The organism is Chryseobacterium sp. T20 (assembly GCF_047345655.1).
GTDB lineage: Bacteria > Bacteroidota > Bacteroidia > Flavobacteriales > Weeksellaceae > Chryseobacterium.
In genome coordinates this window covers 1-57,671 of the sequence record NZ_JBLFDU010000017.1, presented here as the reverse complement: position 1 = coordinate 57,671, position 57,671 = coordinate 1, and the positions used below count along the sequence as shown (strand labels likewise).

Sequence of the window (57,671 nt, the reverse complement as noted above, 5' to 3'; positions counted from 1 at the left end):
CCATTTAAAACAACATGAAAAAAAACTTTTTTTTCGCTTCACTATTTGTCTTTTCAGGCTTCATTAATGCCCAAACTCAACAACCCGCAAAAACAGAATCTTCTATCAGCTTTGGAGTGAAAGGAGGATATTCTTTATCCAGCATGAAACTTTTTGATGATAAACCGGATTCCAAGTCTTATTTCTATGCAGGTATTCTGGCAGAGCAACCAATATCCTCAAAATTCGGAGTACAGGCCGAGGTTCTTTATACTCAGCTAGGCGGTAAAATTTCATATCCTATAACAATACAAAATACTCAGGGTAGTTTAGGAAATATGAACTATACATATTCCCTAACTCAGATACAGGTGCCCATTTCTGCAAAGTATTATATCATTCCTAATCTTTCTGCTTCTGCTGGGATGAATATTGGTTTCAATATTTCTACAAAACAAGAAGCCAGCAGCAGGATAACCGGAACTGAGAAAAGAAATTATGATGGAGTAAAGACCTTAAACTTATTTCCATTCTTGGGAGCAGAATACAAGCTTAGCAACAAGTTTTTTGTAGATGCAAAATATAATTTCAATTTTATAGAGATAAGTAAAAACAATACTTTACCTATGAAAGTCGGTTTTCTGCAGGCTGGTGTAGGGTATAGGTTTAAATAAATCCCATGTATTTAACAGAAAAAGAATGGCGACTCACATTCGGGTGGCCATTTCTGTTTTTCAATAGTCAATAAGTCTAAAAAAGTGGAATAAGATACTTAAAAATATTTAGACTACCTTTGCAGAATGTAATTCTTTCAGACTGAAGGAATTTTTATTTAAATTTTAAAATAATTCATTTGAATTTTACAGACTTAAACTTAATAGAACCTATTGCAAAAGCAATCCAGGAGCAGGGATACACGACTCCTACTCCTATCCAGGAAAGATCCATTCCTGATATTTTGGAAGGCAGAGACTTTTTAGGTTGTGCGCAAACAGGAACAGGAAAGACAGCAGCTTTTTCCATCCCAATTCTACAGAATTTATCCAAAAATAAAATTCCCAATAAACATATAAAAGCGTTAATCCTTACTCCAACCAGAGAACTGGCTATTCAGATTGAGGAAAATATTAATGCTTACGGTAAATACCTTCCATTAAAGCAACTTGTTATTTTCGGTGGGGTAAAACAAGGAAATCAAGAGGCAGCCTTGAGAAAGGGTGTTGATATTCTGGTAGCCACTCCGGGAAGACTTCTGGACTTTATTGCACAAGGAATCATCAGCCTGAAAAACCTTGAGATTTTCGTTCTTGATGAAGCAGACAGAATGCTGGATATGGGATTCGTACATGATGTAAAAAGAATCATTAAACTTTTACCTCAGAGAAGACAGACTTTATTTTTCTCGGCAACCATGCCTGGTGAGATTCAAAAGCTGGCTAATTCTATCCTTAATAATCCTGTGAAAGTGGAAGTAACACCTGTTTCTTCTACCGCAGATACCATCAAACAATCTGTATACTTTGTAGAAAAAGACAACAAACTGAACTTGCTTTCTCACATTCTACAAAATGATATTTCAGACTCTGTATTGGTTTTTGCAAGAACGAAACATGGTGCAGATAAGATTTCCAGAAAGCTACAGAAGGATAATATCTCAGCAGAAGCGATTCATGGTAATAAATCTCAGAATGCGAGACAGAATGCATTGAACAACTTTAAATCCGGAAAAACAAGAGTTCTTGTAGCCACTGATATTGCGGCAAGAGGAATTGATATTGATGAACTGAAATTCGTTATCAATTTTGAGCTTTCCGATGTTTCTGAAACCTATGTACACCGAATCGGAAGAACAGGAAGAGCCGGAGCTGAAGGTAATTCTATATCTTTTGTAGACGGACTTGATCTTTTGAATTTAAAGAATACCGAAAAACTAATTGGGAAGAAAATTCCTGTGATCAAGGATCATCCGTTCCATACTGATGACCTGGTAGCACAGAAAAGGGATTCTAATAACAAACCTGTAGCTGCAGGCGGTGGAAAACCTAAAACAGGTAATGGTAATACTTCAAGACCGAATAACAACCGTAAAAAGCCTTCTGCGGGAGCTTCGGTAGGGTTTAAAAAACCTAAAAATAAGAACTTCACCAGAAAAAAATAAAATAAAAGTCCTTTTCAAAGAAAAGGACTTTTTTATTGATCGTTTATTATTATTCTGTTTTTTGTTTTGTATAGCAGTAACCTATAATACAAAATGGTAAACAGGCTGCCAGATACGTGGTAGAAAAGAAATTATTCTGGTAAGAAAATCCTAAAGTGAAGTACTGTTCACTTACAAAACTCAACATCACCAAAAAAAGAATATAGGCTGAAAAGTAAAATACGGTTTCTATTTTTTTAACATAGAAGGAAAGGATAACCGACAGCATCATAAAGAACAGCATAACAAATTTATTGCTTTGTCCCTGAAGATTAAGAGGATTATATTGCAATACATGCTCCATACTTTTAGCAGGCAGCAGAACGGATGCCAATAATATTGCTGCCGTCAGTAAAAAACTGAGTCCAAATTTTATTTTATTTTTCCAGCTGGTTTTCAAAAAAGGATGTAATAAAAAGATGATTAAAGGAATGATTACCACACTTCTTGTAAGGCATAGAATTCCTATGCATATTCCCAGCAGAAAGGGTCTTTTAAAATAATCATCTTTAAACATTCTGTTCCAAAAAAGAATAAAGGCCGCAACTGCAATAAAGGAAGAGATAAAATCACTCTTACAGACCACTTCATAAATATAAGCCAGGGAAATACCTAACATGCCTATGGCAAGAAATCTATGAAAATTGCTCTTAAATTCTAAAAAGATAACATAGGAAAACAGTAAAAAGGCTGCAACCTGAAGATATCCGACATTTCCTAAAAAATAAAAAACACTTGACAAAAGCAATTGCCCGGGAAGATAAGATGATAAATTTCCCATGAAATTTGGAGTATCATAGATGTATTCTCCTTTTGTCCAATGTTGTACAGAAAATTCTAACGTCGCCCATCTGTCAATATTCATTTTGTAAGGATCTTTCATCACATGGCACATTGCAATGTAAGCAATCGTTATAAAAACGATAAGAAGATATACAGATTTCCTGGTCCATAATTTTTTCAACCAGGACCATTTTCCTAAAGAAAATAATAATAAATTGCCCCCTGAAAAAAGAATAATTAAAATAGTAAGAGGAACAAAAGACTGTCTGATTCCATATTTCGTCAGAAATAAAAGATTAATGATGAAATAAACAGCAAACAGTAATATGCTATTCAACCTGTTGCTCCTAATAAAATTTAACAGGGCACTCATTAATTATGGGATTTGAAAAATGTTTTTAGCATTTTCTGTCGTGATACGGTCTATCTCAGAAAAATCTTTTCCATAGATATTCACCAACTTTCCGGCAACCAGATCAAGATAAGAGCTTTCATTTCTTTTTCCTCTGTGAGGAACCGGAGCCAGGTAAGGAGAATCTGTTTCCAGAACAATTTTATCCAATGGAATTTCACTCAGAAACTGGTCTATTTTTCCATTTTTAAAGGTCACTACTCCACCGATCCCTAAAATAAAATTAAGATCAATCGCGTGCTGTGCCTGTTCCAGATTTCCTGAAAAACAATGAAAGATTCCTCTTAATTTAGGGTGTTTTTTTCTTTCCAGTACTTCAAACGTCTCATCAAAACTTTCTCTTGTGTGGATCACAATCGGAAGATCCTTTTCTATCGCCCAGTCGATCTGCTGTTCGAAAGCTTTCACCTGAATATCAAGTGTTGTTTTATCCCAATACAGATCAATTCCGATCTCTCCTATTGCCGGAAAATGTCTCTGATCAAGATAATTTTTTACGATTTCAAGTTCCTTTTCCCATGATTCAGGTTTTACATAGCAAGGATGTAATCCCATCATTGAAAAAATCTGTCCCGGATATTCTGTTTCCAGCTGCAGCATTTTTTCATGCGATTCAGAATCAATAGCAGGAAGATAAAATTCTGTAATCCCTTTATCTAAAGCTCTCTGAATGGCTTCTTTTCTGTCTTCATCAAATTCTTCTGCGTATAGATGTGTATGTGTATCAATCATTTTATTTAAAATTTCAATAGATCTTCATAAGGATTTTCCAGTCCCAGCAATAGTCCGAAAGCGGGTTCTGTCTTTATTCCCTGTTTTTTAAGTTCTATTATTTTTTGTTTAAATTTTTCTCCTTTTTCCTGTAATATTTTGTATTCAGCAACCATATGAAGATAGGCATTCTGCTCTGTTGTAGGTTTATTCTGTCCAAAAATCTCGATGGGAAGCCCTTCCAGCATAAAATTTAATGTAATGCATTTCTCCCCATTTACAATGGGATATTCCACTTCTACATCATGAGGAATAAGCTGACAAAATAGTAAATCATCCAGAAAGTCCTGTTCATATTTTAAATCCACCTCGAAAATAAGATCCAGATCACTTCCTTTGATATCAATCTCAATAGGAACAGTTCCTGCTAAAATTGGGGAATAATCCTTCAATTTATCAAAAACACGATATTTTGTAAGAATTTCGTACGCTTTTTTCTGTCTTTCATTTCCATCTTTCAGATAGTCAATTCTGGTGAAATCAAGCATTTAAAATATTTTATGTTTTACTTTTTTACGCTGTACTTCAATTCTCTGATCCAGTTTTTCTCTGAATTCTATAAACTTAGGATCTTTCTTATCACTGGTTTTATGTTCCAGCGCTCTCATAATCTTAAAGTTTTCTTTGATAAAATCCTGTGTTTCTTCTGAAAAATAAGATTTTCCAAACTTCTCAAAAATATAATTCACCGCCTGTGTACTGGGATGAATCATATCTTCCTTGTAAAAACGATAATCCCGGAGATCGTCCATTAAAATCTCATAGACCGGCAGATAATGACAGTCTTCAAACATTGAAATAGATTCATGGATCGCCGTAATCAGCTTGGATTTGCTCAATTGATTTTCCACCATTCCGTCTTTTGTATGCCTTACAGGTGAAACGGTAAACAGGATTTGTACTCCTTCTTTGCAAATATCCTTAAGGTCCAGAATAGTCTGGTAAATTGAAGTGGTGAGTTCCTGATGGGAAAGCAGTCCTTTTTCAAAAAACTTTTGTGGAATTTTGTGACAATTGGCCACCAGCTTTTTCTTGGGAAGGAATTCATAGATAAATGAAGATCCGTAGGTGATAATGATCCAGTCAGCTTCCTGAAGAAAGGCATTTCCCGCTTCAATAGCTCCATTAATCTTATCTAAGGTCTGATGAATATATCGGGTATCAAAACTGGTGTGATGATCCAGAGAAATATATTCTTCATTGTAAGTAATCAGTTCCTCTTCTTCATAAAATGCAGAGTCATGTAATCTGTTGACCGCATTATTGATAGAAAAAGGATTAAAAATAGTCCCAAAAGGGTTATTGAGGGTCTGAAGTTGTCCGTCCTGGAGTAAATCCGTCATCTCAGAGGCAAAACATGATCCTATTGAAAATATTTTATCTTCAATCTCAATCTTCTTTTCTGATGCGGGAATATCAACTTCTGTTCTGAATTTCATTGTATAAGGATTAGGTTGCAGGAAATAAGTAGCGGGCAAATTGCTGTTACCTGCTACCTACCCTCTGCTACCTATATTAACTTTCTCTTCTCAACAAATAATTTGCCAGTTCGATAAAAGGTTTTTTCTTTTCTTCAGGAACATCAATTTTCTGAAGATAGCTTTGTCCGATCTCATTATGCTTTTCAATCAGACGTAATGCTTTTTCATCCACTTTTGTTCTTCTGAAAATCTTTTCTACTCCATATACTTTATCAACATTTTCAGTCTTCTTAGAATACCAGTAGTCTAATTCTTTTCTTTCTTCATCTGTAGCATGTTCTCTTGCCAGCAGATACAGAACAGTTTTCTTGTTTTCGTAAATGTCTCCAGCATGCTTTTTTCCAAACTGCGCCTGATCTCCGAATACATCAAGATAATCATCCATGATCTGGAAAGCAATTCCGATATGTTTTCCGAAGTTGAAAATAGCTTTAGCATCTTTAAAGTCAGCTCTTGCAATCAAAGCTCCGATTTCAAATGAAGAAGCACTCAATACTCCGGTTTTGTAAGTAATCATTCTGATGTAATCATCAAAAGTAACATCTTTCTGAGTCTCAAAATTGATATCATACTGCTGTCCTTCACATAGCAAAAGCCCTGTGTGGGTAAATATTCTGATACAAGCTTTGAAAATTTCAGGTTCAAGATCTTCAAAAAACTTATATGCTTTCAACATCAGTCCGTCTCCGGAAAGAATTCCTACGTTAAGACCGTGTAAAGTATGAATGGTAGGTTTGTTTCTTCTTAAAGGAGCTTCGTCCATAATATCATCATGGATCAGGGTGAAGTTATGGAAAAACTCGATAGCCAATGCCGGCTTGATTGCCTGCTTAAGATCTCCACCGAACATATCACATGCCATCAGCACCATAATAGGACGAAGACGTTTTCCACCATGGGAAATAATATAATTCATCGGATCATAGAGCTCCGAAGGTTTATCTTTAAAAGTATATTTAGTGATGGCATCTGCAACAATCTGCTGGTATCTGTCTAAAAATTCCATAAAATCTTATAATTTGAACAAAAATACGATTTTTCAAGGCTTTATAAAACAAAAAATCTCATCGTTTTAATGAGGATTTTTATGATTATTTTTTATTCTAGAAAATTGTTAAATTTCGTTTTATTTTCTTCAATTCTTTTTCTGTACTCAGGAGTATTAATTTTACCTTGAGAAGGATCATTGATATATTCTTTACGTTTTTCAATGTATTGAGCCTGAGTAATTAACAATCCTTTTTTATATTCTATCGGCAAATTCATTTTAGTTAGAGAAAGAAGCTCAAAATTAAAGTATTTGTTTTCATCATTGACCTTTAAAATCAGTCCCGGAAGACCTTTAAATTTATAAGGACCATCATAAACAGGAATCTCATAAGTAAACCATGCTATAAATCTTCTCTTTCCAACTTTAGCAACAGCTTTTGTACATGTATATCCCTGAATAACTTTATGAGTCAAGTTATCAACCTCCCAATGAATATTTTCTGCATGAAAGGTATAAAAATCCTTACCTAAATGGTTTGATATATAGAGAGAATCATGATCCTTATACACAGAATGCCTTACTTTCGATTGTAATAACTTTCCGGGTTCTACAATACTACCTGTCTTCATTGCAATTTCCAGCTGCTTCTTAAAACCATCCGAAAATGCTTTATAGTTCTCACTATAATAAACAGACCTTTTACCATTAGTCAGGAGTATCATAGGCTCTGAAACAACGCTTTCCATATTCAAAGTATCTGCTATATATGAAAAGTTGTATTTGACTTCCAGTATGGAAATATCACTCCCCAATTTAGGAGACTGACTTTTAATCAAGATTAAAAGAAAATAAAAAAATATACTGAGATTCTTTTTCATAAAAAATAAATACAAACTATATCAATCGGCATCAGATAATATTAAACAGGAGGGTTTTCATAGCTGGCATGGCCGCAATCCTGCTGATTATACATTTCCCATTCATTATTTACACAATCATACGTGTCAAAATCAGTATCTAGAATAGTTTGATAGGTAGTTCCACAAACAGTCTTTAGCGTTATTAAATAGCGTGTAAATACCACTGATTGTGTCGTTTTTTCATTCTTAAAATCAGAATTATGGGTTTTATTCTCATTGGCTTTAATAAGTCCTGCCAATATAAATACTGAAAGAAGTAATAGTTTTTTCATTGTAATTTGTATTTAATAAGATTTTTTGTTCAGAAGTATTTCGCAAAACCTTTGTCCTAATATATAAAACAAACCCGATGTAAAACAATAGAAATCAACAAAATAAGAATCTCATTTCAAACAAAATACAAAAACATAAATCACAATAATAAACATCTTGTTTTGAATTAATAATTTAAATTTCAACACTGTACAATAACAAAAAAAACTTTGCCCAAATGGACAAAGTTTATATAATTGTATGATTTGTTTTTTAGAAAAGGAAGGTTACTGCAAGATAAGTAATTGCCGCTACTATTGCAGAGATTGGAATGGTTAAAACCCAAGCCCAAAGTAAGCTTACAGTGATTCCCCATCTTACCGCTGAAATTCTTTTCGTTAATCCTACCCCGATGATAGAACCTGTAATCGTGTGTGTAGTAGATACAGGAATACCGAAGTGGTCTGTGATGAATAAGGTAATAGCACCTGCCGTTTCTGCACTTACTCCTTCTAATGAAGTTACCTTAGTAATCTTAGTTCCCATTGTTTTAATAATCTTCCAACCACCGCTCATGGTACCTAAACCAATAGCAAGGAAAGAAACCAAAGGAACCCAGATATAATGCTGTGCAAAATAATCAAAACGTTCTGCAGAAGGAATATTCAAATACTGCGCATCCTGAAGCATATTAACGTGATAATAGATTACTGCTGCACCAATGATCCCCATTACTTTCTGGGCATCATTCAAACCGTGTCCCAAGCTGAATAAAGCTGAAGAAGCCAACTGTAATCTTTTGAAAGACTGGTCTGCTTTATGTGGGTTTGATCTTTTATAAAGGTGTACGATAATCAGAGTAATAATGATCGAGATAATCATCCCTATAATCGGTGCCATGAAAATGAACAGGAAAATAGGAATTACTTTATCAAACTTTACGACACCCTGTTGTGTTACCTGGCTGAAAGCTTCTTTAATGGTATCCCACATCCCAAGCCCTGGTTGTGCTGCAGCTACATCATGATAATCCATCATGAAAGCGTGCATAAGAGCTGCTCCTAAGAAACCTCCGATCAGCGTATGTGAAGATGATGAAGGGATCCCGAACCACCATGTCAAAAGGTTCCAGGCAATTGCGGCGATAAGGCCGGAAAATATAACCTCAAGAGTGATAAAATTCTCATTAACTGTTTTGGCAATTGTATTACCAATTTTGAATTCTCCAATAATGTAAGCAGCGATAAAGAACGCTGCAAAGTTCCAAAGTGCCGCCCAAAGTACAGCCTGGAATGGAGTTAAAACTTTTGTAGAAACTATAGTTGCAATTGAGTTGGCTGCATCATGGAAACCATTGATATAATCGAAGATCAGGGCCAGCGCAATAATAACTACAAGTAAAATCGGAAATTCCATTTTTTGCTATGTATTAGGCGTATTTAATCATGATGTTCTCAATCGTATTGGCAACATCTTCTGCTTTGTCTGTTACAATTTCAAGGTAGTTTAATACGGATGAAACTTTAATAATGTTGATGGCATCATTGGTTTCAAATAATTCTACCATTGAGTTGGAAAGCAAATCGTCAGCAATATTCTCAATAGAGTTCACCTTAATACAAGCTTCTTTCACCTGCTCCATATTTTTGAACCCTTTAAGGTTTTTCATTGCATTCTGAATTTCAAGACATGCTTTGTGGATCAATAAAGAGAAGTCTGAATACGCCTTCATCTCAGGTGATTTGTAAAGGAAAATATATTTTGTGGATGCGTAGATATAATCAGCGATATCATCAAGTCCTGTTGCCAGTGTGTGAATGTCTTCACGGTCAAAAGGTGTAATGAAGTTCTTCCCTAATTCTACGAAAATTTCGTGAGTAAGTTCATCATTCTTGTGTTCAAAGTCGCTCATTTTCTTCAACATTGAATCGTCATTAAGATCGAAATCCTTGATTCCTGTGTTGAATTCTTCTGACATTGCAACTAGATTTTCAGTTACTTTTTCGAAAAGTACAAAGAAGATTTTATCTTTTGGTTGAAAAGCGTGGAAAATATTACCAATTCCCATTTTTTAGTATTTATAATTCGTGTGCAAATTTCTTAAAAAAGGATTGTACGTGAAACTATATAACATTAAGTTTTGTTAACATTCGCTTAACTACTGATTATCAAATAAAAAAACCGGCATTAATGCCGGTTTTGTATGGTATAAGAAGAGATTAGTTTGCTACTTCAGCTCTCATATCTTTTCCTTTGAACTTCATCGATTGAATATTGCTCAATACATTGTCTTTGAACGATTTTTCAACTTCGAAGAAAGAGAATTTCTCAAGGATCTCGATATCACCGATTTCAGCTCTTTTCTTGCTTTTTCCGCCAGCAGTAGCCTTGTTAATAATATCTAAAACATCAAGTTTCTTCAAGTGGTCTTTTTTACCAAGGTTGAAGAAGAATCTTACCATATTTTCATCTCTTCTTCTTGGCTTTCCGCCACGATCTCTGTCTCTTCCACGCTCTCCTCTATCTCTGTCGCGACCTCTATCTCTGTCTCTGTCACGTCCACGGTCTCTTCTTGAGTAGTCGTCATCTCTGTTGCTTAATTTCTGCTCAACAAGGTCATGCTTGTCTTTGTAGTATAAAGCAAGATCTTTCAACTGGAACTGTAGAAGCTGGTGTACCAGTTCTTCTTTTGTAAAGTTGCTCAGATCCGGGATTAAGCTATCATCAAATTCGAAAAGATCTTCGTGCTCCGTCAATAATTTCTCGAATACACCTCCTACCTGAGCTTTGATAATATCTTCACCTGTAGGGATAAATCTTTCGTTGATCTCAATTTTCGTTGCCGATTTGATCTGCTTCAGTTTTCTGCTTTCTTCAGGCTTGATTAAAGCCATAGAAATACCATCTTTTCCAGCTCTACCTGTTCTACCGCTTCTGTGAACGAATACTTCAGGATCATCTGGTAAAGAGAAGTGAATAACGTGAGTTAAAGAGTTTACATCCAATCCTCTTGCTGCAACGTCTGTCGCTACAAGAATATCAATGTTTTTCAATCTGAATTTCTTCATTACCGTATCTCTCTGCGCCTGAGAAAGATCACCATGAAGAGCATCAGCTGCATATCCGTTCTGCATTAAGAAATCAGCAACCTCCTGAGTTTCCATTCTCGTTCTACAGAAGATGATGGAATACTGGTTAGGGTTAGCATCAATTAATCTTTTTAATGCTTCTTTTTTCTGACGGTATCCTACAACATAGTATTCGTGAGTAATGTTCTTCTTCACTTCGTTGATAGAACCTACTGAAATACGATGTGGTTTTGTAAGATAATTTTTGGAAATTCTTTCCACTTCTTTATTCATCGTTGCAGAGAATAAGAAAGTTTGTTTCGTTTCCGGAGTTTCGCTTAGAATGGTTTCCAATTCATCCTTGAATCCCATAGAAAGCATTTCATCAGCTTCGTCTAATACTAACCAATGAATCGCAGAAAAGTCTAATGCTTTTCTGTTGATAAGATCAATTACTCTTCCCGGAGTTCCCACGATAATTTGTGGCTTGTCCTTCAAAGATCTCATCTGCTCTACAATACTACTTCCACCATAAACCGCAGTTGTCTTGATGTCTTTCATATACTTAGAGTAATTCTTTATGTCCTTCGAAATCTGAAGACATAATTCCCGTGTCGGACAAAGCACCAATAATTGGATTTTGCGACTCGTATCGTCAATCATATCCAAAATCGGAAGCGAAAACGCTGCTGTTTTGCCTGTCCCTGTCTGCGCAAGTGCGATCAAGTCGCGAATATCTGAAAGAATAAAAGGGATAGTCTGTTTTTGGATTTCTGTTGGGCTTTCGTAGCCCAGTTCGCCAATTGCCTTAAGGATATCAGGACTTAAATTGGTTTCCGTAAATAAATTCATTAACTATTTTAAAATTTTTGCAAAGATACAATAAATATTTGATTTGTTTTTGAATAAATTTTTAAATATCCAAACTTAAATTCACAATCCTTTAATATATTTTTAATTTTTGGAAAATTAAATCTAAAAAAACAAGCCTTAGGTTAAAAAGTTGTTAAACATTGTTTTTTTTTATTAAATTGGATTGATTTTTTCTGTGATATTTATGAATTTTCAAAAATAAAGCCATGAAAAGCAAATTTTTCTTTTTGATATTCTCGTGCATAGTCGTTGAAATATTTGCCCAAACTCCCAATTATCCGTCCGCATGGACTCTGGAAAATTGTATTGAATACGCTAAGGAAAATAATATTTCCATCAATTCCCTCAGGCTTTCTAAAAATTCTGCCCAACAGGATCTTCTTCAGGCAAAAGATGCAAAATACCCCAACGTAAGCGGAACTGTTTCACAAGGACTATTTGCCCTTAACGGAGGTGACGGGCTTTACATGACAGGAGCACAGTCACAAAGTATCGGAGCCAATTCTTCCATGACCCTTTATCATGCCAACTATATTAAAAACAATGAAGCTTCTAAGAATCTTCTTGTGCAAATGGCAGATTTGTCTGTACAAGAATCCGAAAACAATATCACACTCAACATCACCCAGGCCTATCTGAACATTCTGATGAACCAGGAAAACATCATTTCCCTTGAAAATGTTCTGAAAACCACCCAAACTCAGTTAAAACAAGGTGATCAGTTGTATAAAGCCGGAAGCCTTTCCAAGTTAAATTATCTTCAGATCCAGTCTCAGGTCGCCCAGGATCAGTACAACCTGGTAGCCGCTCAGAACAATCTACGTACCAATACTGTTAACTTAAAACAAATTCTACAGCTGCCTTCAGGTTATGATTTTCAGATTGTAAAACCCGACAGTATTATCGTTGATGATCAGTTGAACCCCTTACAAGATGTTCAAAACCTGGCACAAAATCAACGCCCGGAAGTAAAATACGGTGAACTGAATGTAGAAAATTCCAATACGAATCTGAAAATGGCAAAAGCCTCTATTCAGCCTACATTAAGTCTGGTAGGAAATATTTCCACCAATTATTCCAACGGAAACGGAAATTATTTTAACCAATTGGGAAACAATTTTTATATGCCCATCGGATTAAGTCTTGGCATTCCGATTTACAACAACAGAATTTACAAAACACAGATTGAGAAATCAAAAATCGCCATTGAACAAGCCAATCTCGATTTACAAAACACCAAAACGATCCTAAATCAACAGGTAGAACAGTCTTATATCAATCTTCAGAATGCTTTGTCTCAATATGATTCAGCTTCTCAACAAATGAATATCAGCAAGCAGAGTTATGACATCGTAAATGCCCAGATGAAAATCGGAAGCATTGATTACGTACAGCTTCAGCAACAACGGTTGCTTTATATACAGTCTGTTCAGAATTATCTTCAGGCAAAATATACAGCAATTCTCAATAAACAGATCTACGAATTTTACGCAGGTAACCCTATAAATCTAAAGTAAGCTATGAAAACAAAGAATAAAAAATGGTTGTACTGGGTTGTGGGCGGCATCATTGCAATAGGTGCAGTCTGGTTTTTCTTCATCAGAGAAAAAGAAATAAAAATACAACTGGAGACCGTGAAGCCTGAAATGGGAGAAATTTCAAATTCCATTACCGCTACGGGAACCATTCAGCCTGTAGATACTGTTGCAGTAGGTACTCAGGTATCGGGAATCATTAAAAATATTTATGTGGATTTCAATTCTACCGTAAAAAAAGGTCAATTACTGGCCACTTTAGATCCGGATCTGCTTCAATACCAGTCACAGCAGATCAAAGCCAACCTGCAGAATGCAAAAAGCAATCTTGCTTACAATGAAATCAATATCAACAGACAGTCCCAATTGTACAAAGTGGGTGCTATCAGCAAAGCGGATTATGATGTTGCCACGAATCAGTACAATGCTGCAAAAGCGCAGGTAGGTTCAGTGAATGCTCAGCTTTCTACTGCCAATAAAAATCTGTCGTTAACTAATATTTATTCGCCAATTGACGGAACGGTACTCAACAGAAATGTAAGTGAGGGACAGACAGTGGCTTCAAGCTTCAGTACTCCTACCCTTTTCAGTATTGCCAAGGATCTTACCAAGATGAGAGTACGTGCCTCCGTGGACGAAGCGGATATCGGAAATGTAAAAGTAGGTCAGAAAGCCACATTTACAGTAGATGCATTTCCTGATGAGACTTTTGATGGTGAGGTTTCGGAAGTTCGCCTTCATCCTACCGTTTCATCAAATGTTGTGAATTATACCACCATCATTAATGCAGATAATTCAAGCTTAAAACTAAAGCCGGGAATGACAGCCAATATCACAATTTACACTCAGGTTTTAGACAACATTCTGAAAATTCCGGTAGCGGCTACGAGTTTCAGACCTGACAGTCTGGTGATCAAAAAATACAAAGTAAACGCTCCATTTGCCAATGGTAAAAAACATGAAAAAGGACAATGGAAAAATCAAAACAAAGGAACTGAAAACAAAAACGAAGCTGCGGTATGGGTGATTGCAAAAGACAGTACCATTTCCCGTAAAAAGATAAAAACAGGAATGGATAACGACACCGAAATACAGGTTATTTCAGGATTAACTAAAAACGACAATATCATCACCGGCTATAAAGTTCTGTCGAAAAAATCTTCTGGCGGACAAGCTAAAAGCCCATTCATGCCTCAAAGAAGAGGTAGTGGAAACAACAGAAACAGCGGTGGTGGTGGCGGACCAAGATAACAAGAGTTTATATTCCTGTCCAATCAACCAGCAACCAGCAACCAGCAAACCTAAAACAAAAAGTCATGGCAGAAAAAATTCTGGAGATCATGGATCTGAAAAGAGAATTCAGGATGGGCGAAGAAGTTGTTCATGCACTGAAAGGTGTAACATTTACAGTGGAAAGAGGCGAATTTGTTACCATTATGGGAAGCAGTGGCTCAGGAAAATCCACCTTACTGAATATTATTGGCTGCCTGGACAAACCTTCGGGAGGAGATTATATTCTGGATGGTGTTAATATTAAAAATCTTGATCGTGATGAACTGGCTGTTCTCAGAAATCAGAAAATAGGGTTTGTATTTCAGTCTTACAATCTCCTTCCCAGAACTACCGCAAAAGAAAATGTGGAGCTTCCTCTTCTTTATAATTCCAAAATATCTACAGAAGAGCGCCACAAAAGAGCCATAGATGCTTTGACTGCAGTAAAACTTGAAAGCAGGATTGATCATCTTCCCAATCAGATGTCCGGAGGGCAACAACAGAGAGTTGCTATAGCCAGAGCCCTAGTGAACGAACCCGTAATGATTCTTGCAGATGAAGCTACAGGAAATCTTGATACCAGAACTTCCTATGAAATCATGGCGCTTATGCAGGATCTTCACCATCAGGGACGAACCATTGTTTTTGTAACCCACGAACCTGATATTGCTACTTTCAGCAGCAGAACAGTAACCCTTCGGGACGGAAAAGTGATTAAAGACATTAAAAATGATAATATAAAATCAGCCAAAGAAGCATTGGAAAATCTTCCGGTAAATGATGATTACAGATAAGTAAACTAAAAATTTATTACAATGAACCTCTCAAACCTCTTCAGAATTGCATGGAAAGCCCTTTTACGGAATAAGCTTCGGGCGTTTTTAACGATGCTCGGTATCATTATTGGAGTGGCTTCAGTAATTGCAATGACTGCCATTGGAGAAGGTTCAAAAAAAAGCATCAGTGACCAGCTTTCTTCTATGGGTTCCAATATGATTACCATACGTCCCTCCAGTAATGTGAATGTTTCCGGGGGAGCAAGAATCGGAGCTTCCGGATTACAGACTTTGAGACCTCAGGATGCTGACGCCATTTCAAAAGGAGCTCCTGATGTTTCTTACGTCTCCCCTGCTGTACAAACCAACGGACAATCCATCAATGGAGCCAATAACTGGCCTACTCAGCTACAGGGCGTCAATGAGGAATATTTCAGCATCAGAGACTGGAGCATTGCAGAAGGCAATCTTTTCACCAAAAAGGATGTCACTTCATCTAATAAAGTTTGTCTTCTGGGACAGACGGTTTACAATAATTTATTTCCCAACGGTGAAGATGCCGTAGGAAGCATCATCAGATTTAATAAAGTTCCGATGAAAGTGATTGGAATTCTGGCTTCAAAAGGATCTAATGCATTCGGGCAGGATCAGGATGATGTAATAATCGCTCCATTCAATACCGTTCAGAGAAGATTTTTAGGAATTACCTATGTTCAGACCATCTATGCAGCTTCTTCGAATGAAAACACTTCACAACAGGCAACAGATCAGGTTTCAGAGATTCTGAGAAAACAACATAAACTACCCGCAGACGGAAGTAATGATGATTTCAGTGTGAGAACTCAGGCTGAGCTTATCTCAACCATGAGTTCTACCAGTCAGCTTCTGACCGTACTTTTATCTGCTATTGCCGGAATTTCCCTTATTGTAGGAGGCATCGGAATCATGAATATTATGTACGTTTCTGTCACAGAACGAACTAAAGAAATTGGTCTGAGAATGTCTATCGGTGCCAGAGGGAAAGATATCCTCTACCAGTTTCTTATTGAAGCCGTACTGATCAGTATCACCGGAGGAATTCTTGGGGTACTTTTAGGCGTTCTGTCTTCGGAACTGGTTACTTTTTTCCTTTCGTGGCCAACTTTTATTACAGAATCTTCCATTATTGTTTCATTCATTGTCTGTGCTGTAACAGGCGTATTTTTCGGATACTACCCAGCATTGAAAGCTTCAAAACTAGATCCAATCGAAGCATTGAGATATGAATAGTTTTTGTACATTTGAGTTATGAGATTCGGGGTTCGGGTTGCGAGATTCGGGGCTTTGAGATTTTGATCCGGAATTCGGGGTACGAAGATTCCGGGTTTAGAAACCGTTTTGAATATTACTTAATAACGGAGTTATTTAGACTTATAAAAAATATTGAATATATTAAAACCATTAAGAAGCATTTAAGAAATAAAATAGAGTTAAGATGAATCATTCTGATTTTTAAGCTTAAAGCGAAGCTTATCTTAATACTCTTAACACCTTAAGATAATCTTAATGTTTCAAAAATAAAAGTTTAAACAAGTTCAACAATAAAAAACACTTAACACAATATGTCTGCAAGTATATCTTCCAAAACATTTGATTTTTTAAACAAATTAAATAAAAACAATAACCGCGATTGGTTTACTGAAAATAAAAACCTGTATACAGAATCTCAGCAAAATGTAGTTTCATTCTTAGATGAACTCATCAGAGAGATGTCCGGTTTTGATGAAGAACTTGCTAAAATAGACAGTAAAAAGGCCTTATTCAGAATTTACAGAGATACCCGTTTTTCCAAGGACAAATCACCTTATAAAACTAATTTCGGAGCTTCCCTGGGAATGGGAAAAGGAAATCAGAAAGGAGGTTATTATCTTCACATGGAACCTGGAAAGTCTTTTTTAGCCGGAGGAATTTATATGCCTGAGTCTTCCATTTTGAAAGAAGTCCGCAAGGAGATTTCTTTGTATGGAGACGATTTTCTAAAAATTCTCAACAATAAAGATTTCAAAAAGCATTTTCCGGAGCTTGATCAGGAAGATAAACTGAAGAAAATACCTCAGGGTTTTGAAAAAGAAGATCCTATGGGAGAGTATCTCAAACTTAAAAACTTTATTGTGGTCTATTCTCTGAAAGATGATGAAGTACTGGACAAAAATGCTGTAAAAAACATGACCAAAGTTTTCAAACTGATGAAACCTTTCAACGATTTCCTGAATACACCTTTTCTTTAGACAGCTTTACTTTTTTCAACCATACATCACTCAGTTTTTCACAGATCATTGAGTGTATTCTGGTTGAGTTTCTATTTCTACAGAATGTTGTAAAGAAATGTTCTGGTGATACAGGTGTCTCTGTGACAAATCAAAAATAGAGTAAAATTCAACAGGTTACAAAAACAAATTTTAGAAATCCAGCCTGAAAATCAAGTCATTATAATTAACATTTTTTAAGAAAAGTTTTACATTTTTACGTATCTTTGCTGTTCGCCAAAAAGCCAAAGATGTCTTTATACCAAAAAATTGCAGTGAAACTACAATACATAAGCCCGAATTTCTACAAAAAAAGATATTTTAAAGCTTTAAATAATCTTACTAAAAATAACTTTTCGCAACGTAATGTAGAACCGGAATTGGTATGGATCAAAGAATACCTTTCTAAAAATGCTGTGATACTGGATATTGGTGCTAATGTGGGAACTTTCCTTTATCAGCTGGAAAACACCTTGAAGCATGAGCATATTTATGGTTTTGAACCTAATAAAAAGCTTTACAGAAGACTGAAAAGACTGTTTTCTGACATGCACATTCTCCCTCTGGCTCTTTCGGATGAAAACACAATGGCAGAGTTCAAAGTACCCATTATTAATGGAAAAACTATTGCTTCCCGTGGTACTTTAAACACTTCTTACAAAGAAAAAGGAGAAGAGAAAAGCTATACGGAACAGGTAAAAGTTATTAAACTTGACGAATGGGCAGCACTGGAACATTTCAACAGACTTGATTTTATCAAAATAGATGTTGAAGGAAACGAAATAAAAACTCTTTCCGGAGCGAGAGAAACCATCAGACAATTCAAGCCGACCTTAATGGTTGAAATGGAGCAAAGACACCATGAAACTCCTATATGGAATGAAATATCCGAAGTGATGAGCTGGGGATACGATGCCAGATATCTGAACAGAAACAGCTTTACACTGGAAGATCTTACAGAAGATATCATAACACAAAATACAAACGACGAAAAAAATAAAACTCAGTATATCAACAATATTATTTTTATACCTAAAAACATTTAAAACGACTTATGAGTGTAGTAGCGAGACAAGGCTTCAAATATTCCATTATCGGTTATATTGGTTTTTTGCTGGGCACCGTTTCCGCAATATTTATATTTCCGAATGATTTTGAATTTTACGGAAAGCTACGCTACATTCTTCCTACAGCAGAGATGCTGGTCCCTTTTGTTGTTTTGGGTATTTCTTATTCGAATGTGAAATTTTTTCACAAAGTAGAAAAAGATGGTAAAAAACAGAATATGCTGTCACTGTCACTACTGACGGTTTTTATCAACTTTGTTATTTTCACGGCAGTATTTTTTATCCTTCCCTATTTTTATCCGAAATTCAGGCATTCAGAAGCATGGAAGATCAAGGAAATGATTCTGCCATTGATTTTAATTCTTTCATTCTGTGCTATTTTCAATAAATACACGTCCAATTATAAAAGAATTGTGGTTTCCAATATTTTCGACAATCTGTTTCCGAAAATAGCGAATCTGGGAGCATTCTGTCTCTTTTTCTTTGCTTTATCACAGAATATTACAGCTTCTACGTCGCAAACCATTGCATATACTTTCTTTTTTGGAATTTTCTTTTTAATGCTTTTGGGATATATTTATTACACCAACAAACTGGAAAAAATTCAGCTGGATTTCAATACCGATTATTTTAAAAAGAATAATTTCTGGAAAGAATTTTTCAATTACAGTTTCTTTGGATTCCTGGGAACTTTTGGAAATTATCTGGCGATTAACAGCTTTATGATCGGAGAATTTATGGGAATGGAAGAAGTAGGAATTTACTCTGTTCTGTATGCTCTGATCTCATTGATTTCTATTCCACAGCTTGGATTATTTAATATTTCAGCACCAATCATCAACAAAACTCTGGCAGACGGAGATATGGTAGAACTGGACAGGTTTCACAAGAAGACATCCTTAACCTTATATTTCCTTGGAGCCGTTTTATTCTCATGTATTATGGTAGGATTTCCTTATCTGACGCAATTTATGCCAAAGAACGGAACCATGCTCAGAGAATATGAACCCGTAGTCTGGATCTGGGGTTCTGCAGTGTTAATAGACCTTGCTACCGGATTCAACGGGAATATTATTTCGCTTTCAAAATATTACAGATTCAATATTCTGGTGATGCTTTTGCTGGCCGGACTGACTATCGGACTGAATTATTATTTCATCAAAAATACAGACCTTAAACTGATCGGAATTGCTTTATCTACTGCAATTTCACTTACCATTTACAATGTAGTGAAAATCGTTTTCAATTATATTGTATTTAAGGTTTCACCTTTGAGTATTGAAATGATTTTTGTTTCCATTATCTGTACTTTAGCCATTACAGTAGCCATTGTTCTTCCCAATTTCAACAGCAATCTGCTTAATCTTGTGTACAAACCTGCGGTGGTCTTGATACTGATCTATGTCGGAAATTACTTCACCAGGATTTTCCCTGTTGAAGATTATCTGAATATGAGATTTATTAAGAGTGTATTTAAGATAAAATAAGTGTTTTTAAGACGGAAAAAGACAATAATCCTAAGTTTTTTTTATAGCAAGCCTGTTAGAAATTGTTCCAGTTTTTTCTGAACTTCTTTCCTGCTGTATGTTGTATAAAAGTCAAATGGATTCTCAGAAACGGTTTTTAACTGTTCAAGAATATTTTCTTTTTCAGGAATAATAAAGTTCAGTTTTGAAGGATAATTTCCCGGAAAAACAGCCAGTTTTCCATAAGCTATGGCATCACCCAGGTTTCCCGTCATTTTAGTAAGTCCATACGTTTCTTTCATGCTGAAAAATTCTGTATCCTGCTGAATCGGACACCATAAAACATCTGCTTTCTGCATCCACTGTTCAAATTCTTCAGAAGAAACTCTTTCGGAAAAATAGGTAATATGAATATTTTCAGGTAATTTTTCAGACAGGTTTTCAAGTTGTTTCAATTCATGTCCGCTTGCTTTTCCAAGGAATATAAATTGGTAAGACTTATCTGTATTCAGATTCTGAATAGTTTCAAAAATATAATGATAATTTCTTCTTTTCTGAGAAACGCCACCAGGAATCACTACTACAAACTTTTCATTTTTTGCTTTGTCAAAATCTCTTGTATAAAACAGTGGCAAATACTGATATCTCCCTGAAATCAAAGCTTCATCCAGCACGAAAAGAGTTCTTGAATTCTTATACACTTTGGTTTTGTAAAACAATCCTTCTTTCAGCCACAATTTTAATCTGAAGATAATATCCCCTTTGAAAACACTTTTCATCAGATCAAGCTTGGAAGCTTTTATGAAATTAAGATTATGGGAAATAACTGCCGTATTGTACTTTTTTGTGATCGCTAAAAATGTATTGAAATAACGGTGTACAGTCCCAATTACAACCAGATCATATCCTTTTCCCTTTAACTGATCCAGAATCATAGAACTATCTGATAAAAACACAGCTTCATGGCGGTGGCTTATCTGATCTTTGATTCTTTTTGAAAAATAATAGTCTACCGCAAAATCCTGAGAACCTTCCATAATATCCATGAAAGCCTGGGCAATTTCTGCGTGAGTATCGATTTCTATGTAAGCTATTTTTTTCACGGGTTAACGGGAGTTATATCTTAAGTTTTGGCTAAAGCCAATCGATTTTATTTCTTTGATTATAGATGGGCTAAAGTCCATCCCTATTGATAAATGTTTAATTTACCTCCCACATCTTCAGCCATTTCTTCTTCAACATTCTCCAACGTTGATCATTAACGGTCTTCTGTTCTTCTTTTGAAATTTTCAGTTCCAGTTTTTGTGATCTGCAATTTTCATAAGATTTAATAATATCGAAGAAAAATGAAGCAGATTTGCTTTTCATAGCTTCTTTTGACGAGGCAATATAAGCCAGAAACCTGTTCAGTCCTAAGAAATAAAAATATCTTCCGTAATAATCTGCAGGACGTATGGTGTAATCGGCTCCTTTTACTTTAATCAGCTTTACATGGAGCTCCGGAAGCACAACTTCTTTCCATCCCAGATGATCCAGCAATATGGAATCAATATTATCCCAGCCCAACGTTTCCCTTAAACCGCCGATCTGAACAAAACATTCTTTACGGTATGCCTTCATAGGACCTCTTACATGATGTTTATTGGAATTTCCTTCATACACCCAGTTCCCATCTTTTTCTATGTACAAAAGCCCTCCTACAAGCCCATATTCAGGATGAGCGATAAAAGCTGTCTCTACTTCCGCCAGATAATTTTCCGGAAGAATGATATCGGCATCAAATTTACAGATGATATCAAATTCATCCATAGACTGAGTCTGAAGTCCGTTTTTAAAAGCGTGAACGACTTTGGATCCTGGCTGATGTTCAGATTTCTGTAGGTTGACTGTTTCAAAACGGGAATCAGTTTCTGTATAGTTTCTGATGACCTCAGCTGTTCTGTCTGTAGAACCGTCATTCACTACCACTACTTTAAAATCTTTGCAGCTTTGCTGTTGCAGAGAATTAAGAGTAAATGGGAGGTTGTCTTCTTCGTTATGGGCAGGAATTATGATTAAAAACCTCACGGAAATGATAAGTTAATTAATGATGAAGGATCAATGATAAGAAACCATTTAGGATATCAATTACCATTGATCTTTCATCGTTGATAGAATTTATTTGTTATGCGGTTTCAGCATGTTTTTCGGATCAAGAATTTCGTCCAGCTTTTCCTGAGAAAGAATTCCTTTTTCAAGAACAAGGTTGTAAACGCTCTTTCCTGTTTCCAATGCTTCTTTTGCAATCTGTGTAGACTGTTTGTACCCGATATAAGGGTTCAATGCTGTTACAATACCAATGCTGTGTTTTACCATATTCAGGCAAATTTCTTTATTGGCAGTAATTCCAACCACACATTTGTCACGAAGCGTATCTAAAGCATTGCAAAGGAAGTTGATATTTTCCATGATGGCATGCGAAAGTACCGGTTCCATTACATTCAGCTGTAATTGTCCTGCTTCTGCGGCAAAAGTTACAGTAAGATCATTTCCGAATACTTTGAAACAAACCTGGTTAACCACTTCCGGAATTACAGGATTTACTTTCCCTGGCATGATAGAAGATCCTGGCTGCATTGGTGGAAGATTGATTTCAAAAAGACCCGCTCTTGGACCTGATGAAAGTAATCTTAAGTCGTTACAGATTTTGGATAACTTCACCGCAAGACGCTTTGTCGCTGAAGAGTAAATTACATAAGATCCCGTGTCAGGAGTAGCTTCTACTAAATCCGGTGCTGAAACAATCGGGAATCCTGTAATCTGAGCTAAGTTTTTAGCACAAAGCGTAGCATATCCTACCGGAGCATTTAAGCCTGTTCCGATAGCGGTTGCTCCCATATTTACTTCTACAAATAGGTTGGCATTGTTATTCAGTTTGGAAATATCCTCTTCTAAAGTGGCTGCATAAGCTTCAAATTCCTGTCCCAAAGTCATCGGAACAGCATCCTGAAGTTGTGTACGTCCCATTTTAATCACATCATGGAACTCCTGTCCTTTTGCACGGAAAGCCGTGATAATTCTTTCCAGTTTTTCTACCAATCCGATATTCATATGAAGCAATCCCATTTTGATTGCCGTAGGATAAGCATCGTTGGTAGACTGAGAAAGGTTGATATGGTCATTAGGTGAACAGAATTCGTATTCTCCTTTATTTTTCCCTAGTTTTTCCAACACAATATTGGCGATCACTTCATTCGCATTCATGTTGATGGAAGTTCCTGCTCCTCCCTGAATCATATCTACCGGAAACTGCTCATGATATTTCCCTTCTACAATTTCATCACACGCTTCTGCTATTTTAAAATACAGGTTTTCGTCTAGAAGTCCTAGTTCATAATTGGTTTTGGCTGCTGCTTTTTTTACAAAAGCCAATCCTTTTATGAAATCCGGATATGAAGACAAAAGCTGTCCTGAAATTTTAAAATTGTTGATAGCTCTTTGTGTCTGAACCCCATAATAAGCATCTAAAGGCACATTCAGTTCGCCTAATAGATCACTTTCTTTTCTGAAATTTTCCATTACAGATATTTTACTGTTTTTGATCGTTTAAAGATAGCAAAAACGCATCTAACCGATGCGTTTTAATTTGAATTATTTTGTTGGATATTTTTGATTTAAAGCCTGGAGTATTGCCCATGTTTCTCCATCCATAATTCCGTCATAATTCTGTGGACGGAAATGATATTGGAATGCTTCAATTGTTTTTTTCGTAGCATCATCCCATTTTCCGCTAAGATCAAGTGCATATCCGAATTTCTGCAATGAAGTCTGAATAAGGAAGATAAAACTGGCCTCATTATATCTTGCTGTAATATCAGCCTGTGCTGCCTCAAGATAAGTCTGTTTAGCGGCTTCATCATACCACATTCCAACCTGATATTCATCATAGAGCTTTTTCCATGGGAACATTGGCCCCGGATCCTGTTTTCTTGTAGGTGCAATATCGGCATGCGCCAATACATTCGTAGGTTGAATCTGATATCTGGTCACAATATCTTTAACCAATGCCGCAACTTTTTTCACCTGGTCATCGCTGAAAGGAGCAAAAGTTCTTTTGCCGGCAGCATCTGTAGTATACCCCGTATTTACAATTTCAATCCCGATAGAATTATCGTTGAGATTTTTATCATTTCTCCACGCACTTACTCCTGCATGATAGGCTCGCTTATTTTCATCTACCAATTGATAGATCTCATTATCTCCTGTATTATTTACCAGATAATGGGCACTTACAGCCTGCTGGGTAAGAACAGTAAGAGATTTATCGTCCGGAAGGGCCGTATAATGTAATATAAGATAACGTTGTCTGAAATTCTGGGCTACCGCAGGAAAATAAGTTTTCACCACTTTATATCCGGCTGGTTTTGCAGATACAATAGAACCATAACTTGCCGTATTATCATTTTTTGTTGGGTCTGCTATATTAGTAGTAAAAAAGTCTACTCCATGATCAGATACAACTTTTGGTTTTTGAACAACCGGAGGTGTTGTTTGAACCTTCGGTTTCGCCTGTGTTATTGGGGTTTTCGGTTGATAGGTATTTTTTTTCACATTTTGTTGGGAAGTACATGAAAAAACAAAAGTGCTTAATCCGATGATATATAATGTTTTACGCATCAGTTTGGTTTTTGAATGATTTATTACCTCAAAAATACACAAAAATTTCTTGAATTTTATTTGGTAAATAAAGAAATCTGTTCTATATTTGCACTCGCAATAACGGAACAACGATCATTAAAAAATAAACAAAAAAGGAGGGTTGCCGGAGTGGTTAACGGAGCAGTTTGCTAAACTGTCGACGCGAAAGTGTCGCAAGGGTTCGAATCCCTTACCCTCCGCTCTTCTTATATATTCGGGGCGTAGCGTAGTCCGGTCATCGCGCCTGGTTTGGGACCAGGAGGTCGCAGGTTCGAATCCTGCCGCCCCGACTTATAAATTTAGGGTGCGTAGCTCAGCTGGATAGAGCATCTGCCTTCTAAGCAGACGGTCAAAGGTTCGAATCCTTTCGCGCTCACTTAATGACACCATTAGGACAATTTAGGCCAAATGGTGTCATTTTATTTATAAATACTTGTTATTCAGTCTATTTAGAGTATTTTTCACCCTTTTACCTTATTTTCTAAAGCAAAATTTTTTTCTTTAAAAACCAATATTATATCTTTTTTAGTCAATTTTTCGATTAAATCTCCATATTATTGTCACAAACCTGGCAGGATTCGAACCTTATTGAAAACATTAAACAACTGAAAATCAACCAAGTACCAAAATTGTTTTTTTTATGTCGTACAAAAAGTTCGAAAAGACAAGACCATCAAGTTAGCTATACAGGATTCCGAACACTTCAAACGTCGGACAAAATACTGTTTTTCAGTATTTTATATAAATACAATTTAACAAATTAGCTTTATTCTGAAAAATCAAAAACTAATCAATTAATTTTTAGATATTTTTCAAGTTTTGTTCATATCCTAAAAAATATAATTCTTTAAAAAACTCAACTATTTCTTGCTCTGTCTGTTGACCATGGATTTCTTTTATTTTCGAAGCTGAAGCAGTTAATCCAAATATGGTCTTAACACTTTCTGATAGCATTTTTTCAATATTCCCTTCTCTTACTTTTACTTTCTCCGGAAAAAACAACCTGATAATTCTCTGTTTGGTTATAGTATCTGAATTTTCATAAAACTCTCCTAAGTGGTTAATTATGTAATCAGTTCCCTTTTCTGTATGTTTTTCAGCCACTATTTTTAAAGCCTGCTGTCTCAATTTATCAGTATTATCTTTTAAAGATTCCTGACAACGACTTCTTATTAGTATATAATCATCATAGTCAATATTCCCATTTGAAAATAGCTTTTGCGCATTGAATCCCCTATCAATCAATTTTTCCATTTCTTTCTTTATCTCCTCTTTTTTCTGAATATAATCATGATGTTCTTCACCATAAATTTCCTTTGAAATACTATTGGCAAGTTCTAAAAATGGTTCTACCACTCTATTATTCTTAAGGAATGAAAGAAAACTCAAATTGATAACGTCAGCTCTTATCCGGTATGAACAACGTCCCATACAGTGGTAATAATAATATTTTTTAGTATGTCCCTGCGATCCACTTCCTGTAAGCGTATTTCCACAATTAGGACATTGTAGGACACCTCTAAAAATTAAATTTTCATTAGCTATCCTTTTTGAAGTTAATTTTTTAGGACGGTTTAAATCTGCGTCTTTTATTATTCTTTGAACATGATCAAATAAAACGACAGGTATAAGAAGCTCATGAGTACCCTCAACAATTTTTTCAGCTTTATCTTCAAATGCCGGAATTTTTATTTTACCACAATAAATAGGATTTCTTACCAACCGATAAAAAGCACTTCTACTACAATTAAGCCCATTTGATAACGCATCCTTGTATATTTCAGTTAAACAATATTTATTTTGTCTCACTATAGCTGTAAAAGCCTCACGGATAATATATGCTTCCGGTTCGTAGATGGCTATATATTTTTTCCCATCAGATGTGATTTTATTTCTATATCCTAGAGGAGCTTTGTTGATCCATCTTCCTTCCAGTCTTGCTTTTTGCATTCCCAAACGTACATTACGGCTTCTTTTATCGTTTTCTACTTCAGAAGTAGCCCAATACATTGCCAACATAATTTTACTTTCCGGGATTGAGAAGTCTATCTGCTGTTCAATTGCCTGAATGGAGACTTTCATATTCTGCAATCTTTCTAACATCTTGTAAGCGTCCATAATATTGCGGCTGAATCGATCCCAATAAGTAAAGAGAATAAGTGACGATTGGTTCTTAATGAGCTTAAGTTCAGCGAACAGCTTGTTCCATTCTGGCCGGTTAAATGTTTTCGCAGAATAGTCTTCGAAAATAGTTTTGGTAACAATGAGATTGTGATCTTTACAATAGTGCACAAGTCGATCCAGCTGGCTGCGTTGGGAATATCCTTTTACAGCCTGTTCATCAGTACTGACTCGTATGTACAGATAAACGGCTTGCATGGCGTGGTATTAATTAAAGTCCTTTAGTTAGAACTCCTATATATTTAAACGAAAAATAGAACAAATTATTTGACGAGTTTACATACATATTTTAACAAAAAATATTTATGCTTCGGTCATATTCTGTTCTACTAGATAATAGCATGATTTATATTTATTGTAGAATCATGACAGTAATTTGAAAATGATTAAATAGTGGAATTTTATACTATTCTGAAAAGAATGGTTCGAATCTGTGTAGAGATTACCATCTAATGCAATTAAACATTATTAATCAATGACTTAGTAAAAAAAATCATCTACCACGAATTTGCCACAACTCCTTATATTGGTTAAAGCATACAAAATCTTAACAAACTAAAATTAATGAGTCATTAGTTTCTACACGCGAATATTAAATATTCTATTAAATCAATAGATTCTTCCTCAATCCATTCATCTTTTGAAATAAGCGAATCAATTACCTCAATCTGCCCAATCGTAAAATGAGACTGGTCAAGTCCTGAAAATTGCTTTTCCTGGCTCCATTTACTTTTGTGATGTTTTACCGTGACTGGTAATTTTTTAGCATTTTTAGGAGGTTCAATGAGTATTATATCTTTTCCTTTTTCTTTAAAAATATTTTTCACCTGGCAATAGATATCTAGGCCGTTATAATCCCAGTCACAAAAATAATAGATGGGCAGGCCCAGCTTATCTGCCGAAATGTCTTGCAGGGGCTTCGTATTATTACCGCCAACGTACCAGAGTTCAATGTTGCTCTTTTTGTATTCAACAGGTACCTTCAGGCAATCCAGATTTTCGCACAGTACGATAACCTGCGGCTCCAGGCAGTCAACGACCCATCTCCATTGATGATTTTTTGGATCATTTTCAGGAAATGCATCTACTTCTAAAAGTTGCAATATCGCTTTCTCCAAAGAAGGCCTGTTCTCGATATACTTTGAGTTTTCTTTTCTAAAAAGCTCCGCTGAAAGCTTTTTTCTGGTGGTCATCCTCTTTTTGATCTCTTGTTTATTGTAAAATACAAATATTAAAGCCTTCAGATCTTGTTCAGTAAAATTTTTCTTACTGTTATTCTCCAGCCCTGATTCCTCAAAAAACTTATTGTAATAGAGAAAAGTTTCCAAAAATTCTTTTTCATAAAAAGGTTTAAACCTACTCGAGGACTCGAGAACTAAGTGATTTCCTTTTTGATATCTTACAAGCTTTTTTTGCGTAAAAATGATCCTTTCAAATAACTGTTGTTCAGTATTTTTAACCTTGTTTTACCACCTACATATAATTCATGGAGGCCTCTTAAATATTTCCACTCTACTGTTCTCATACTGTTCCGTTTTCAAGTAGACCAAATATTGGGACAGGATCATAATTTACATCATCGTCCTCCACACTATTATGCAGGAGGTAGATATTCTGCTTGGCTGCATCTATCTTATGGGGAGATATTGACATAGAAATAATCTGATAATCATTAGCCTCTGCTATTTTATATAGCATATCAAAGTTTTTGCCCAAACCTGCTGCTTCATCAATGGCCATAAAACGAATTGCATCCTTGTCTTTACTGCCAGATTTTTTGTCAAGTAATGCTAACTTGGCAATACACAAAAGTGCAATTGCAGAATACGTCTGACTGTTACTTCCATCATTTTTCTTTCCGGAACTGTTTACCATTGAAAATTTAAGTCCATAATACGACTTAGGATTTAAGAGATCTTTTATTTTGGGTTTAAGGTTTCGGTCACCGCCCGAGCGGTAATAGGCCTGCTGAAGTTTATCGGTTAAAGAGTGATACTTTTCAAGCTCATTTGTAATCCCTTTCTCCTGTTCAAATAAAGTCTCGTCAGATCCAAGCTCAGCATCTTTTTTAATCTTCTCAACAAAGATTTGCATCCAGTCGGCTGAAAGTGAATTGTCTTTTATCTCAGCCAAGGTAGCCTTGTGACCGCCGGAGATTATTTTCTCATCATCGTTCAGAAAATTCCGAATCTGTCGTGCGATGTTTAACTGGGTACTGACTTCAAGCCAGACATCTTCAATAATCGAAGCCAGTTTATTCAGCTTACGCGAATTCAATTTCTTGTTCTTTAAATTTATATCAGCCAGATACTTTCCTATTTTTTCAATAACATCTTTTTCCAAAATATTTTCATCACTTAGAATTTCGGGAGGTAAGATCTCTGCACACAAAGCCTGAAAATCTCCCGAATCCTCGAATCTTTTGAAATTATTGTTTAAATGTTCCCCTGCAATGACATTATATTTGACGATATATTTATTTTCTGCTGCAGAACAATCTTCACGCAATTGCTCAACCTCCTCATATTGCCTGATCTTGGGAACATAGGTTGAAACAAAGAGTTCCGGACACTTACCATATGCATCATTCCTTTTCGACTTTAATTCATTTATCAGTCGATCCAATTCTTTAATCCTTTCTGAACCAGCATAATTCTTCTCTTGATTTTTGTAAATCCCAAAAAAATCATCATAAAACTCCGCATTATCTGAAGCATCGACCAGATCATTAAGGACAGTAGGCTGCCCTGCAGAATCAAAACGCCATTTACTTTTTATGCCCACAACTTGTTCATCGGATATGGCATCAATAAAAGATTTCTCCAGTTGCGATAGATTGCTTGATAAGGTTATCAACTCATTTTCTTTCTTTTTTAATGTTTTGTAGGAGTTTTCATACTGCATGGCTTTTGCTGGCACTTCACTGTCATTCGCCAAATTGAAATGATCGACAAGCTCATCTTTCTTTAGCGCAAGCAGTTCATGAGACTGTAATTGCACATCCAACTCCCACTTTGCCCCCCAGGCTTTAACATATTCATCGGCATCTCCAAGTTCTTCAAGAATCCCGTAAAGAACACTTAAGTCTGCTAAACTCTTTTCTAAACCCTGTATATCCTTAGCAATGTTACTGGTCTGGACCTCGAAATATTTTTTAATGTCATCTTTGTTTCCGGTATTGAACACAGGTTCAAAATCTTTTGAAATAAATTCAAGAACACCATTGAGATTTAGCCAAAATCCAAGCTTATCTTCGCTATAAACTGGAATCTCCCCGTGAATCAATATCTCCGGCGACGGAAGATATCTGTACAGCTTATCCTGCGGTTTATCGACCCTGATGTCCTGATTCTGAAACATCCTGATGATCCCCTCCTGTCTCTGATCCAAAATACTGTCTGTTTCAAGAGCCCATCTGGCAATAGAAGTGGCTTCATCCAAGTTGTTTAGGGACCGAAGCTTATTTTTAAATTCGATTTCCTGTTGCAATAGATCACAACTATGCTGGATCTGTACAAGTACTGCTTTTCCCGAATAATTGGCCAGCAGGTTTGTTGATATCTTGTTCTTTTGAATCTGCGCTTCAAGTTCATTTATCTTTCTGATATTATCCTTGGATTCCTGATAGCTTTCGTATTTGTCCAGAACCTGTTCGGCAGAAATTTCTAGCTCATCCAGCCAGCGCAAGAAATCACCTCTTTTCTTACTTTTATCGGTCCATTCCTTTGTTAGCACAAAAGCATCCTCAACCCGTTTCTCAATTAAAGGTTGCTCTTGTGCTATTTCCTCCATTTTTTTTAAAAGAACAGATTCAAGAAGTGGAAGGAGCCTGGTGCTTTCTTCATATTTTAGTATCAATTCTTCGAGCTCCTTAAATAGACCATCTTGTTGCTGGCCCAGGAAATCATACTCGGCTTCGATATAGTCCTTAAAAAGACGCTCCTTTAAAACCTTCAGATCGAGCAGATCACTGAGTTTCTGCTGCTTAATTTTAAGCTTGTCTATTTCCGCGACATTATCCTGAAACTGCTTCTCATCACCCTGCAGCTCCTCAACCGTGGTTTCAAACCTGTTATAAAATTCTTTTTCTTTCTCATCACCGAACAGAAAAGACTGCAAGCTGGCACTCTTATCCATATCTAGCGATTCCCGCGAAAAAGCCTGAACGATCCTTGCGTAATTATGCAATGCCTGGTTACTTACCGAAAGATCCAGCGGCAGAATATCATTGTTAAATAAAATCTTATGGTAGGTCTGGGTTCTCTCCCAGCTTTCACAGGTCAGATTAAAATTATCAATGATATGGTCACGTAATTCATTGATGGGCAAAATGGAATTATCTCGCTGGAATTCAGCAACACCGAGCAGCTGGCCAAACGTTGCCAGCTTCGTATCGGCTTCAAAATTATTCCCCTGCTGAACAATAAACATCTCTGCAGCGCCCGAACTTTCCAGATATATCCCGACGATCACATATTGGTTCTTTTTGAGCTCAAGGCTCAAAAATGCATAGCCCATATCCGTACCCTTTCCCTCCGATCGTAATACTAGGGTCTTAGCCTCTCTGGGACCACTGCCTTTGGTGGGGGAATGGAAATAACGGACCCCAACAAAGATCAGCTGAAGTAGATCGGAAATCATACTTTTACCTGCGCCCCCTTCGCCTACAAAATCCGTTCTGAAAGGACCGAACTCATAGTCAAAGTGCTGATGCCTGATGATTCCTAATGTTGACAGTCTTCTTATTCGTGGATAATCTTTCATTTCAATTCATTTAACGTATTATCAATATCCACAATGTATTCCTCATAAATCTTTATCAACCTATCAAACGCCGGTAGCACGGTGAATTCATCGCCTTCTAAAATCAGCCATCCGATCTTTTTGAACTCAATCAGAGCTGACTGTACAGTGGAATCCAGCATCGCGTCATTTACATTGCCGGGACCGATATTTTTTGATTTTGCGATCAGATAATAAATGCCCCTTTTATAATCATCATATTCGATCCGGATCTTTTCCTTTAGTCGCTGGACAGAGTCGAGCAATAAATCATTGTCAATATATACGATTTTATAAAGTATAAAGCCGATGATCACATATTCACTTTTAAGGATATTCCGGTGCCTGGAGGAAATTTTCCCACGGTCATTTCCATAGAAATCCAAGTAAAAATAATTATCCGGACTCTCGCCCCCCTCACTCAGGCGTACACCAAAAAAATTATGGTAATAATTCAAGAGACTTTTCATATTCCGCTGTATATAGGCGAAATATCTGGTCTGGCTCCCGCTATCTTGAAAATGCACGCCATCCTTCAGTTGATAATCAATTGTTGCAAAAATTTCCCGTGCTTCCTCATCATAGAGGAAATCGAGCATTATGTCCTGATAATTGACATTTTCCATAATCCAATATTTTTATGTTCAGAATCTCTCTGCAGAGTTTTTTCTGTTAACAGTTTAAATTTACCCTCACTGGCATATACCTGCTTTATAACGTTGAACAAAACAGTTACCGCGATCTGGCTGCTCTGGGAATCTCTCAGTATCTCAAAAAAATAGGCTGATAATCTGATCTCGCCTTTTAATTCAAGCTCCGCAAATATCAGTTTCTCCCACTTGCCGATAACTTCCATCTCCCGGATTTCCCTTTTGACCCTTTCTACATTCTCCTGTATGATTTCTTCATTTTGAATATATGTTTTTCTTTCCTTCGGCTTTGGTGGAAACAGCTCCTTATCTCTGCTTACAATAGTAAATTCAGGTGTATCGATGTGCAGTTGTGGTGGCTTAATGTTTCCGGGAAAAACAATATTCCTATTCTCCAAAACACTTTCATTCAGAAGATGGATTATAAATTTCTCTACTTTTGAACTAAACGAAGGCTTATTCAATGTGGAAAATAATTTGCGGACCTTGGGTTGAATACGGTCTAATTTCCGGTCGAGTGAATTGAGCCTGTCATTGATGTATCTCAGGCACGCATGAACCTCCAAGATCAGATCATTGATTACCGGATCGGTAAAATCTATATTATCCAAGGTAGCACGGATATTATTGGTTTCTGAATACGCCGAACGGAGCTCCTGCACATGTGCTTGCGATTGTGACAACCGCTCCTGTGTGGCTACAAGTACATCAATAAAACTATGATCCGAAAAATTCGTCTCATTTTTTAAATCCTCAACGGACAGCACAATCTGACGGTCCAAAAAATCAAGCTGCTCCCTGAGGTCCGGTTCAAATTTTTTAAACGTTTCCTCGAGCCAGAATCTGGGATCATCCGAATTTTTGAGTGTTGAACTCAGATGGGAACATATCTGCTGGATTCTTGTGGGGTTAAATGCGCCCTTCAGCGTATCCTTTGCATGCAAACAGAATTTATTGGCATAATCCTTAAAATAATACTTTTGCTTTTCCTGATCATAATCCAAAAAATATTCCTGAAGATCCATAATATGACCACTGTACACTTCTTTGGGATACCGCATATTGGTCTGATAAATTTCCTCAAATGCCGTATGGATATCTTTTTCGGAGAACTTGTCGTCATCAAATTCCTTATTGACAATTCTCTCATAGAGTATGACAATCGCCATTCCCACCTCTTTTGAAGGAAAAAGAAGCTTGTAGGTTTCGTTCTCACTGAGAACCCGCACAAAGTTGAAATCAGGTTTTAAATTTTCACTCAAATGGCTAAAAAAAGCATTAGTAATAGATTAAAAAAGATGTTCTTAAACAAATATATTAAAAACAAAAAGTAAAGTATTACGGCTATCCATTTTTATTATCAACAAATTTTGAGTATCAAAAATATTTAATTGATTGAAAATTCACCGATTAGCCTCAGCACACCCTTTTTCATCTGTAAAAGGTATTAACTTTAAGTAACGATAATCCGTTTATTTTTGAAGTGCATATGTACGTTGCGTATTATACCTGTCAATGTGCAATCCCATGTTAAAAAATCAAAGACATTCACCGGCTTACCAACTTTACGCCAAAATTCGATCCAGCTCTTATCAGGACCGCAAGTTATTCTGATTTCATGGCTAATGCGAATCCCAATTCCGGAAGAACTGTGTTTCAAGGCATCAATGATCATTAGGATTATAAAGTTCTGTAACTGGCATTTCATGCCACTAATTTCAAAAAAATAAGAATGTACTTTTATGGTAATCCGTAAAGTAAAATTTTTAGTAATTATTTATGTCAAGGTATAGAGGTAAGTTTTCCAATCATTAGGGCGTCCCCTTGGGGCGGGCTTTTCCTTTCAATCTTTTCAGTATTGGCAAGTTCTAAAAATGGTTCTAAAATAGTTGATTTTATGCTATTCTGAAGAGGATGGTTCGGATCTGTGTAGAGATCAGAACCTATTTTCATTTAAATTCTGAGCCAACCACGGGCCACTAATACGGCGCTTAGATCTGAATCTATCTATTATATCATTTATAAATATTTATATTGTTAAAATGCTTGAAAGATTATTTTTATTTAAACACGCTATAGTTACACCAGATAATAATTCTTTTTCATTAGCCCATTCTATAAGTTGATTCTGTAAAAATTCAATTGTATTATCATCTTGAAAGGTACGCTCCTCCTGACAACACAACTCTACTATCTTGTCGATATTTCTTTGACAAGCCGCCCATTTGGTTTTTCTCGCTCTCTTTAAAATACTATGGTCAAGATGAAAATAATCTACCGAAGCGCGAACCCTTTCTCTTTCCCACACAAATTTCTTTGGTACATTCGGTGTTACCTTACCAAAACTATTAAAAGATATTAATGACGCGTCATATTTAATTGTGGGATCCAAAAGATATGGTCTTTCATCAACAATTTTCTTTTTGTTTGTTGCAGCAAATGTGCCAGATTTTAGTGGAAAAAATATTCCTTTACCTTTAGAAGTTCCTTTTTCAATCTCCTTATCTTTTCTCAAGCGATTTGAATAGATACTACTAAAACGATAATTTTCCCAATCATAAGCGAGAAACCAATAGCCATCTCTTTCAACATCATCCATATTCTTTGCCTTCTTTTTCGGCCTAAAATGATCGATATCACGATCTGACATTAGTTCTTTTGCTTCCGAATACCAGCACTTGCCGTCCATAACTTGACTAAACGCGTTAAAGAGGGATCTATCTTGCCATATTTCGTTTTTATCAATATGAGCAAGTTTGTCTTCCATTGTAATTAAAGCATCAATTTCTTTTTGCAATTTAACTGCTTTTTCTAACCATTTATCAGGAATCTTAAGCCTGTTTAAGTCAACAAATCTCATTTGTTCTTATTTTTTAAATCCATCAAAACTTTCAATACCTGCTCTTCTTTCTTTTCCCTTTCCGCAGCATTAGTCGGTAGAATTACATTTGTATTTAATTTCTCATATGCTTTTAAGAAGTCATCATAAAGTGGATCAATAGATTTTTGAAAAACACCTATTTCATCCAAATAATTATTTAACTCAAACAACTTTTGTTTTTCCTTAGCTGTTAATCCTTTAAGATTTCTTTTAAGGATAAGGTCGTTTTGATCTTCTATTGATTTAGCTATTTCTGGTGCTAACGATGTTGGGAGGTTAAAAAATTCGCTAGTTAACACCCCTTCAACTCCTAATCCTAATGGATCAAATGATGGTTCGATGACCTCCAATTGTTGGTTCTTACTTTGAAAAATTCTAACTTCACTTTTTGTCAAACTTCCTATAACTAAGGGATCATGAGTAGTCATTATAACTTGACTAGAATTATCTTTATCAACAACCTCTTCCATTAAGTCAATATAAGACCATTTCCACAATGGATTTAAATGTGTATCTGGCTCATCTAACAAGAATAGGGTATCAGATTCTTTTGTAAAACGCATCAAACCTAAAACTGTTAAGAGCTGCTGCTCTCCTTCACTTAATTCTTTAAACGTAATATGCCCTTCTACATTTTCCTTAATCACTTTAACTCTGACTTCATGAATAAGATCCGAAATATATGTACTTTCAAGCATTTTAAAAAAATTTGCATTTGAACCATATTTGTTGGCTAAAGCGGCAAGCTTTTCTTCATTAGAGATGTACAAATAGATATGTTCCTGATCTGGATTCTTATGAAAATCTTCACGTACTTTTTCATTAATGGGAATAGGAGCAACAGAAGCATCCCAGAGGTCATTTAAAAAGTCCTTTACAACACCTTTTGCATACCAAAATTTCGGATCCCCACCCTTTATAGATTTTCCTTTAAACCAATAAGGATTTTTCAAAACAAAAAGGATCGATTCCAGTCCTAAAATACTTAAATATTTTTTTAGGAATTGTTTGGTTTTAAATTCAGGAAAGCCATAAAATGCCATTAAAACGAAATGACTATGTATATGCCGAGCATAAAATAACGGACGCATGGGGTCATCAACTCCGTCCAATAAGTCCTTTAAAAATCTTCTTTGATGTATATCAAAATGTTCCTCAAGTCTGTTGCTTATCCCAGAATAGTAAGAAAACACATGCTTGGGAAGAAAGTTACTTTTATTTCTATAAAAATCTGTTTTTGTGATCTTTTCATTATTTACAAAAAATGTAAAACCCACTTTTTGTTGCTCAATAAAAGGAAGTTCATGGGCAAATTCCTTGAGAGAATTACCTATTATTCGTATATGGAAATCTGTACAATGATAATTTATATCGAAGTCAAATTCAGGATGAGTTTTATCATTTAAGTCTAAATCTCTGAAAATTATTACAAGTGCCTCTATAAAATTTGATTTACCAGCAGCATTTTGTCCTATTAATACAGAGTGCATTTTAGTTTTATCTAAAGAAATCGAAAATTTCTTTAGATTTTTAAAGCCATCTATCTTTACACTTTCTATTCTCATTGTCTAAATTAATTCTAAATATCCTTTTTCAGATTCTTTTATAACTTTTATTTCCTCTATCAAATACTTTATGTTAGTATAAAAGTCATCAATATTATCTTTAAACTTACTTTGTCTTAAAACAGTTAAAGCAGGCATCTTGCCATGAGTTTTTAAGAGTTCTAAAATTTCAGTATTAGTTTCATCATTTATAAATTTCTTGTCTGCTTTTTCAATTTCTTTAAAAAATGAAACCGAGCTTTGATTATTTGCCATATTTACCATGATTTTATTATCAAACCAATACTTAGAAATTTCTGCAGAAAATAGCTTTTCCAAAGCTATAAAACTCTGCCGCACTTCGCTTTCAAACTGCTCAATAGATGAAAATACTTTCGAAATTTTCGCAGAAATTATTCGCTGTTCCTCTAAGGGAGGTACATTAATTTTAATTGAGTTAATCGTTGCCAATTTGATATTGGGTTGCCCACCTCCACTATAACTTAAGGTACGCAAATTATCTTTATTGAATCTTAGGTAATATTCGAGATAGTGACTGTCAAAATGATTCTGGGGTTTAATTCCTATCATACTATCTGGGAATGCAGTTTCATAGGTAAGAATCCCTGTATTCCCTATTGTTGCCCCAACTATTGCGATTACGATAGTTCCAACAGGAAATAATTTACTTACTTTCAAACCTGCCTCATTAAGAGTTTGATTGTGATTTCTTATAAAGCCTCCGTCATTTGGAAGATCTCCAATTTGAATAAAAGGTATTTTACCGTTGAAAAATTTGGGATCATTCCTCGGTCTGGCAGAAAACCGGCCACGTTCACAAATTACATATTCTCCAATTAATTTCTCTTCCCATGTACTTGGAATCGAAAAATGAGAATCATCTAAACTAATATTTTCACTAGAAGAACCTAAATATCCATTTTTTTCTCTCCAATTCTTAGTATGAAGACCACTAAATGCCTCCATTAGAAAAGATTGCTTTAAATTAGCTGCAATTTCAAGCTGTTTGTTAAGTTCAGCTTTAATTCTTTGGATATCACTTTCTAAAACTTTAATCTTATCTATAAGTCTTCGTTGATATTCCTTTTCTGGAATATTTATTTTCAATTTAAATAATTGGCTTGGCTGTATACGTTTAGATCCTATACCCTTTGCTAGAATCTCCAATTTTACATATAGGTTATTCTGAATAAAAAAATAAAAAATCCATTCAGGAAGACATTTATCTAAAACATCGAATGCAGGAAGATCTCCACTTGACTCATAGCCATCCAATTCGTTTGGAATTATTCCAAAAGCTCCTTTATGCAAATTTTGCTTTCCATAAATAAACTGACCAGCTTTGCGGACAAAATATTTTGTTGCCCCCTCCTTCTCCTTTAGTTCCGGCCGTTTTTCGACTCCTCCTAAGTTTAATTTTACTCGAATTCTTTTCTGAGGATTCGCTACTTTAACTTCAAGCTTCGATTCTACTAAAATCTCTTCAAGATTATAAACCGTCCCTTTAATCATTAAATTCCAATTTTAATAGATTTAGAAGTTCTTCACTCTTTTTAAAAGATTTCTCCAGTCTTGTTCTCAATTCATCACTGGAAACATATTCCTTTTCTTCGAAGTAAGGACTTGAGATATCAAGATCATAGCCCCTCTTAATAATATCATCTATCATTACTTTCCAAGAATTATCACTTTCAATTCTGTTGTTCCACCATTTCATTTCTGCTTCAAAATCCTCAATTACAATTGGTTTGGACTTAGAATAACTACTTTGTCCTTCTGGAAATTGATGCTCATAATACCAAATCTCCTTTGTAGGGCTTCCTTTTTGAAAAAACAAAAGATTAGTTTTTACACTAGTATAGGGGCTAAATACACCCTTAGGTAGTCTTACGATAGTATGCAAGTTACACTCTGTCAATAACTTTTCTTTTAATCTAGTCCTTACACCTTCTCCAAACAAGAAATTATCTGGCAGAATAATAGCTGCTGAGCCGCCTTCTTTTAATAATTCAATTATTAGTAATACAAAAAGATCAGCTGTTTCTTTGGTTCTAAATTCAATCGGAAAATTCTTTTCAGTACCATCTTCCTCTAATCCGCCAAATGGAGGGTTAGACAAAATCTTATCAACATGATCCTCCTCTCGCCACTCGTCGAAACTTTTTGCTAAATAATTACCTCTAAATATTTGAGGTGCTTCAATGCCATGAAGAATTAAGTTAGTTGTACATAGAAGATGAGGTAGGGGCTTTTTCTCAACTCCTAAAATAGTTCTTTGAATAATTTTATAGTCAATATCTGCTACATTCTTTTTCAAATTCTCTATTGTACAGGTTAAAAATCCACCGGTTCCACATGCCGGATCCAAAACCTTTTCATTATACTGAGGATCCAACATATCCACCATGAATTGAGTCAAGGCTCTAGGAGTATAGAACTCTCCTGAAGTACCTGCATTCTGTAACTCTTTAAGGATTGTTTCATAAATCTCATTAAATATATGAGCATCATTAGCGGAAGAAAAGTCGATTTTGTCTATTTCAGTTGCTACTTGCTTTAGCAATAAGCCATTCCTCATGAAGTTATATGTATCTCCAAAAACTGATCTTATGATCTGCGCTTGTTCATCATTTTGTTTTAGATTTTTTAAAGTGGGAAACAAGTCATCATTGACAAAGTTTATTAACTCGTCTGCAGAAAAATTATCATTATTAACCCAATTAGTCCATTTATATTTTAAAGGCAGTGGACTATTGTAATCAATATGCTTTTTTAACCAATATCTTTCTTTATCAGAAAAAATTTTTAAAAACAACATCCATACAAGCTGAGAAATACGCTGTGCGTCCCCATCAACTCCGCTATCCCTTCGCATCAAATCGCGAATTGTTTTTATAATACTATTTACATTTGACATTACGCAAATTTAATACTTTTTAATATTCTTCAAATGAAAAAAAACCATAGAGCATTCTTTTCATGTATAGGCCCAAAACTATTTTAGAGTACCACTTTACTGATTAAATTAATAATCAAACATACTTAGGTAGGAAATTTCAAACAATATATTTTTATCTAATATTGGATCATTATATTAAGTAAGAAGCTCAAGCTCACACTTTTTTCCCACTACTAATCACAGATAATTTCCTATCGCTAATACAATATCAAGACTATTTGACTTACTCTGATACTTAAATATAGATTAAATTGATGTATATGACAACTTAGTTTTTCTTTTGACTTCCGCATATTTAAAAGCTCTATTGCCCCCTTGTACGCTAACAATTTAAAAAATAAGCTCGGATATAGCTCCTTTTTATCCATAAATTATCCCATTATGATTAATCTAAGGAAATAAAACAGGTTGCAAATAGCTACAATTATTAAATTCGTATATTTGACCTTGAAAATTTATGGTCGTTCTTTGAGGTCGTTATAGAATAGTTATCTCTGTGATTTTGTCAATATAATTTAATGGCAAATTCGTGGCAGCAAATTAAAAACACCTTTAAAAATTAGGTTTAAAGTTATTTGAAAGAGGTGGTTCGAATCCCTCTCTTTCCACCGAGACATAAAAAACTCAGTTTGGAGCGCATAAAGGTAGAGTGTGGCAGAATCGTGGCAAAGCGATTAGACAACAGTCGGAAAACAGCGCTAACAGGGTTAAAAACAAAATAAGTTAGTTTCCCTTCCTTTCATGTGAAAAAAATGAAATTATAAAACTTATAATTGACGTCAACATTATGATTAAAATATATAAAAACACATTCCTTTTTATAAACTAAATTGGAGTTGATTTATTATCAACCCCAATATAAAAAAAACCTATTTTGCCGTTATAAAAAGTCCGAAAACTTAATAAAAATCAATATGGCAATAGGATTCGAACTTGAATTATTAATTATAAAATACTGAAAACCAATATTTTTAAAAACAAACCCTCTAAAATTCTCTAATAAAAGTTCGAAAAATCTCTCCCATGAACATATCTCAAAAGGATTCGAATTGTTCAAACAATTATTCAAAACACTCATAATCAAATATTTAATCTCAAAATCCAATTCAAATCTTCTACTAGACGGTTCAATGATAATCCTTCCAAGTTCACATAAAGACTTACTATTTTTAGTAAGTCTTTTTTGTTTTTATTCATTACTTAAAAAATCATTGATAAAGCAGACCGGATAGAGCATCCCGATTTCAATCGGGACGGTCAAAGGTTCGAATCCTTTCGCGCTCAAAAAAACCTCACAATTTTTATTGTGAGGTTTTTTGTTGTCTACAGACTTCACCTGCCAAAAATAAAATCTTCTACAGAGAAGTTATTAATACAAGATTAATGATCTTCAAAGTATTGCCCAAACCATAGATCAAAACTTTCTTTATATTGAGCCTGAGCATTTTGAATCAACACATCAGGTTCTTCAATCTGGCTTACACCGTAATCTCCTTTCATCCACCTCAAATATTCATTTAAATCCGGACTCTCTTCATAATCCTCTTCCTCTCTATAAAAATAAGCTTCATCAAAGTCTACTGAAATCTCAGTGTCAAAAGTGAGCAAATGTAAAAGCTGTATACTATTTTCAGCGACAATATGAACTCCACCTTCATCTCCAAAAACCACAACAGGCATTTTATTCAAAGGCTGATCCGTTCCATTATTCCAGATGGCATAGAATGAACCGGAACCATTAGCCTGAGCAAAAGGCAACATGCTATTCAAAAAATTTTCGTCATCACTCCAGCTTTTCAATCCGGACTTATCGTCGATTAACACACCAAAACCCTGCGAATAATTTTCAAACGAGGAAATAGTATTCTGGAAGTAAATCAGTTTTTCAAGCTCTACAGGAACTTCCCTCAAACCCAGGTTTTGTTTAAATTCTGCAATGTCTACCATGATCAATTATATATGATTAATAAAATTCATAAAATGAAAGAAGAACGGTAAATTTATTAACTATCTTTAATTTTTCGGTTATCTTTTATATTAATTTAACAACATAAACAATCCGTTTTTCTTCTAAAACACACCTTACAACTCAAGCATTTCCAATAGATTACAGTAAAAAAGCTATTGATTACATAAAATATCTTTTTCGTTATTATAAAATACTTATATTTACCACCAAGGAGTTCTTAAAACCTTCTTTATCAACCGAAACTGGTTACACTTAGCTGTGTATTAAAAGGGAATCGTGTGTAAATCACGAACTGTCGCGCAACTGTAAGTAACAAACAAAAAGTTTTTATCAATTGATATCCACTGTATATTTTTCATATGGGAAGGATGATAAAAACCGTTACAAGTCAGGAGACCTGCCTATTTCGTATTGACGATGCTTTCGCGATTTGAAGCTTACAGTCAGGTATGATACGATATGGATATAGTGTGATAAAACAGTTTATCAATCTATGTTATTTTTTTGAGATAGATATGAGTGTACATTGGGTACTTCTCATGATTCTGTGGCTCATTCGTATCCCCTTTCCGTAATTTTTCTTTCTTCATAAAGCACCGCGAAGTTTACTGAGAACTTTTTATAGGATTTAATCAATGTAAAAAGTAATGGTGTACCAAAGCAATCTTAATTATTCGTGGAGTCGTAACAGGTTTATTTTACAGACCTGTACAAGCAGATTTTCTCAAAGTTCTCACCGGCTGCAGGATAGTAAGATTTCTCAACTTATTCCCCATCTTTTCTTTTTTACTCAAAAGCTGTGTCTTTACAGATTCCTGGCTTCTTCACTGATAAACAAATTTCAACTCAACAATACATATTAAAATGATCAAAAATGAAAACTGGAAATCCCCCGGCCTAAAATTCCGGGAGGCAATGGAAAAAGAAAATCCCCTCCAGATTGTGGGAGCCATCAATGCCAATCATGCATTATTGGCACAGCAGGCAGGTTTTAATGCAATCTATCTTTCAGGAGGAGGTGTTGCTGCAGGATCTTTAGGAATTCCTGATTTAGGGATTACTACCCTGGATGATGTACTCATAGATGTTCAGCGTATTACTAATATTTGTGATTTACCTCTTTTGGTAGATATCGACACAGGATTTGGACCTTCTGCCTTTAATGTTGCCCGAACGATAAAATCATTAATCAAAGCTGGTGCAGCAGCCATTCATATTGAGGATCAGGTAGGTGCAAAACGTTGCGGACACCGCCCTGGAAAGGAAATCGTAAGCAAAGAGGAAATGGTAGACAGACTTAAAGCAGCTGCAGATGCCCGTACCGATGAAAATTTTGTGATTGGAGCCCGAACAGATGCTTTTGCAAATGAAGGACTGGAAAAAACATTAGAAAGAGCCATTGCGTATAAAGAAGCTGGTGCAGATTTCATTTTTGCCGAAGCGGTACCCGATTTAAGCTTTTATCAAAAATTTGTTGATGCTGCCGGAATCCCTGTATTGGCGAATATCACTGAGTTTGGGATGATCAAAATGTACACTGTTGAAGAACTGAAAAACGCAGGTATAGGACTTATCCTCTACCCTCTTTCTGCCTTCAGAGCAGCCAATAAAGCAGCGCAGAATGTATACCAGCATATCCGTCAGGATGGAACACAAGCTCATGTACTGGACACAATGCAGACCAGAGAAGAGCTCTACCAGAGCATCGGCTACTATGATTATGAACAAAAATTAGATAACCTTTTTAAACAAAATACTCATGTCAACGAATAGCGAACCAACATTTAAACCTAAAAAAAGTGTAGCTCTTTCCGGAGTAACAGCAGGCAATACCGCTCTCTGCAGTGTAGGAAAAAGTGGAAATGACCTTCATTATAGAGGTTATGATATTTTGGATCTTGCAGAAAGAGCACAATTTGAAGAAGTAGCCTATCTTCTGATTTATGGTCAGCTGCCAACCGAAGCTCAACTCAAAAACTATAAAGCAAAATTAAAATCACTGAGAGGACTTCCCCACTCTGTAAGAAATATCTTAAAAAGTATTCCGGCGGCAGCGCATCCCATGGACGTGATGCGTTCAATGGTTTCAGCGATTGGAAGTATTCAACCTGAAAAAGATGACCACAATGTGGCTGGAGCAAGAGATATTGCCGACAAATTACTAGCCTCATTCAGTTCAGGTCTTTTATACTGGTATCACTATACGCACAACGGCAAAGAGATCAATGTAGAGACTGATGATGATACTATTGGCGGACATTTTCTTCACCTTCTACATGGTAAAAAAGCACCAGATTCCTGGGTAAAAGCAATGGAAATATCTCTTAATCTGTATGCCGAACATGAGTTTAATGCATCTACATTCACGGCCCGTGTGATTGCCGGAACCTCATCTGACTTTTATTCTTGTATTACAGGAGCTATCGGTGCTTTGAGAGGTCCAAAACACGGAGGAGCCAATGAAGTGGCTTTCGAAATCCAAAGTCGCTACAATTCTCCTGATGAAGCAGAAGAAGATATCAGAAAACGTATTGCCAATAAGGAAGTAATTATTGGATTCGGACATCCTGTTTATACCATATCGGATCCAAGAAACGTAGTCATAAAAAAAGTAGCCAAAGAACTTTCTGAAGAAGCCGGAGACATGCTGTTGTATAATATTGCCGAAAGACTGGAAACTGTGATGTGGGAAGAAAAGAAAATGTTCCCTAATCTGGACTGGTTCTCTGCGGTATCTTATCATCTGATGGGAGTTCCCACATTGATGTTCACTCCGTTATTCGTTATCTCCAGAGTCACAGGATGGAGTGCCCACATTATCGAACAAAGACAGGATGGAAAAATTATCCGCCCAAGTGCCAATTATACAGGCCCTGAAAATAAAGACTTTGTCAACATCGAAAACAGAAAATAAAAAATCAATTCATAATTAAACTAAAAAATAAAGATGTCATCACACATTTCAAACGAAAGACCACAACCGGATCAGGTATTAACAGATATTGCAGATTATGTATTAAGCTATGAAATCAAAAACGATTTAGCCTGGAAAACAGCACACTACTGTTTATTAGACACGATCGGATGCGGATTGGAAGCACTGACTTATCCTGCATGCACCAAACTTTTAGGACCTATCGTAAAAGGTACTGTTGTTCCGAATGGAGCTAAAGTTCCTGGTACACAGTTTCAGCTGGATCCGGTACAGGCTGCTTTCAACATTGGAGCAATTATCCGATGGCTGGATTTCAATGATACCTGGTTAGCCGCTGAATGGGGACATCCTTCAGATAACCTGGGCGGAATTTTAGCAACCGCTGACTGGCTTTCAAGAACAAATATTGCAGAAGGAAAAGCTCCGCTGAAAATGAAGCAGGTTCTGGAAGCAATGATTATGGCTCACGAAATACAGGGCGTAATTGCATTAGAAAACTCATTTAACAAAGTAGGTTTAGACCATGTTTTATTGGTGAAACTAGCCTCTACAGCCGTTGTAGGAAAACTGATCGGTTTAACGCGTGATGAGCTGATCAATGCCGTTTCTCTAGCATTTGTTGATGGACAGTCTTTAAGAACATACCGTCACGCGCCTAATACAGGAAGCCGCAAATCATGGGCTGCAGGAGATGCCACTTCAAGAGCTGTACGTCTGGCATTAATTGCGCAGACAGGCGAAATGGGTTATCCATCCGTACTAACCGCAAAAACATGGGGATTCTATGATGTATCTTTCAAAGGAAATGAATTCAAATTCCAGAGAGAGTATGGTTCTTATGTTATGGAAAATGTTTTGTTTAAAATTTCTTTCCCTGCAGAATTCCACTCTCAGACAGCTGTAGAAGCCGCTATGACTTTACATCATCAGTTAAAAAAATCAGGAAAATCTGCTGAAGATATCAAGAAAATAACCATCCGTACCCACGAAGCCTGCATCCGTATCATTGATAAAAAAGGTCCTTTAAACAATCCTGCTGACCGTGATCACGCTATTCAGTACATGGTAGCTGTTCCATTGATCTTCGGAAGACTTACTGCTGCAGACTATGAAGATAATATAGCATCAGATCCAAGAATTGACATCCTTCGTGATAAAATTGAGTGTGTGGAAGACGTACAGTTCACCACAGATTATCATGATCCTGAAAAACGTTCCATTGCCAATGCTTTAACGGTAGAATTAAACAACGGAACCGTGCTGGAAGAAATCGTTGTAGAATATCCAATCGGTCACAAACGCAGAAGAGAAGAAGGAATTCCTGAACTGATCAAGAAATACAAAGTAAATCTTGCCAGAATTTTCCCGGAAAAACAACAGAGAATTGTATTAGAAAAATCGTTAGCATACGATACCCTTGTTAATCTGGATGTCAACGAGTTTGTTGATCTGCTGGTAATATAATCTAATAAGAAGTTGAGAGTGAAAAATACAAATTCACTCTCAGTTTTTCACTCTCAATCTAAAAATCATGTCACAAAAAGTAAAAATATTAATCAACGGAGATTTTATAGAAAGTAAAGCGGCACAGCATCTTCCTGTAGAAAATCCTGCTACTCAGGAAATTCTTGCAGAAGTCCCATTAACAGAATTATCTGAAATAGATCAGGCGATAGAAGCTGCTAAAGAAGCTTTCAAAACATGGAAAGAAGTAGCGACCCCGGAAAGAGCAAGATTTTTTCTGAAATACCAGCAGCTTTTAAAAGAAAATCAAAAAGAAATTGCCGAAATCCTTTCCAAAGAAAATGGAAAAACATTCCCTGATGCCATGGGAGATATATGGCGCGGCATTGAAGTGGTAGAACATGCCTGCAACATTCCGACACTCATGATGGGAGAAACGGTAGAAAATGTGGCGAGAGGTGTTGATACCTACAGCTACATCCAACCCCTTGGCGTCTGTGCAGGAATTACCCCATTCAACTTTCCCGCAATGATTCCTCTATGGATGTTCCCAATGGCCATTGCCTGCGGAAACACTTTTATTTTAAAACCTTCGGAACAAACTCCGATGACCTCTATGAAAATGGCAGAGTTATTTTTAGAAGCAGGTTTTCCTAAAGGAGTTCTGAATATTGTTCACGGATCCAAAGACCAGGTCAATCACATTCTGAATCATCCGGAAATCAAAGCCATTTCATTTGTAGGTTCAGTTCCCGTTGCAGAACATGTTTACCGCACTGGAACTGATAATCTGAAAAGAGTTCAGGCATTTGGAGGAGCAAAAAATCACATGGTAGTCATGCCGGATGCCAATAAAGAACAGGTCATCAACAATCTTGTAGGAGCTTCCTGCGGAGCGGCCGGACAACGTTGTATGGCAATCAGTGTAGCTGTTTTGGTAGGTGAAGCTCAAAATTGGGTGGATGATATCAAAAAAGCTTTAAGCACGATTAAACCTGGAGTTTGGTCTGATGATTCAGCAGCTTTTGGTCCTTTAATCAACAAGCAATCAAAAGACAAGGTTGTAAGATTGATTAAAAGTGCTTATGATCAGGGAGCTGAGGTATTGCTGGATGGCAGCAACTGTACAGTAGAAGGCTATGAAAACGGACACTTTGTGGGTGCCACCTTATTCAATAACGTATCTACGGATATGGATATTTACAAAGAAGAAATTTTCGGACCTGCTTTATTATTATTAAAGGCAGAAACACTGGATGAAGCCATTAAAATCATCAATGCAAACCCTTATGGCAACGGAACCTCCATCTTTACCAACTCAGGAGCAGCCGCCAGAAAGTTTCAACATGAAATTGAAGTGGGACAAATTGGAGTAAACCTTCCTATTCCTGTTCCATTACCGTTCTTCTCTTTTACAGGATGGAGAAAATCATTCTTTGGCGATCTGCATTCTTACGGAAAACAAGGAGTCCGTTTTTATACAGAAACCAAAACGATTACAGCCCGTTGGTTTGAGGAAGACATTCCCGCAGGCGACCTGAATATGACCATCAGTTTAAAATAAGTTGTCTATGGAATTCAACCTAAATCAAGATCAATTGGCGTTTCAGGATGCCGCAAGAAGATTCGCCGATAAAGAGCTGGCACCTTATGCTTCGGAATGGGATGCTCAGAAGATATTTCCGAGAGAAGCTATTGCCAAAGCCGGAGAACTGGGTTTTTGCGGTGTGTACACCAGCGAAAATGCCGGAGGTCTGGGATTATCGCGATTAGATGCCACCATTATATTTGAAGAACTGGCAGCAGCCTGTCCTTCTACTACCGCCTACATTACCATACACAATATGGTCTCATGGATGATTGATGAATTTGGGAATGAAGAGATCAGGAAACAACTATGTCCGGATTTGTCATCAGGCACATTATTAGGTTCTTATTGTCTTACAGAGCCGGGTTCCGGTTCAGATGCAGCAGCTTTAAAAACTACGGCAATAAAAAAAGGCAACAAATATAGTATTAACGGGACGAAAGCATTCATCTCCGGAGCAGGCGAAAGTGATATCCTTATTGTAATGGCCCGTACGGGAGATTCTGGTCCTAAAGGAATCAGTGCATTTGTAGTACCTGCCAATTCTAAAGGAATCAGTTTTGGAGAAAAAGAAAAAAAATTAGGATGGAATACCCAGCCTACACGCTTTGTTTTCTTTGATCATGTGGAAGTTGATGAGAAATATCTTTTAGGTGAATTGGGCCAAGGATTTAAAATAGCATTGAAAGGTCTGGATGGTGGCCGCATCAACATCGGAACATGTTCCGTAGGAGCAGCACAGGGAGCCATTAACCAAGCCCGAAAATATATGCATGAAAGACTTCAGTTTGGAAAATCACTGGCTCAGTTTCAATCACTGCAGTTTAAAATTGCTGATATGGCAACAGAACTGGTGGCAGCCCGTCAGATGGTTCATTTAGCTGCTTTCAAATTAGATTCCAGAGACACCAATGCTACGACTTACTGCGCCATGGCAAAACGTCTGGCAACCGATATGTGTTTTAATATCTGCAACGAAGCATTACAAATACTGGGTGGATATGGATGTACACAGGATTTTCCGGTGGAACGTCTTATGCGGGATGCCAGAGTGCATCAGGTGGTAGAAGGAACCAACGAAATTATGAAACTGGTGATTTCAAGAAAGATTTTAGAAGAAGGAGCCATGATACAAATCCGTTAATTCAAAAGATTAAAAATGAGTTTAGTACTAACAGAAATAAAAAATAAAGTCGGGATCATCACCCTGAATTCCGAAAAAACGCTCAATTCGCTTTCATTAGAAATGATTGAAGAATTGAAAGCTGTTTTGGAAAACTGGAAAACATCTGATGAAGTAGTCTGTCTCTTTATTCAGGGAGCCGGTGAAAAAGCTCTTTGTGCCGGAGGAGATGTAAGAAAACTGCACGATGCTATAATCGAACAGCAAAGTGTTGACGGAACACAAGTACCTCAGCCGTGTTTCGATTTCTTTTTCAAAGAATATCAGGTAGATTATGCTATTCATACTTATCCGAAACCCATTATTGTCTGGGGACACGGAATTGTAATGGGTGGCGGAATAGGAATTATGGTTGGAGCATCCCACCGTATTGTGACCGAAAGAAGTAAGCTGGCAATGCCTGAAATTACCATCGGTTTATATCCGGATGTTGGCGGCACATGGTTTTTAAACAAAATGCCTTCCGCTTATGGGGTTTATCTAGGATTAACAGGGGCAAGATTAGACGGAGCCGATTGCAAATTCTTAGGATTGGCAGATTATTACATCTCTTCAAATTCAAAAGAAACATTATTGAGTGCTCTTAACCAAGCTCAATGGAATGGAAATAACCATCAAACTGTTTCCTCAATTCTGGAAAACATTTCCAAAGAAACAGATACTCCCGAGTCACAGGCGCAGAGCCATCATTCATTCATCAAAAAGTTTGAAGGAATAGGTTCTTTAGAAGAGTTTAAAGAAATATTACTGCAATATCCTGATAAAGATGAATGGATCAATACAGGAATCAAAAGCTTTAAAGCAGGCTCTCCAAGCTCAGCACACATTATCTTCAGACAATTAAAAGAAGGTGAAAATTTAAGTTTGGAAGAAGTCTTTCAATCCGAGTTAAACTTATCGTGTCAATGCTGCATTCATCCTGATTTTGCAGAAGGGGTAAGAGCTTTACTGGTGGATAAAGACCTGTCTCCAAAGTGGCAGCCTGTAACATTAAATGATATAACCAAAGAATGGGTAGACAGCTATTTTACTCCGCTTTGGTCCCGTGAAGAACATCCATTAAAAAACTTAGGAAAAAAAGATTAATTATGTCAAATATAGCATTCATAGGATTAGGAAATATGGGTGGCCCCATGGCCATCAACCTTGTACAAAAAGGTCATCACGTTACCGGATTTGATCTTTCCTCATCAGCTTTGGAAATACTGGTTTCAGCAGGCGGACAGATATCTGATTCTGCTCTAGCAGCTGCGAAAGACGCGGATGTCATTATTTCCATGCTTCCGTCTGGTAAACATGTTGCCGAACTCTATTCTGAAGAATTTATCAGTCAGCTGAAACCTGATACATTGATCATCGACAGCAGTACTATTGATGCTGTGACTGCCCGTTCTGTTGCTCAATTAGCAGATTCAAAGGGATGTAAAATGATCGACGCACCCGTTTCCGGTGGTACAGCAGGAGCACAGGCAGGAACATTAACTTTCATTGTTGGCGGTAAAACCAAAGACTACGAAAAGGCAAGACCGATACTCAAATGTATGGGACAGAATATTTTCCATGCCGGGGATTCCGGAGCGGGACAGGTAGCAAAAATCTGCAATAATATGTTGCTTGCGATACATATGATCGGAACATCTGAAGCCATCAATCTAGGAGTCCGTCACGGATTAGAGCCTAAAATACTAAGTGAAATCATGCAGAAAAGTTCCGGTAGAAACTGGTCGCTGGAAGTCTATAATCCATATCCGGGAGTGATGGAAAATGCGCCTTCATCAAGAGAATACTCGGGAGGTTTTGCGGTTGATTTAATGACCAAAGACTTGGGACTGGCAGCAGAAGCAGGACTGGAAACCAGAACCTCTACCCCATTGGGAAATGCTGCTTTAAACCTTTACAGGATCTGGAGTGAAGCAGGAAATGGCACAAGCGATTTTTCAAGCATTATTCAATTCTTAAACAAACATCAGTAATCATGAATTTTGAAACACTATTATACCATCAGGAAGGATATATCGGAACCTTAACCATTAACCGCCCGCAGGCTTTAAACGCTTTGAATGAAACCGTTTTAAAGGAACTGAAATCATTTGCAGAGCAAATCCAATCCAATAAAGACATCCGTGTTTTAATCATTACCGGATCCGGAGAAAAAGCTTTTGTTGCAGGTGCCGACATCAAAGCAATGCAAGGAATGACCCCAAAGGAAGCAACCGATTTTTCTATTATGGCTCAGACTGCTTTCAACTCTATTGAAGCATTACCATTGGCCGTAATAGCAGCAGTAAATGGTTTCGCATTAGGTGGCGGTTGCGAACTGGCTTTATCGTGTGATATTATTCTGGCCAGTGAAAAAGCAAAATTCGGATTACCGGAAGTAACCCTTGGATTATTACCCTGTTTTGGAGGGACACAACGTTTACCGAGAGCTATCGGACTATACAAAGCCCGGGAAATGGTATTCTCCGGTGAATTTTATTCAGCAGAAATTTGTAAAGAATTCGGGTTTGTAAACCGTGTAATTGCCCCCGAAGAATTATTGAATGAAGCCCAGAAATTAGCATCAACAATAGCCTCAAGAGGACCTGTAGCTGTAGCAAAAGCAAAACAATCCTTGAATACGGGTGTTGAATTACATATTACAGACGGCTTACAGCAAGAGGCCGTTTTATTCGGAGAACTGTTTGATACAAAGGATCACAGTGAAGGCATAGGTGCATTTATAGAAAAAAGAAATCCGGATTTTAAAGGAGAATAACAGACAACCATGAATTTTGAAAGAGAGACATTAGTATTACCGGAAGGCGGTAAAAAGCTATTGCTGCATTCCTGCTGTGCTCCCTGCTCGGGAGAAGTAATGGAAGCGATAATTGCTTCGGGTATTGACTTTACCATTTTTTTCCATAATCCCAATATTCATCCAAAGAAAGAATATGATTTAAGGAAAGAAGAAAATATCCGTTTTGCAGAAAAGCATAATATTCCTTTTGTGGATGCTGATTATGATGTTGACGATTGGTTTGCCAGAGCAAAAGGCATGGAATGGGAGCCTGAAAGAGGAATCCGATGCACCATGTGTTTTGATATGCGTTTTGAACGAACAGCTTTATATGCTTATGAAAATGGATTCGACATTATTTCCAGTTCATTGGGAATTTCCCGATGGAAAAACATGGAACAGATTAACGATTGTGGTGTAAGGGCAGCCAGCCATTATGAAGGAATACAATACTGGACTTACAACTGGAGAAAAAAAGGAGGTTCAAAACGAATGTTGGAAATCAGTAAAGAAGAAGAGTTCTATATGCAGGAGTACTGTGGATGTGCTTATTCTTTAAGAGATACCAACAAATGGAGAGTAGAAAATGGAAGAGAGAAAATAAAATTGGGCGAAAAATATTATGGAAAAGAATGAAAACACATTACTTTGTGAACCTGAATTAAAATTAGAACAAAAATTAAGATCATTTCATCAGCATGTATACCCGATCAGTATTGGAAACAATACAGAAGAACTGAAATATTTCAGCTCATTAATTTCCACCGAAATAAAGGAGATAGAAAAAGTATCAGATATCATTAATCAGGACTGTTCAGATCATCAAAGCACATCTTTTAATCCATTACAATTCGTTGTTCACTATTTTCAAAATGGAGAAATAGATAACGCCTGCTGGTTGCTGTTTTTATACTCTTATATCGGAAAACATCCGAAGCATGAATGGAATCTGCTTAGAAATATCTATTTCAACACCGAAAGTAATGACGTATGGAACTGGGAAAATATCCATCATAATTTTGAAGCCTTTCAGGAATGGTTTTTAAAAAAAACGTCAATTATACAGGAAAAGGCAGGATTAGGAGAATATCATAAATATTCTGAATTGAATCATTCCAAAGCTATTATCATATGCCGAGATCTTCATGAATATATATTTTGGATAAAAGAGTCTGGAAACCATCATATCCTCTTCCAACAAACAGATAGTCTTCCTTCTGATAAATTTCAGAAACTGTATCAGTCTATGGATGCTAAAACCAGTTTCAACAAACTTATTAAGTTCAGGTACTTAAGTCTGCTTGGTATTCTTAATATATTTCCTATTCAGCCGGATCGCCCCTATCTGAATGATTTTATTTTGTCCAGAAGAGGAGCCCAGCATCTTTTTGAAAGCAAAAACCGTAAAAAAATTTCCGTTGAAAAACTGAATGCGCTTCTCTTTTTATTAAATAATTATCTGGAGCTCAAACATGGCTTGGAAATATTACAAACAGCTCTTTCAAAATGGGGAAAAGAAAGATTTAAAGTCGAAAGACAAAATTTTAAAAGATATATTTGATTTGTAGGAGGCTGGTCTATTCTTATTGCCGGCCTCCTTTTTTACTTCCATAAAATCCTTGTCATCCAATCAAATTGTCATAATTTTGTTCTTCCTATTCAAATTCTATGAAAAATTTTAATCTCATTATCGCCAGCTGCTTCTTTGTCTCGGTTATATCGTGTACAACAACGGCACCAGTTTCAAAGACTTCTACAGACAACACACCTTATCAAAACCTTGGGCGTGACGGAAAGATATACGCCGCTTTTTATCAGCAAAGAGCAGCAGAATATGAAGCATTGTGTCTTCAGGCATACAATATTGCCACGCTTCGTCTGGATGAAGCTTTATCGCAGAAACCCGACAAACCTTTAGCCATTGTTTCTGATATTGATGAGACCTTTCTAGATAATTCTTATTACGCTGTTGAGCGCTCAAAAGTGGGAAAGAATTATGATCAGAAAACATGGGAAGAATGGACCGCGAAAGGCATTGCCACTCCGCTTACAGGTTCTCAGAAATTCTATCAGTATGCTGCCAGCAAAGGAATTCAGGTATTTTATGTAACCAACCGTGTGGAGCAAGAGCGCGAAGGAACTTTAAAGAATTTAAAAAAATACAATTTCCCGATTCAAAGCGATGCCAACCTTATTCTGAGATCCAAAGAAAGCAGTAAGGAAACCCGAAGAAAAGATATTGCTAAAAATTATAATATTGTGTTGCTGCTAGGTGATAATCTTGCTGATTTTTCAGATATATTTGATAAAAAATCGGAAACAGAGCGTTCTTCAGCAGTGAAAAACTCTGCTAATGATTTTGGTAAAAAATTCATAATCATTCCCAACGTGGGTTATGGAGACTGGGAATCTTCTTTTTATCAATACAAATATGATTACACGGATCAGCAGAAAAACTCAATGATGTATGATGCTGTAAAATCTAATCCTTAAATAAAATCTAAACTGTAGATACAAGCTCAAAAAACCTCACAATATTGTTGTGAGGTTTTTTATATGTTTTCATAAAGTAGAATGACAAGAAATGATGAAAGTTGTTAGGAGACTAATCAATTGACTGCTTTCTCCAAACTTCCGTCAAAATATTTATGCGACTCCTTTTATTTTTGTTCCGTTCTTAGCTGCTTCGATTTTCTTATTATTTCTAAGCTCGCGTTTCATTTTGCGGTAGTCCCAGGGAGCGAGAGCGTTAATATCCTGCCAAAGTCCCACTTTTTTAAGCTTTGCAGTTTCCTGAATTTTGCCCAGAGAAGCATCTTTTGAGTAGGAAAAATACCACCATCCCAATCCTGCTTTGATAAGCTCTTTAGAAAGGTATTTTCCATCGTCATAATACACTTTCGCAATGGATCTTCCATAACGGTCCGTAGTCGTTTCAACAAAGCTCACCGTTTTCCCAAAAATCTGAGCAGAAGTAAACTGTTTTGCATTTTTACCGAACGCCTGTCCACTTTCCGGACAATCGACTTCGGCTAATCTGATCTTTTTTTGTTGATTGCCTTTTAACAGTAAAGTAATGGTATCTCCGTCTGAAATTTTGATCACTTTTCCGGTAGTCTGTGAGAATAGGAATACAGGGAAAAGTACATACAGCAGCATTAATCGTTTCATGGGGCAAATATAGGAATTAGTGGGGCTTGTTTAATGAAAAAACCTCGCATTTTGCTAGGTTTTTTTTAATATTAAATTGAGTTAATTGATTTTTTTCACCTCAAAGTCGGGAGACTTTGCGGAACGGATGTTTTATTATTTACTAGTGTTCTATTTTAAATGTTTAGTGACCTCATTAGCTTTAACTCTTGCTTCTTTTTCCTTTAATGTTAGCTGTAAATGGCTATTTCAGATCACTGCATCGAACTTTCTAATACAAATTAAAAGCAATATCAAAAATACCGTCATCAACAGAATTGCAGTTTTACCAATTAAATGGCATCGCCACATAGGTATTTTCAAAAATAGGTAAGGGCAAAGTTTCTGTTGTTTTTAAGCAAGTTTTGCCACTCTTCATAATGCAGACTTTAAGGAATTCTCCACGATGATGGTAACCATTTAAGATGAGCGCCTGAATACCATCAGTATCTAAAATCCTGATTAACGCCGGAAATTTATCTGCTGTATCTGTTAATTCCAGGAAACTTAAATCAATATCAGTAAAAGAAATATTTTCATCGCCTACGATCTGAACAAAACGTTGTCCGGCATCATATGCAGTCAGATCTTTAAATTTTTCATCTGCAGTTATGAAACTGGTTTCCAAGCAATCCAGATATACTTTCCGTTCTCCTGACAAGTAGTTTTGGGTATGCAGCTTAGCTTCTTGTACAATCTCAATATTATTTCTTCTGAAAGCTCTTTTCCATTCATCAATTTTTATTAAAATATCCGGATCTGAATACTCCCACAAAAAAGAATAAACCTGTTGATCAGGAAAAAAATCTTCCATTTGAATTCCGTCTTCATGGTTATAAAACAACCAGAAGCTATCATAGCTCAATTCACTGTGTTTAAAAAAATTTGAAAGGTAATAATGATGGATATCTCTATATTTCTTCATAAAACATTCATGCTTTTTTGGAAGGTATTTCATTTTTCGCAGGAGTAATTATAGCTCCCAACAACCAATATTAACAGGTAGTGATGAATAATTTTCAACAAAAGTATCATAATCAAAACGATAAAAATAAAAGTCTTCCATATTAATCTCAATTTCCTGGATCGTAATCTCCAGGTGTAAAAAAAATGCAACAAATTCTTTCACAAAATCATTGATATTGATTATTACACCCTCATCAGCATACAATCCTCCATTGATCTGATTATCAGAACAGCCACCTCCCCAATACACTGAACGATCTTCAATAAAAGCAATGAAACAATCTACCAGCTTCTCCGGCATATCTTCATGAATTACAATTTTAAACTCAAATATATCTTTCACTAATTCTTATTTTAGTCAGCAACTGTCTGCTTTTTACAAATCTTTATCCTGACAAGTATATAGCGTTGAAATATCAACAGGAAACCTAATAGCTCTGATATCCGATTTTTTTACTTTGCTAAGAGTAATATCCAAACCCACGGATAATGATGCTGTTCTCAATAAAAACACATTATCACTTTTGTTATTCTCTTCAAAAATACGATTTATGGTACTCCAATCCCTTTTAGTAAAAGTCTTCTTCTCTATAATATTCTGAATCTGTTCAGATGATTTTTCATCTGTTTTTACACCATAATATATTTTCTCTCCATTTGTAAAATCCTTCTGAACACAAGTAAAAATATAAGAATCATTTTCTAATGAAATCCATGATGTTATAATATCATCATACCAGTCAAGTATATGTAATTGAATAATGGTCACTTTTATTTTATTTATTTTTTATCAACATTAATGGTGAAATGGGCTGATCAACTTCATAATTTTATCATATCCAACCTTCATGTAATATCTCTCGTGGATAGTATAATTGATTAAAACATTCATCACAATAAAGACTAAACTTTGCATATTGGATATTTACGGATTGAATTTAATAGTTTTAAAAACTTTTAAAAATAACTCTTTATTCTCTTCATTCAAATCATTGATAATAATGGCCATTTTATTTTGATGAATATCTACACTGTCAAAATGAATTCCAATAAATCCTTTATTCATTTTTTTCGGCATCATAATCTTAGCTCTGTGTTTATTGATTGTATCGTAGTAATAATAATTAACATTATAAATTCCGTTTCTGTAATCTCTATCAGAATTATCAGAAAAATAAGCTCTCAATTCTCTGTTATTCTTAAACTTCTCAAAAATCTCAGGCTCTACCGTAACCATATAATTATCTTCCACGAAAGGTTTATAATCACCATAATAAATATAACCAATATGCTTATTTCCAGCATTAATGCTATATACCTGGGAATCTTCAGTCCGTTCTTTTTTAACGACCATTGATTTGGGTAAACTCAGTGATGTATTTGCAATAGTGTGATTAACAAATTCCTGATCCTTACAGCAAGAGTACATCATCATCAAAAAACACAAGAACAGAAGAAAACGAGCTTCTGTTTTCAAGGCTATTTTTTTATATTTTGGGATAAGAATGTTTATTGTGAACAAAAAAAAAGAAAATTCTTTCATCATTTTTAAGCGGGCTAAATCAATGGTTATTAACAGGGTAAAGTTAATAAAAAAGGATGCATAAAAAATTAATTAAAAATTATACCTCATTTTCTTTTTTTATTCCAAAAAGAATTGCAACTTTGCAACCCTAAAAACGATGTAAAATTCGTTATTGATGACACCTTCGGGGCGTAGCGTAGTCCGGTCATCGCGCCTGGTTTGGGACCAGGAGGTCGCAGGTTCGAATCCT

At 36.0% G+C, this 57,671-nt stretch carries 49 protein-coding genes, 3 tRNA genes and 1 riboswitch; of the genes, 23 read left to right on the top strand and 29 right to left on the bottom strand.

Going from position 1 to position 57,671, the window contains the following annotated elements; all coding sequences use genetic code 11:
- Positions 1-14 precede the first annotated feature (14 nt).
- Together ACMA47_RS23795 and ACMA47_RS23790 are read left to right on the top strand one after the other, a co-directional pair.
- Positions 15-653 carry a porin family protein gene (locus ACMA47_RS23795; RefSeq protein WP_413931793.1) on the top strand — a complete coding sequence of 213 codons (639 nt, stop codon included), beginning with the start codon at positions 15-17 and terminating at the stop codon, positions 651-653.
- A gap of 179 nt (positions 654-832) precedes the next feature.
- Entirely contained in the window at positions 833-2,137 is a 1,305-nt protein-coding gene (locus ACMA47_RS23790) for a DEAD/DEAH box helicase (protein WP_079240756.1), read from the top strand.
- Between the two features lie 49 nt (positions 2,138-2,186).
- Here ACMA47_RS23790 and ACMA47_RS23785 read toward each other — a convergent pair whose 3' ends face one another.
- The 10 genes from ACMA47_RS23785 to ACMA47_RS23740 all read right to left on the bottom strand — a co-directional run bounded on the left by ACMA47_RS23785 (position 2,187) and on the right by ACMA47_RS23740 (position 11,706).
- The gene (locus ACMA47_RS23785) at positions 2,187-3,296 is read right to left on the bottom strand and encodes a hypothetical protein (protein WP_413931792.1); all 1,110 of its coding nucleotides are present in this window, start codon (positions 3,294-3,296) and stop codon (positions 2,187-2,189) included.
- 39 nt (positions 3,297-3,335) lie between these two features.
- Positions 3,336-4,103 (bottom strand): TatD family hydrolase, encoded by a 768-nt coding sequence (locus ACMA47_RS23780; protein ID WP_413931791.1) that lies wholly within the window; start codon positions 4,101-4,103, stop codon positions 3,336-3,338.
- A gap of 5 nt (positions 4,104-4,108) precedes the next feature.
- Positions 4,109-4,630 (bottom strand): DUF4269 domain-containing protein, encoded by a 522-nt coding sequence (locus ACMA47_RS23775; RefSeq protein ID WP_413931789.1) that lies wholly within the window; start codon positions 4,628-4,630, stop codon positions 4,109-4,111.
- Entirely contained in the window at positions 4,631-5,581 is a 951-nt protein-coding gene (locus ACMA47_RS23770) for a GSCFA domain-containing protein (RefSeq protein WP_413931788.1), read from the bottom strand. It lies immediately after the preceding gene.
- Positions 5,582-5,657: 76 nt separating this feature from the next.
- Positions 5,658-6,629, bottom strand: a complete 972-nt coding sequence (locus ACMA47_RS23765; RefSeq protein ID WP_034697588.1) for a polyprenyl synthetase family protein — start codon at positions 6,627-6,629, stop codon at positions 5,658-5,660.
- 92 nt (positions 6,630-6,721) lie between these two features.
- Positions 6,722-7,492, bottom strand: a complete 771-nt coding sequence (locus ACMA47_RS23760) for a GLPGLI family protein (protein ID WP_413931786.1) — start codon at positions 7,490-7,492, stop codon at positions 6,722-6,724.
- A gap of 41 nt (positions 7,493-7,533) precedes the next feature.
- Complete coding sequence (locus ACMA47_RS23755) at positions 7,534-7,806, bottom strand: hypothetical protein (RefSeq protein WP_413931784.1); 273 nt, start codon at positions 7,804-7,806, stop codon at positions 7,534-7,536.
- A 253-nt stretch (positions 7,807-8,059) separates the two neighbouring features.
- Complete coding sequence (locus ACMA47_RS23750) at positions 8,060-9,202, bottom strand: inorganic phosphate transporter (RefSeq protein WP_034700227.1); 1,143 nt, start codon at positions 9,200-9,202, stop codon at positions 8,060-8,062.
- 13 nt (positions 9,203-9,215) lie between these two features.
- The gene (locus tag ACMA47_RS23745; RefSeq protein WP_027374906.1) at positions 9,216-9,854 is read right to left on the bottom strand and encodes a DUF47 domain-containing protein; all 639 of its coding nucleotides are present in this window, start codon (positions 9,852-9,854) and stop codon (positions 9,216-9,218) included.
- 151 nt (positions 9,855-10,005) lie between these two features.
- Positions 10,006-11,706: a DEAD/DEAH box helicase gene (locus tag ACMA47_RS23740; protein WP_336704687.1), complete on the bottom strand. Its 1,701-nt coding sequence runs from the start codon at positions 11,704-11,706 to the stop codon at positions 10,006-10,008.
- A gap of 227 nt (positions 11,707-11,933) precedes the next feature.
- Here ACMA47_RS23740 and ACMA47_RS23735 point away from each other — a divergent pair, with 227 nt between their 5' ends.
- From ACMA47_RS23735 to ACMA47_RS23705, 7 genes are all read left to right on the top strand, one after another.
- Positions 11,934-13,244, top strand: a complete 1,311-nt coding sequence (locus tag ACMA47_RS23735; protein WP_413931783.1) for a TolC family protein — start codon at positions 11,934-11,936, stop codon at positions 13,242-13,244.
- 3 nt (positions 13,245-13,247) lie between these two features.
- Complete coding sequence (locus ACMA47_RS23730; RefSeq protein WP_413931782.1) at positions 13,248-14,513, top strand: efflux RND transporter periplasmic adaptor subunit; 1,266 nt, start codon at positions 13,248-13,250, stop codon at positions 14,511-14,513.
- A gap of 65 nt (positions 14,514-14,578) precedes the next feature.
- Positions 14,579-15,328: an ABC transporter ATP-binding protein gene (locus ACMA47_RS23725; RefSeq protein ID WP_413931781.1), complete on the top strand. Its 750-nt coding sequence runs from the start codon at positions 14,579-14,581 to the stop codon at positions 15,326-15,328.
- 21 nt (positions 15,329-15,349) lie between these two features.
- Complete coding sequence (locus ACMA47_RS23720; protein ID WP_413931780.1) at positions 15,350-16,579, top strand: ABC transporter permease; 1,230 nt, start codon at positions 15,350-15,352, stop codon at positions 16,577-16,579.
- A gap of 332 nt (positions 16,580-16,911) precedes the next feature.
- Positions 16,912-17,577: a DUF2461 domain-containing protein gene (locus ACMA47_RS23715; RefSeq protein WP_413931779.1), complete on the top strand. Its 666-nt coding sequence runs from the start codon at positions 16,912-16,914 to the stop codon at positions 17,575-17,577.
- Between the two features lie 269 nt (positions 17,578-17,846).
- Positions 17,847-18,641 carry an FkbM family methyltransferase gene (locus ACMA47_RS23710; RefSeq protein WP_413931778.1) on the top strand — a complete coding sequence of 265 codons (795 nt, stop codon included), beginning with the start codon at positions 17,847-17,849 and terminating at the stop codon, positions 18,639-18,641.
- Positions 18,642-18,649: 8 nt separating this feature from the next.
- Positions 18,650-20,149: a lipopolysaccharide biosynthesis protein gene (locus ACMA47_RS23705; RefSeq protein WP_413931777.1), complete on the top strand. Its 1,500-nt coding sequence runs from the start codon at positions 18,650-18,652 to the stop codon at positions 20,147-20,149.
- Between the two features lie 41 nt (positions 20,150-20,190).
- Here ACMA47_RS23705 and ACMA47_RS23700 read toward each other — a convergent pair whose 3' ends face one another.
- The 4 genes from ACMA47_RS23700 to ACMA47_RS23685 form a co-directional block, all read right to left on the bottom strand.
- On the bottom strand, positions 20,191-21,231 hold the full coding sequence (locus ACMA47_RS23700; RefSeq protein WP_413931776.1) for a hypothetical protein: 1,041 nt from the start codon (positions 21,229-21,231) through the stop codon (positions 20,191-20,193).
- A 97-nt stretch (positions 21,232-21,328) separates the two neighbouring features.
- Positions 21,329-22,195, bottom strand: a complete 867-nt coding sequence (locus ACMA47_RS23695) for a glycosyltransferase (protein WP_413931775.1) — start codon at positions 22,193-22,195, stop codon at positions 21,329-21,331.
- 90 nt (positions 22,196-22,285) lie between these two features.
- Positions 22,286-23,686 (bottom strand): aspartate ammonia-lyase, encoded by a 1,401-nt coding sequence (aspA, locus tag ACMA47_RS23690; RefSeq protein WP_413931774.1) that lies wholly within the window; start codon positions 23,684-23,686, stop codon positions 22,286-22,288.
- 72 nt (positions 23,687-23,758) lie between these two features.
- Positions 23,759-24,784 carry an N-acetylmuramoyl-L-alanine amidase gene (locus ACMA47_RS23685; protein WP_413931773.1) on the bottom strand — a complete coding sequence of 342 codons (1,026 nt, stop codon included), beginning with the start codon at positions 24,782-24,784 and terminating at the stop codon, positions 23,759-23,761.
- A 136-nt stretch (positions 24,785-24,920) separates the two neighbouring features.
- Between ACMA47_RS23685 and ACMA47_RS23680 the strand changes: the two genes are divergently transcribed.
- The 3 genes from ACMA47_RS23680 (at position 24,921) to ACMA47_RS23670 (ending at position 25,181) form a co-directional block, all read left to right on the top strand.
- Positions 24,921-25,005, top strand: a tRNA-Ser gene (locus ACMA47_RS23680).
- 15 nt (positions 25,006-25,020) lie between these two features.
- Positions 25,021-25,095, top strand: a tRNA-Pro gene (locus ACMA47_RS23675).
- A 12-nt stretch (positions 25,096-25,107) separates the two neighbouring features.
- Positions 25,108-25,181: transfer RNA gene (locus ACMA47_RS23670), tRNA-Arg, on the top strand.
- Between the two features lie 425 nt (positions 25,182-25,606).
- Here ACMA47_RS23670 and ACMA47_RS23665 read toward each other — a convergent pair.
- From ACMA47_RS23665 to ACMA47_RS23620, 10 genes are all read right to left on the bottom strand, one after another.
- Entirely contained in the window at positions 25,607-27,184 is a 1,578-nt protein-coding gene (locus ACMA47_RS23665; RefSeq protein WP_413931772.1) for a recombinase family protein, read from the bottom strand.
- Between the two features lie 374 nt (positions 27,185-27,558).
- Positions 27,559-28,314, bottom strand: a complete 756-nt coding sequence (locus ACMA47_RS23660) for a hypothetical protein (RefSeq protein ID WP_413931771.1) — start codon at positions 28,312-28,314, stop codon at positions 27,559-27,561.
- 193 nt (positions 28,315-28,507) lie between these two features.
- Positions 28,508-31,750, bottom strand: a complete 3,243-nt coding sequence (locus ACMA47_RS23655) for a DNA repair protein Rad50 (RefSeq protein ID WP_413931770.1) — start codon at positions 31,748-31,750, stop codon at positions 28,508-28,510.
- Positions 31,747-32,394: a condensin complex protein MksE gene (locus ACMA47_RS23650; RefSeq protein WP_413931769.1), complete on the bottom strand. Its 648-nt coding sequence runs from the start codon at positions 32,392-32,394 to the stop codon at positions 31,747-31,749. Before ACMA47_RS23650 ends, ACMA47_RS23655 begins: the two co-directional genes overlap by 4 nt.
- Complete coding sequence (locus ACMA47_RS23645; protein WP_413931768.1) at positions 32,367-33,647, bottom strand: hypothetical protein; 1,281 nt, start codon at positions 33,645-33,647, stop codon at positions 32,367-32,369. Before ACMA47_RS23645 ends, ACMA47_RS23650 begins: the two co-directional genes overlap by 28 nt.
- A gap of 800 nt (positions 33,648-34,447) precedes the next feature.
- Positions 34,448-35,278: a hypothetical protein gene (locus tag ACMA47_RS23640; protein ID WP_413931767.1), complete on the bottom strand. Its 831-nt coding sequence runs from the start codon at positions 35,276-35,278 to the stop codon at positions 34,448-34,450.
- The gene (locus tag ACMA47_RS23635; RefSeq protein ID WP_413931766.1) at positions 35,275-36,864 is read right to left on the bottom strand and encodes an AAA family ATPase; all 1,590 of its coding nucleotides are present in this window, start codon (positions 36,862-36,864) and stop codon (positions 35,275-35,277) included. The genes ACMA47_RS23640 and ACMA47_RS23635 overlap by 4 nt, the downstream gene beginning before the upstream one ends.
- Before the next feature lie 3 nt (positions 36,865-36,867).
- Positions 36,868-38,376, bottom strand: a complete 1,509-nt coding sequence (locus tag ACMA47_RS23630; RefSeq protein ID WP_413931765.1) for a restriction endonuclease subunit S — start codon at positions 38,374-38,376, stop codon at positions 36,868-36,870.
- A complete protein-coding gene (locus ACMA47_RS23625; protein WP_413931764.1) occupies positions 38,369-39,781 on the bottom strand; it encodes an N-6 DNA methylase in 1,413 nt (470 codons plus the stop codon). The genes ACMA47_RS23630 and ACMA47_RS23625 overlap by 8 nt, the downstream gene beginning before the upstream one ends.
- 1,422 nt (positions 39,782-41,203) lie before the next feature.
- Complete coding sequence (locus tag ACMA47_RS23620; RefSeq protein WP_413931763.1) at positions 41,204-41,770, bottom strand: hypothetical protein; 567 nt, start codon at positions 41,768-41,770, stop codon at positions 41,204-41,206.
- A 248-nt stretch (positions 41,771-42,018) separates the two neighbouring features.
- Positions 42,019-42,212, top strand: a riboswitch (cobalamin riboswitch).
- Positions 42,213-42,656: 444 nt separating this feature from the next.
- Here ACMA47_RS23620 and prpB point away from each other — a divergent pair.
- The 11 genes from prpB (at position 42,657) to ACMA47_RS23565 (ending at position 54,234) form a co-directional block, all read left to right on the top strand.
- Complete coding sequence (gene prpB / locus ACMA47_RS23615) at positions 42,657-43,565, top strand: methylisocitrate lyase (RefSeq protein WP_413931762.1); 909 nt, start codon at positions 42,657-42,659, stop codon at positions 43,563-43,565.
- Complete coding sequence (gene prpC, locus ACMA47_RS23610) at positions 43,552-44,706, top strand: 2-methylcitrate synthase (RefSeq protein WP_034700194.1); 1,155 nt, start codon at positions 43,552-43,554, stop codon at positions 44,704-44,706. The genes prpB and prpC overlap by 14 nt, the downstream gene beginning before the upstream one ends.
- A 33-nt stretch (positions 44,707-44,739) precedes the next feature.
- Positions 44,740-46,191 (top strand): bifunctional 2-methylcitrate dehydratase/aconitate hydratase, encoded by a 1,452-nt coding sequence (locus ACMA47_RS23605; protein ID WP_413931761.1) that lies wholly within the window; start codon positions 44,740-44,742, stop codon positions 46,189-46,191.
- 67 nt (positions 46,192-46,258) lie between these two features.
- A complete protein-coding gene (locus tag ACMA47_RS23600) occupies positions 46,259-47,755 on the top strand; it encodes a CoA-acylating methylmalonate-semialdehyde dehydrogenase (RefSeq protein WP_413931760.1) in 1,497 nt (498 codons plus the stop codon).
- Between the two features lie 7 nt (positions 47,756-47,762).
- A complete protein-coding gene (locus ACMA47_RS23595; RefSeq protein WP_413931759.1) occupies positions 47,763-48,923 on the top strand; it encodes an acyl-CoA dehydrogenase family protein in 1,161 nt (386 codons plus the stop codon).
- A 15-nt stretch (positions 48,924-48,938) separates the two neighbouring features.
- Positions 48,939-50,048: an enoyl-CoA hydratase/isomerase family protein gene (locus tag ACMA47_RS23590; RefSeq protein ID WP_413931758.1), complete on the top strand. Its 1,110-nt coding sequence runs from the start codon at positions 48,939-48,941 to the stop codon at positions 50,046-50,048.
- Positions 50,049-50,050: 2 nt separating this feature from the next.
- Positions 50,051-50,935, top strand: coding sequence for a 3-hydroxyisobutyrate dehydrogenase (mmsB, locus tag ACMA47_RS23585; protein ID WP_413931757.1), 885 nt, complete (start codon positions 50,051-50,053; stop codon positions 50,933-50,935).
- A 2-nt stretch (positions 50,936-50,937) separates the two neighbouring features.
- Positions 50,938-51,720, top strand: coding sequence for an enoyl-CoA hydratase/isomerase family protein (locus ACMA47_RS23580; protein ID WP_413931756.1), 783 nt, complete (start codon positions 50,938-50,940; stop codon positions 51,718-51,720).
- A gap of 9 nt (positions 51,721-51,729) precedes the next feature.
- Positions 51,730-52,377 carry an epoxyqueuosine reductase QueH gene (locus tag ACMA47_RS23575; RefSeq protein ID WP_413931755.1) on the top strand — a complete coding sequence of 216 codons (648 nt, stop codon included), beginning with the start codon at positions 51,730-51,732 and terminating at the stop codon, positions 52,375-52,377.
- Positions 52,364-53,302: a hypothetical protein gene (locus ACMA47_RS23570; protein ID WP_413931754.1), complete on the top strand. Its 939-nt coding sequence runs from the start codon at positions 52,364-52,366 to the stop codon at positions 53,300-53,302. The genes ACMA47_RS23575 and ACMA47_RS23570 overlap by 14 nt, the downstream gene beginning before the upstream one ends.
- A 107-nt stretch (positions 53,303-53,409) precedes the next feature.
- Positions 53,410-54,234 (top strand): 5'-nucleotidase, lipoprotein e(P4) family, encoded by an 825-nt coding sequence (locus ACMA47_RS23565; RefSeq protein ID WP_413931753.1) that lies wholly within the window; start codon positions 53,410-53,412, stop codon positions 54,232-54,234.
- 153 nt (positions 54,235-54,387) lie between these two features.
- On the opposite strand, the gene ACMA47_RS23560 is transcribed toward ACMA47_RS23565, so the two are convergent.
- From ACMA47_RS23560 to ACMA47_RS23540, 5 genes are all read right to left on the bottom strand, one after another.
- A complete protein-coding gene (locus ACMA47_RS23560; RefSeq protein WP_413931752.1) occupies positions 54,388-54,912 on the bottom strand; it encodes a thermonuclease family protein in 525 nt (174 codons plus the stop codon).
- Positions 54,913-55,216: 304 nt separating this feature from the next.
- Positions 55,217-55,855: a hypothetical protein gene (locus tag ACMA47_RS23555; protein ID WP_413931751.1), complete on the bottom strand. Its 639-nt coding sequence runs from the start codon at positions 55,853-55,855 to the stop codon at positions 55,217-55,219.
- A gap of 48 nt (positions 55,856-55,903) precedes the next feature.
- Complete coding sequence (locus ACMA47_RS23550; RefSeq protein ID WP_413931750.1) at positions 55,904-56,239, bottom strand: hypothetical protein; 336 nt, start codon at positions 56,237-56,239, stop codon at positions 55,904-55,906.
- A gap of 33 nt (positions 56,240-56,272) precedes the next feature.
- On the bottom strand, positions 56,273-56,665 hold the full coding sequence (locus ACMA47_RS23545) for a hypothetical protein (protein ID WP_413931749.1): 393 nt from the start codon (positions 56,663-56,665) through the stop codon (positions 56,273-56,275).
- A gap of 156 nt (positions 56,666-56,821) precedes the next feature.
- The gene (locus ACMA47_RS23540) at positions 56,822-57,373 is read right to left on the bottom strand and encodes a hypothetical protein (protein WP_413931748.1); all 552 of its coding nucleotides are present in this window, start codon (positions 57,371-57,373) and stop codon (positions 56,822-56,824) included.
- Positions 57,374-57,671: the final 298 nt, after the last annotated feature.

Coding starts and splice junctions, on each gene's coding strand:
- ACMA47_RS23795 (WP_413931793.1), top strand. CDS start 15: ATGAAAAAAAACTTTTTTTTCGCTTCACTATTTGTCTTTTCAGGCTTC.
- ACMA47_RS23780 (WP_413931791.1), bottom strand. CDS start 4,103: ATGATTGATACACATACACATCTATACGCAGAAGAATTTGATGAAGAC.
- ACMA47_RS23775 (WP_413931789.1), bottom strand. CDS start 4,630: ATGCTTGATTTCACCAGAATTGACTATCTGAAAGATGGAAATGAAAGA.
- ACMA47_RS23770 (WP_413931788.1), bottom strand. CDS start 5,581: ATGAAATTCAGAACAGAAGTTGATATTCCCGCATCAGAAAAGAAGATT.
- ACMA47_RS23765 (WP_034697588.1), bottom strand. CDS start 6,629: ATGGAATTTTTAGACAGATACCAGCAGATTGTTGCAGATGCCATCACT.
- ACMA47_RS23760 (WP_413931786.1), bottom strand. CDS start 7,492: ATGAAAAAGAATCTCAGTATATTTTTTTATTTTCTTTTAATCTTGATT.
- ACMA47_RS23755 (WP_413931784.1), bottom strand. CDS start 7,806: ATGAAAAAACTATTACTTCTTTCAGTATTTATATTGGCAGGACTTATT.
- ACMA47_RS23750 (WP_034700227.1), bottom strand. CDS start 9,202: ATGGAATTTCCGATTTTACTTGTAGTTATTATTGCGCTGGCCCTGATC.
- ACMA47_RS23745 (WP_027374906.1), bottom strand. CDS start 9,854: ATGGGAATTGGTAATATTTTCCACGCTTTTCAACCAAAAGATAAAATC.
- ACMA47_RS23740 (WP_336704687.1), bottom strand. CDS start 11,706: ATGAATTTATTTACGGAAACCAATTTAAGTCCTGATATCCTTAAGGCA.
- ACMA47_RS23735 (WP_413931783.1), top strand. CDS start 11,934: ATGAAAAGCAAATTTTTCTTTTTGATATTCTCGTGCATAGTCGTTGAA.
- ACMA47_RS23730 (WP_413931782.1), top strand. CDS start 13,248: ATGAAAACAAAGAATAAAAAATGGTTGTACTGGGTTGTGGGCGGCATC.
- ACMA47_RS23725 (WP_413931781.1), top strand. CDS start 14,579: ATGGCAGAAAAAATTCTGGAGATCATGGATCTGAAAAGAGAATTCAGG.
- ACMA47_RS23720 (WP_413931780.1), top strand. CDS start 15,350: ATGAACCTCTCAAACCTCTTCAGAATTGCATGGAAAGCCCTTTTACGG.
- ACMA47_RS23715 (WP_413931779.1), top strand. CDS start 16,912: ATGTCTGCAAGTATATCTTCCAAAACATTTGATTTTTTAAACAAATTA.
- ACMA47_RS23710 (WP_413931778.1), top strand. CDS start 17,847: ATGTCTTTATACCAAAAAATTGCAGTGAAACTACAATACATAAGCCCG.
- ACMA47_RS23705 (WP_413931777.1), top strand. CDS start 18,650: ATGAGTGTAGTAGCGAGACAAGGCTTCAAATATTCCATTATCGGTTAT.
- aspA (WP_413931774.1), bottom strand. CDS start 23,686: ATGGAAAATTTCAGAAAAGAAAGTGATCTATTAGGCGAACTGAATGTG.
- ACMA47_RS23685 (WP_413931773.1), bottom strand. CDS start 24,784: ATGCGTAAAACATTATATATCATCGGATTAAGCACTTTTGTTTTTTCA.
- ACMA47_RS23665 (WP_413931772.1), bottom strand. CDS start 27,184: ATGCAAGCCGTTTATCTGTACATACGAGTCAGTACTGATGAACAGGCT.
- ACMA47_RS23655 (WP_413931770.1), bottom strand. CDS start 31,750: ATGAAAGATTATCCACGAATAAGAAGACTGTCAACATTAGGAATCATC.
- ACMA47_RS23650 (WP_413931769.1), bottom strand. CDS start 32,394: ATGGAAAATGTCAATTATCAGGACATAATGCTCGATTTCCTCTATGAT.
- ACMA47_RS23640 (WP_413931767.1), bottom strand. CDS start 35,278: ATGAGATTTGTTGACTTAAACAGGCTTAAGATTCCTGATAAATGGTTA.
- ACMA47_RS23635 (WP_413931766.1), bottom strand. CDS start 36,864: ATGAGAATAGAAAGTGTAAAGATAGATGGCTTTAAAAATCTAAAGAAA.
- ACMA47_RS23630 (WP_413931765.1), bottom strand. CDS start 38,376: ATGATTAAAGGGACGGTTTATAATCTTGAAGAGATTTTAGTAGAATCG.
- ACMA47_RS23625 (WP_413931764.1), bottom strand. CDS start 39,781: ATGTCAAATGTAAATAGTATTATAAAAACAATTCGCGATTTGATGCGA.
- ACMA47_RS23620 (WP_413931763.1), bottom strand. CDS start 41,770: ATGGTAGACATTGCAGAATTTAAACAAAACCTGGGTTTGAGGGAAGTT.
- prpB (WP_413931762.1), top strand. CDS start 42,657: ATGATCAAAAATGAAAACTGGAAATCCCCCGGCCTAAAATTCCGGGAG.
- prpC (WP_034700194.1), top strand. CDS start 43,552: ATGTCAACGAATAGCGAACCAACATTTAAACCTAAAAAAAGTGTAGCT.
- ACMA47_RS23605 (WP_413931761.1), top strand. CDS start 44,740: ATGTCATCACACATTTCAAACGAAAGACCACAACCGGATCAGGTATTA.
- ACMA47_RS23600 (WP_413931760.1), top strand. CDS start 46,259: ATGTCACAAAAAGTAAAAATATTAATCAACGGAGATTTTATAGAAAGT.
- ACMA47_RS23595 (WP_413931759.1), top strand. CDS start 47,763: ATGGAATTCAACCTAAATCAAGATCAATTGGCGTTTCAGGATGCCGCA.
- ACMA47_RS23590 (WP_413931758.1), top strand. CDS start 48,939: ATGAGTTTAGTACTAACAGAAATAAAAAATAAAGTCGGGATCATCACC.
- mmsB (WP_413931757.1), top strand. CDS start 50,051: ATGTCAAATATAGCATTCATAGGATTAGGAAATATGGGTGGCCCCATG.
- ACMA47_RS23580 (WP_413931756.1), top strand. CDS start 50,938: ATGAATTTTGAAACACTATTATACCATCAGGAAGGATATATCGGAACC.
- ACMA47_RS23575 (WP_413931755.1), top strand. CDS start 51,730: ATGAATTTTGAAAGAGAGACATTAGTATTACCGGAAGGCGGTAAAAAG.
- ACMA47_RS23570 (WP_413931754.1), top strand. CDS start 52,364: ATGGAAAAGAATGAAAACACATTACTTTGTGAACCTGAATTAAAATTA.
- ACMA47_RS23565 (WP_413931753.1), top strand. CDS start 53,410: ATGAAAAATTTTAATCTCATTATCGCCAGCTGCTTCTTTGTCTCGGTT.
- ACMA47_RS23560 (WP_413931752.1), bottom strand. CDS start 54,912: ATGAAACGATTAATGCTGCTGTATGTACTTTTCCCTGTATTCCTATTC.
- ACMA47_RS23555 (WP_413931751.1), bottom strand. CDS start 55,855: ATGAAGAAATATAGAGATATCCATCATTATTACCTTTCAAATTTTTTT.